The 55,589-nt window shown below is 66.9% G+C and carries 58 protein-coding genes and 1 pseudogene (1 of these 59 running past the window's edge); 41 read left to right on the forward strand and 18 right to left on the reverse strand.

Annotated features, from left to right (window positions below; genetic code table 11):
• Positions 1 to 138: 138 nt before the first annotated feature.
• The 3 genes from ABD260_RS28715 to ABD260_RS28725 are packed head-to-tail and all read right to left on the reverse strand — an operon-like array spanning position 139 to position 3,029.
• On the reverse strand, positions 139 to 849 hold the full coding sequence (locus ABD260_RS28715; RefSeq protein ID WP_344238391.1) for a TetR/AcrR family transcriptional regulator: 711 nt from the start codon (positions 847 to 849) through the stop codon (positions 139 to 141).
• A 4-nt stretch (positions 850 to 853) separates the two neighbouring features.
• Positions 854 to 1,990, reverse strand: a complete 1,137-nt coding sequence (locus ABD260_RS28720; RefSeq protein ID WP_344238393.1) for an acyl-CoA dehydrogenase family protein — start codon at positions 1,988 to 1,990, stop codon at positions 854 to 856.
• Between the two features lies 1 nt (position 1,991).
• Positions 1,992 to 3,029, reverse strand: a complete 1,038-nt coding sequence (locus ABD260_RS28725) for an acyl-CoA dehydrogenase family protein (RefSeq protein ID WP_344238395.1) — start codon at positions 3,027 to 3,029, stop codon at positions 1,992 to 1,994.
• 220 nt (positions 3,030 to 3,249) lie between these two features.
• Here ABD260_RS28725 and ABD260_RS28730 point away from each other — a divergent pair, with 220 nt between their 5' ends.
• Genes ABD260_RS28730 through ABD260_RS28795 form a run of 14 tightly spaced genes read left to right on the forward strand, consistent with a single transcriptional unit; the run spans position 3,250 to position 17,363 of the window.
• Positions 3,250 to 4,494: an ABC transporter substrate-binding protein gene (locus ABD260_RS28730; RefSeq protein ID WP_344238397.1), complete on the forward strand. Its 1,245-nt coding sequence runs from the start codon at positions 3,250 to 3,252 to the stop codon at positions 4,492 to 4,494.
• 31 nt (positions 4,495 to 4,525) lie between these two features.
• The gene (locus ABD260_RS28735) at positions 4,526 to 5,395 is read left to right on the forward strand and encodes a branched-chain amino acid ABC transporter permease (protein WP_344238399.1); all 870 of its coding nucleotides are present in this window, start codon (positions 4,526 to 4,528) and stop codon (positions 5,393 to 5,395) included.
• Positions 5,392 to 7,287, forward strand: coding sequence for a branched-chain amino acid ABC transporter ATP-binding protein/permease (locus tag ABD260_RS28740; protein WP_344238401.1), 1,896 nt, complete (start codon positions 5,392 to 5,394; stop codon positions 7,285 to 7,287). The genes ABD260_RS28735 and ABD260_RS28740 overlap by 4 nt, the downstream gene beginning before the upstream one ends.
• A 1-nt stretch (position 7,288) precedes the next feature.
• The gene (locus tag ABD260_RS28745; protein ID WP_344238403.1) at positions 7,289 to 8,035 is read left to right on the forward strand and encodes an ABC transporter ATP-binding protein; all 747 of its coding nucleotides are present in this window, start codon (positions 7,289 to 7,291) and stop codon (positions 8,033 to 8,035) included.
• A 23-nt stretch (positions 8,036 to 8,058) separates the two neighbouring features.
• Positions 8,059 to 8,805, forward strand: coding sequence for an SDR family NAD(P)-dependent oxidoreductase (locus tag ABD260_RS28750; protein ID WP_344238405.1), 747 nt, complete (start codon positions 8,059 to 8,061; stop codon positions 8,803 to 8,805).
• Positions 8,806 to 8,856: 51 nt separating this feature from the next.
• Positions 8,857 to 10,983, forward strand: coding sequence for an acetate--CoA ligase family protein (locus ABD260_RS28755; protein ID WP_344238407.1), 2,127 nt, complete (start codon positions 8,857 to 8,859; stop codon positions 10,981 to 10,983).
• Positions 10,980 to 11,459 carry an FAS1-like dehydratase domain-containing protein gene (locus ABD260_RS28760; RefSeq protein ID WP_344238409.1) on the forward strand — a complete coding sequence of 160 codons (480 nt, stop codon included), beginning with the start codon at positions 10,980 to 10,982 and terminating at the stop codon, positions 11,457 to 11,459. The genes ABD260_RS28755 and ABD260_RS28760 overlap by 4 nt, the downstream gene beginning before the upstream one ends.
• A complete protein-coding gene (locus ABD260_RS28765) occupies positions 11,456 to 11,911 on the forward strand; it encodes a MaoC/PaaZ C-terminal domain-containing protein (protein ID WP_344238411.1) in 456 nt (151 codons plus the stop codon). Before ABD260_RS28760 ends, ABD260_RS28765 begins: the two co-directional genes overlap by 4 nt.
• Positions 11,898 to 12,323 carry a Zn-ribbon domain-containing OB-fold protein gene (locus tag ABD260_RS28770; protein WP_344238413.1) on the forward strand — a complete coding sequence of 142 codons (426 nt, stop codon included), beginning with the start codon at positions 11,898 to 11,900 and terminating at the stop codon, positions 12,321 to 12,323. The genes ABD260_RS28765 and ABD260_RS28770 overlap by 14 nt, the downstream gene beginning before the upstream one ends.
• Entirely contained in the window at positions 12,313 to 13,476 is a 1,164-nt protein-coding gene (locus ABD260_RS28775; protein ID WP_344238415.1) for an acetyl-CoA acetyltransferase, read from the forward strand. The genes ABD260_RS28770 and ABD260_RS28775 overlap by 11 nt, the downstream gene beginning before the upstream one ends.
• On the forward strand, positions 13,473 to 14,249 hold the full coding sequence (locus ABD260_RS28780) for an enoyl-CoA hydratase/isomerase family protein (RefSeq protein WP_344238417.1): 777 nt from the start codon (positions 13,473 to 13,475) through the stop codon (positions 14,247 to 14,249). Before ABD260_RS28775 ends, ABD260_RS28780 begins: the two co-directional genes overlap by 4 nt.
• A 25-nt stretch (positions 14,250 to 14,274) precedes the next feature.
• Positions 14,275 to 15,075: an enoyl-CoA hydratase/isomerase family protein gene (locus ABD260_RS28785; RefSeq protein WP_344238419.1), complete on the forward strand. Its 801-nt coding sequence runs from the start codon at positions 14,275 to 14,277 to the stop codon at positions 15,073 to 15,075.
• A gap of 6 nt (positions 15,076 to 15,081) precedes the next feature.
• Positions 15,082 to 16,167 carry an MBL fold metallo-hydrolase gene (locus ABD260_RS28790; RefSeq protein ID WP_344238421.1) on the forward strand — a complete coding sequence of 362 codons (1,086 nt, stop codon included), beginning with the start codon at positions 15,082 to 15,084 and terminating at the stop codon, positions 16,165 to 16,167.
• Positions 16,164 to 17,363, forward strand: a complete 1,200-nt coding sequence (locus tag ABD260_RS28795) for an MFS transporter (RefSeq protein WP_344238423.1) — start codon at positions 16,164 to 16,166, stop codon at positions 17,361 to 17,363. Before ABD260_RS28790 ends, ABD260_RS28795 begins: the two co-directional genes overlap by 4 nt.
• A gap of 41 nt (positions 17,364 to 17,404) precedes the next feature.
• On the opposite strand, the gene ABD260_RS28800 is transcribed toward ABD260_RS28795, so the two are convergent.
• On the reverse strand, positions 17,405 to 18,994 hold the full coding sequence (locus ABD260_RS28800; RefSeq protein ID WP_344238425.1) for a hypothetical protein: 1,590 nt from the start codon (positions 18,992 to 18,994) through the stop codon (positions 17,405 to 17,407).
• 106 nt (positions 18,995 to 19,100) lie between these two features.
• On the opposite strand from ABD260_RS28800, the gene ABD260_RS28805 reads away from it, so the two are divergent.
• The 10 genes from ABD260_RS28805 to ABD260_RS28850 all read left to right on the forward strand — a co-directional run bounded on the left by ABD260_RS28805 (position 19,101) and on the right by ABD260_RS28850 (position 32,987).
• Positions 19,101 to 20,147, forward strand: coding sequence for an ABC transporter permease (locus ABD260_RS28805; protein ID WP_344238427.1), 1,047 nt, complete (start codon positions 19,101 to 19,103; stop codon positions 20,145 to 20,147).
• A gap of 86 nt (positions 20,148 to 20,233) precedes the next feature.
• On the forward strand, positions 20,234 to 21,157 hold the full coding sequence (locus ABD260_RS28810; protein WP_344238429.1) for a carbohydrate ABC transporter permease: 924 nt from the start codon (positions 20,234 to 20,236) through the stop codon (positions 21,155 to 21,157).
• Positions 21,158 to 21,200: 43 nt separating this feature from the next.
• Positions 21,201 to 22,709: an ABC transporter substrate-binding protein gene (locus tag ABD260_RS28815; RefSeq protein WP_344238431.1), complete on the forward strand. Its 1,509-nt coding sequence runs from the start codon at positions 21,201 to 21,203 to the stop codon at positions 22,707 to 22,709.
• Positions 22,706 to 24,025: an MGH1-like glycoside hydrolase domain-containing protein gene (locus ABD260_RS28820; protein ID WP_344238433.1), complete on the forward strand. Its 1,320-nt coding sequence runs from the start codon at positions 22,706 to 22,708 to the stop codon at positions 24,023 to 24,025. The genes ABD260_RS28815 and ABD260_RS28820 overlap by 4 nt, the downstream gene beginning before the upstream one ends.
• Positions 24,006 to 25,895 carry a DUF8034 domain-containing protein gene (locus ABD260_RS28825; protein ID WP_344238435.1) on the forward strand — a complete coding sequence of 630 codons (1,890 nt, stop codon included), beginning with the start codon at positions 24,006 to 24,008 and terminating at the stop codon, positions 25,893 to 25,895. The genes ABD260_RS28820 and ABD260_RS28825 overlap by 20 nt, the downstream gene beginning before the upstream one ends.
• A gap of 48 nt (positions 25,896 to 25,943) precedes the next feature.
• Complete coding sequence (locus tag ABD260_RS28830; protein WP_344238437.1) at positions 25,944 to 26,735, forward strand: RraA family protein; 792 nt, start codon at positions 25,944 to 25,946, stop codon at positions 26,733 to 26,735.
• Positions 26,732 to 27,571: an amidohydrolase family protein gene (locus ABD260_RS28835; protein WP_344238439.1), complete on the forward strand. Its 840-nt coding sequence runs from the start codon at positions 26,732 to 26,734 to the stop codon at positions 27,569 to 27,571. Before ABD260_RS28830 ends, ABD260_RS28835 begins: the two co-directional genes overlap by 4 nt.
• Positions 27,568 to 29,502 (forward strand): heparinase II/III domain-containing protein, encoded by a 1,935-nt coding sequence (locus tag ABD260_RS28840; protein WP_344238441.1) that lies wholly within the window; start codon positions 27,568 to 27,570, stop codon positions 29,500 to 29,502. Before ABD260_RS28835 ends, ABD260_RS28840 begins: the two co-directional genes overlap by 4 nt.
• A complete protein-coding gene (locus ABD260_RS28845; RefSeq protein WP_344238443.1) occupies positions 29,499 to 31,973 on the forward strand; it encodes a glycosyl hydrolase family 28-related protein in 2,475 nt (824 codons plus the stop codon). The genes ABD260_RS28840 and ABD260_RS28845 overlap by 4 nt, the downstream gene beginning before the upstream one ends.
• A 69-nt stretch (positions 31,974 to 32,042) precedes the next feature.
• The gene (locus ABD260_RS28850) at positions 32,043 to 32,987 is read left to right on the forward strand and encodes an aldo/keto reductase (RefSeq protein ID WP_344238445.1); all 945 of its coding nucleotides are present in this window, start codon (positions 32,043 to 32,045) and stop codon (positions 32,985 to 32,987) included.
• A gap of 167 nt (positions 32,988 to 33,154) precedes the next feature.
• Here ABD260_RS28850 and ABD260_RS28855 read toward each other — a convergent pair whose 3' ends face one another.
• The 4 genes from ABD260_RS28855 to ABD260_RS28870 form a co-directional block, all read right to left on the reverse strand.
• Complete coding sequence (locus ABD260_RS28855) at positions 33,155 to 33,568, reverse strand: hypothetical protein (RefSeq protein WP_344238447.1); 414 nt, start codon at positions 33,566 to 33,568, stop codon at positions 33,155 to 33,157.
• Positions 33,565 to 34,944 (reverse strand): DUF4331 domain-containing protein, encoded by a 1,380-nt coding sequence (locus tag ABD260_RS28860; RefSeq protein WP_344238449.1) that lies wholly within the window; start codon positions 34,942 to 34,944, stop codon positions 33,565 to 33,567. The genes ABD260_RS28855 and ABD260_RS28860 overlap by 4 nt, the downstream gene beginning before the upstream one ends.
• A gap of 75 nt (positions 34,945 to 35,019) precedes the next feature.
• The gene (locus ABD260_RS28865) at positions 35,020 to 35,292 is read right to left on the reverse strand and encodes a twin-arginine translocation signal domain-containing protein (protein ID WP_344238451.1); all 273 of its coding nucleotides are present in this window, start codon (positions 35,290 to 35,292) and stop codon (positions 35,020 to 35,022) included.
• A 584-nt stretch (positions 35,293 to 35,876) separates the two neighbouring features.
• The gene (locus ABD260_RS28870) at positions 35,877 to 36,566 is read right to left on the reverse strand and encodes a helix-turn-helix domain-containing protein (protein ID WP_344238453.1); all 690 of its coding nucleotides are present in this window, start codon (positions 36,564 to 36,566) and stop codon (positions 35,877 to 35,879) included.
• Between the two features lie 151 nt (positions 36,567 to 36,717).
• On the opposite strand from ABD260_RS28870, the gene ABD260_RS28875 reads away from it, so the two are divergent.
• Positions 36,718 to 37,539, forward strand: a complete 822-nt coding sequence (locus ABD260_RS28875; protein WP_344238455.1) for a class I SAM-dependent methyltransferase — start codon at positions 36,718 to 36,720, stop codon at positions 37,537 to 37,539.
• Positions 37,540 to 37,703: 164 nt separating this feature from the next.
• Here the strand turns inward: ABD260_RS28875 and ABD260_RS28880 are convergent, their stop codons facing one another.
• The 4 genes from ABD260_RS28880 to ABD260_RS28895 form a co-directional block, all read right to left on the reverse strand.
• Positions 37,704 to 38,207 (reverse strand): hypothetical protein, encoded by a 504-nt coding sequence (locus ABD260_RS28880; protein WP_344238457.1) that lies wholly within the window; start codon positions 38,205 to 38,207, stop codon positions 37,704 to 37,706.
• A 124-nt stretch (positions 38,208 to 38,331) separates the two neighbouring features.
• Positions 38,332 to 39,351, reverse strand: a complete 1,020-nt coding sequence (locus ABD260_RS28885) for a CU044_5270 family protein (protein ID WP_344238459.1) — start codon at positions 39,349 to 39,351, stop codon at positions 38,332 to 38,334.
• The gene (locus tag ABD260_RS28890; RefSeq protein ID WP_344238461.1) at positions 39,344 to 39,961 is read right to left on the reverse strand and encodes an RNA polymerase sigma factor; all 618 of its coding nucleotides are present in this window, start codon (positions 39,959 to 39,961) and stop codon (positions 39,344 to 39,346) included. Before ABD260_RS28890 ends, ABD260_RS28885 begins: the two co-directional genes overlap by 8 nt.
• A 104-nt stretch (positions 39,962 to 40,065) precedes the next feature.
• Positions 40,066 to 40,404 (reverse strand): carbonic anhydrase, encoded by a 339-nt coding sequence (locus tag ABD260_RS28895; protein ID WP_344238463.1) that lies wholly within the window; start codon positions 40,402 to 40,404, stop codon positions 40,066 to 40,068.
• Between the two features lie 217 nt (positions 40,405 to 40,621).
• Here ABD260_RS28895 and ABD260_RS28900 point away from each other — a divergent pair, with 217 nt between their 5' ends.
• The 7 genes from ABD260_RS28900 (at position 40,622) to ABD260_RS28930 (ending at position 43,790) form a co-directional block, all read left to right on the forward strand.
• A complete protein-coding gene (locus ABD260_RS28900) occupies positions 40,622 to 40,831 on the forward strand; it encodes a hypothetical protein (RefSeq protein ID WP_344238465.1) in 210 nt (69 codons plus the stop codon).
• A gap of 94 nt (positions 40,832 to 40,925) precedes the next feature.
• The gene (locus ABD260_RS28905; RefSeq protein ID WP_344238467.1) at positions 40,926 to 41,408 is read left to right on the forward strand and encodes an Asp23/Gls24 family envelope stress response protein; all 483 of its coding nucleotides are present in this window, start codon (positions 40,926 to 40,928) and stop codon (positions 41,406 to 41,408) included.
• A 32-nt stretch (positions 41,409 to 41,440) separates the two neighbouring features.
• A complete protein-coding gene (locus ABD260_RS28910) occupies positions 41,441 to 41,623 on the forward strand; it encodes a hypothetical protein (protein ID WP_344238469.1) in 183 nt (60 codons plus the stop codon).
• Positions 41,616 to 42,563: a DUF6286 domain-containing protein gene (locus ABD260_RS28915; RefSeq protein ID WP_344238471.1), complete on the forward strand. Its 948-nt coding sequence runs from the start codon at positions 41,616 to 41,618 to the stop codon at positions 42,561 to 42,563. The genes ABD260_RS28910 and ABD260_RS28915 overlap by 8 nt, the downstream gene beginning before the upstream one ends.
• A 1-nt stretch (position 42,564) precedes the next feature.
• Positions 42,565 to 43,140: a hypothetical protein gene (locus ABD260_RS28920; protein ID WP_344238473.1), complete on the forward strand. Its 576-nt coding sequence runs from the start codon at positions 42,565 to 42,567 to the stop codon at positions 43,138 to 43,140.
• A 92-nt stretch (positions 43,141 to 43,232) separates the two neighbouring features.
• Entirely contained in the window at positions 43,233 to 43,406 is a 174-nt protein-coding gene (locus ABD260_RS28925) for a CsbD family protein (RefSeq protein ID WP_344238475.1), read from the forward strand.
• 129 nt (positions 43,407 to 43,535) lie between these two features.
• The gene (locus tag ABD260_RS28930; RefSeq protein ID WP_344238477.1) at positions 43,536 to 43,790 is read left to right on the forward strand and encodes a GlsB/YeaQ/YmgE family stress response membrane protein; all 255 of its coding nucleotides are present in this window, start codon (positions 43,536 to 43,538) and stop codon (positions 43,788 to 43,790) included.
• Between the two features lie 90 nt (positions 43,791 to 43,880).
• Here the strand turns inward: ABD260_RS28930 and ABD260_RS28935 are convergent.
• A pseudogene (locus ABD260_RS28935) lies at positions 43,881 to 44,534 on the reverse strand (SulP family inorganic anion transporter); the annotation flags it as partial.
• Between the two features lie 267 nt (positions 44,535 to 44,801).
• Positions 44,802 to 45,050, reverse strand: a complete 249-nt coding sequence (locus ABD260_RS28940; protein ID WP_344238479.1) for a SulP family inorganic anion transporter — start codon at positions 45,048 to 45,050, stop codon at positions 44,802 to 44,804.
• Positions 45,051 to 45,060: 10 nt separating this feature from the next.
• Between ABD260_RS28940 and ABD260_RS28945 the strand changes: the two genes are divergently transcribed.
• On the forward strand, positions 45,061 to 45,222 hold the full coding sequence (locus tag ABD260_RS28945; protein ID WP_344238481.1) for a hypothetical protein: 162 nt from the start codon (positions 45,061 to 45,063) through the stop codon (positions 45,220 to 45,222).
• 43 nt (positions 45,223 to 45,265) lie between these two features.
• Here ABD260_RS28945 and ABD260_RS28950 read toward each other — a convergent pair whose 3' ends face one another.
• Positions 45,266 to 46,009 (reverse strand): helix-turn-helix transcriptional regulator, encoded by a 744-nt coding sequence (locus tag ABD260_RS28950; RefSeq protein WP_344238483.1) that lies wholly within the window; start codon positions 46,007 to 46,009, stop codon positions 45,266 to 45,268.
• Between the two features lie 818 nt (positions 46,010 to 46,827).
• On the opposite strand from ABD260_RS28950, the gene ABD260_RS28955 reads away from it, so the two are divergent.
• Together ABD260_RS28955 and ABD260_RS28960 are read left to right on the forward strand one after the other, a co-directional pair.
• Positions 46,828 to 47,376, forward strand: a complete 549-nt coding sequence (locus tag ABD260_RS28955; protein ID WP_344238485.1) for a hypothetical protein — start codon at positions 46,828 to 46,830, stop codon at positions 47,374 to 47,376.
• A 907-nt stretch (positions 47,377 to 48,283) separates the two neighbouring features.
• Entirely contained in the window at positions 48,284 to 49,195 is a 912-nt protein-coding gene (locus ABD260_RS28960; protein WP_344238487.1) for a hypothetical protein, read from the forward strand.
• 261 nt (positions 49,196 to 49,456) lie between these two features.
• On the opposite strand, the gene ABD260_RS28965 is transcribed toward ABD260_RS28960, so the two are convergent.
• Positions 49,457 to 50,050 (reverse strand): YdcF family protein, encoded by a 594-nt coding sequence (locus tag ABD260_RS28965; RefSeq protein WP_344238489.1) that lies wholly within the window; start codon positions 50,048 to 50,050, stop codon positions 49,457 to 49,459.
• 395 nt (positions 50,051 to 50,445) lie between these two features.
• Here ABD260_RS28965 and ABD260_RS37665 point away from each other — a divergent pair, with 395 nt between their 5' ends.
• The 3 genes from ABD260_RS37665 (at position 50,446) to ABD260_RS28970 (ending at position 51,683) form a co-directional block, all read left to right on the forward strand.
• Positions 50,446 to 50,766, forward strand: a complete 321-nt coding sequence (locus tag ABD260_RS37665; RefSeq protein ID WP_425553411.1) for a DEAD/DEAH box helicase — start codon at positions 50,446 to 50,448, stop codon at positions 50,764 to 50,766.
• Positions 50,766 to 51,035, forward strand: a complete 270-nt coding sequence (locus tag ABD260_RS37670; protein WP_425553416.1) for a DEAD/DEAH box helicase family protein — start codon at positions 50,766 to 50,768, stop codon at positions 51,033 to 51,035. The genes ABD260_RS37665 and ABD260_RS37670 overlap by 1 nt, the downstream gene beginning before the upstream one ends.
• 240 nt (positions 51,036 to 51,275) lie before the next feature.
• Positions 51,276 to 51,683, forward strand: coding sequence for an NUDIX hydrolase (locus tag ABD260_RS28970; RefSeq protein ID WP_344238670.1), 408 nt, complete (start codon positions 51,276 to 51,278; stop codon positions 51,681 to 51,683).
• Between the two features lie 89 nt (positions 51,684 to 51,772).
• Here the strand turns inward: ABD260_RS28970 and ABD260_RS28975 are convergent, their stop codons facing one another.
• Positions 51,773 to 52,315, reverse strand: a complete 543-nt coding sequence (locus ABD260_RS28975; RefSeq protein WP_344238491.1) for a TetR/AcrR family transcriptional regulator — start codon at positions 52,313 to 52,315, stop codon at positions 51,773 to 51,775.
• Positions 52,316 to 52,338: 23 nt separating this feature from the next.
• Between ABD260_RS28975 and ABD260_RS28980 the strand changes: the two genes are divergently transcribed.
• The gene (locus ABD260_RS28980; RefSeq protein ID WP_344238493.1) at positions 52,339 to 53,199 is read left to right on the forward strand and encodes an SDR family NAD(P)-dependent oxidoreductase; all 861 of its coding nucleotides are present in this window, start codon (positions 52,339 to 52,341) and stop codon (positions 53,197 to 53,199) included.
• On the opposite strand, the gene ABD260_RS28985 is transcribed toward ABD260_RS28980, so the two are convergent.
• Positions 53,170 to 54,114, reverse strand: coding sequence for a LysR family transcriptional regulator (locus tag ABD260_RS28985; RefSeq protein ID WP_344238672.1), 945 nt, complete (start codon positions 54,112 to 54,114; stop codon positions 53,170 to 53,172). The two genes, ABD260_RS28980 and ABD260_RS28985, sit on opposite strands and share 30 nt — an antisense overlap.
• A gap of 98 nt (positions 54,115 to 54,212) precedes the next feature.
• Here ABD260_RS28985 and ABD260_RS28990 point away from each other — a divergent pair, with 98 nt between their 5' ends.
• Together ABD260_RS28990 and ABD260_RS28995 are read left to right on the forward strand one after the other, a co-directional pair.
• Positions 54,213 to 54,878 carry a hydrolase gene (locus ABD260_RS28990; protein WP_344238495.1) on the forward strand — a complete coding sequence of 222 codons (666 nt, stop codon included), beginning with the start codon at positions 54,213 to 54,215 and terminating at the stop codon, positions 54,876 to 54,878.
• 42 nt (positions 54,879 to 54,920) lie between these two features.
• Positions 54,921 to 55,589: the 5' portion of an alpha/beta fold hydrolase gene (locus ABD260_RS28995; protein WP_344238497.1), read on the forward strand. 174 nt of this gene lie beyond the right edge of the window; the window shows 669 of its 843 coding nt (coding positions 1–669); the start codon lies at positions 54,921 to 54,923; the stop codon falls past the right edge of the window.

Raw genomic sequence — 55,589 nt, forward strand, 5'->3', positions numbered from 1 at the left:
AAGCGGCGGTCCGCGGTGGCATCCGGCACGAACTTCGCGCAGACGACGATCTTCAAGAGCTGGTCCTTCCGATGTGGATTGCGGGTCCGGCGCAGCCAGAGGAGCTACGCGGAGAGATGCCGGCCGTGCAGTGGCTGCTCAGCCCGGGTTGACCGCCGGGCTTTCGTCGTCGAATCCCGTCATGCGGCCGACGACCATGACGGCCTGCTCGATGTATTCGTCGGCTGACGTGATGTCCGGGAGCTGGACGATGTCCTTTGCCCAGGCGCCGACTGCACCGGCGACAGCTGCAGCGATCGCGTTGGTGGCGGCGGGTGGCTGTCCGTCTGCGAGCAGCACGGTGTTGCGCTTGATCCAGTCGTCGCTCCATTGCCGCGAGATGGCGTTGAAGCCGCTGGGCGTCTCGCCCTCGGCGAGGACACGGCTGACGTCGCGGTCTTCCCAGACGCCGGCGAGGTAGGCGCGGGTGCCGGCCAGGAACAGACGGCGGGGATCGGTGATGCCCGCGCTCTTGACGGCATGGAGGGCATCGCGGACCCGTTTGTCCTGCCGCTGCGCGTAGTCCTCGTGCATCGCCAGGAAGATCTCTGCTTTGTTGGCGAAGTGGTAGTAGAGGCTGCCGACACTGATGCCGGCCAGCTGGGTGATCTCGACCACGCTGGTTGCCTCGTAGCCCTTCTCGGTGAAAAGGGTACGTGCGGCCGCCAGGAGCGCGTCCCGCGCGTGCGGTTGTGATCGGAGGGCCCGAGCACCTTTCGAGGACTTCTTCCGGTCCAGCGTGCGCACCCCTTCCTTCGATCGCGGACTCTCCCGGGAGCCCTCGGCCTGAGCGTTGGTCAGCTTAGCCACCCTCTCACTTCCTCGGCATGCCGAGGACACGCTGCGCGATGATGTTCTTCTGGATCTGCGACGATCCGCCGTACACGCTGATCGGCCGGGACATGAAGTAGCGGTGCAGATAATCCGGACGCTGTCCGGTGACCGCTTCGGCCCCGAACAGGTCGAGGGCCAGGTGCTGCAACTCTTGCTCGCAATGGGTCCAGAGTTGTTTGCTGACCGACCCTTCCTCGCCGGGCGGCCGGCCGGAGATTCGCAGGCTGAGCTGCTGGAGGACATTCAGCCGCAGGACTTCTCCGAGTACGTAAGCTCGTGCCAGCCGTGCTCGCACCTCGGCGGAACTGGTCAGGCCCTTCTTGGCAGCGGCCTCCTCCAGTTCGGCAAGGCTCTTGCGGTACGTCGAGATGAATCCGATGTCGGACGGGCCACGCTCGTACGAGACGGTGGTCATGGCGATTCGCCAGCCCTCGCCTTCGTCGCCGAGCCGCTGATCGGCTGGTACCCGGACGTCCTCCCAGAAGACCTCGCTCGTCTCCGGTGAGCCGTCCGCGAGGACGATCGGGCTCACTGTGATGCCGGGGGTCTTCATGTCCACCAGGAACGCGGTGATGCCTTTGTGTTTGGGGACGTCGGGGTCGGTGCGGGCGAGCAGGAGGCACCAATCGGCGTACTGCCCGCCTGAGGTCCACATCTTGTGGCCGTTGACAATGTATTCGTCCCCGTCGCGGACCGCGCGGGTCCGCAGCGCGGCAAGGTCCGACCCGGCGCTCGGCTCACTGAAACCCTGGCACCACTGGATGTCACCGCTGATCGTGGCCGGCAGGAAGCGCGTGCGCTGCGGGTCGGTGCCATACATCTGCAGGGCGCGGCCGATGTAGCCGGCCGTGCCTGGCAGCGGCGGCGCGTTGAAGTTGCCGGTCTCCTCGTTCAGGATCGCGTCCATCGCCGGGCTGAGGCCTTTGCCACCCCACTCGACCGGCCAGGACTGACCGATGTAACCGCCCTCATACAGCTTGCGGTGCCAGGTACGCGCGATCGCAGCCCGCTCTTGCTGAGAGGCAGCGTGCTCGTAGCCCGACTGGACGTTCTCCTCCAGCCAGGCCCGCAGTCCCGCGCGGTACTCGGCTTCCTCGGCGGAGTCGCGGTAGTCCATATCAGATACCTCCCAGGCGAGTACGGGCGATCTCGGCGAGCTGGGTGCTCTCGTCGCCGAACAGTTGGGTGCCGAGAAGCGCCCGGCGCGTGTAGAAGTGCGCGGGATGCTCCCACGTCTGGCCGATACCGCCGTAGATCTGCATGACGTTCTCGGTGGCTGTCCGGGCGACAGCCGCGCAATAGGCCTTCGCCGTGCGGGCGGCCTGCAGGGCATCGTCCGGGTCCAACTCGTCGACGCACCAGGCGGCGTAGCACACCGCGCCGTACGCCGCCTCGATCGTCACGTGCGTCTCGGCCGCCAGGTGCTGGATGGCCTGGAATGTTCCGATCGGCTGTCCGTAGGCGACGCGGTCCCTGGAGTAGGCGATCGCGCCCTGCAGGGCGTAGCGCATGATGCCCACCAGATCGGCGCCGATGGTCGACAGGGCCAGCGCCGTCCAGGCCTGGAGCTGGGCGCCGCTGATGGGATCACCAACGACCTCGTTCGTTGCCGTCGGGGTCAGCCAGAGGCCCTGGGTCAGGTCGACCGAGAGGTTGTTCGACAGTGGCGCGGACAGCTCGTACCTCACTAGGCGTACGTCGTCGCCTGATGAATCGAGAGCGAGCACGAAACGGGTGTCGGCGCCGCCCCAGACCAGGGAGTCCGGCCAGTCCGCGGCGAACGAGAGCGCCGTCAGGTCAGGGCGGAGAAGGAGACCGTACTTGCTCCCGGTGCCGACGGCCTCGTCCAGACAGGATTCGGACGCGCCGGCCAGCGACAGCAGTTCGGTGGCGAGGACCGCGGTCGGCACGAATGGAAGCGGGACCAGGCCTGCTGCCAGGGACTGTGCAACGATCATCACTTCCACTCCGCCGGCTGCTGGTGACCCCTGGTCGCGCCGTCGCAGGTCCAGCAGCCCCATCTGCCGCAGCCGGTCCCAGCCCTGTACGGGCTCCCGGCTCTCCAGGTCGATGGGATTGGCGACGCCGACGGTGGTGGCCAGCGAGTCGACCGCCTCCTTCAAGGCGAGCTGTTCCTCGTTCAGCAAGGCGTACATGGGCAGGCCCTCCTGGGGCTTCGGTGCGGCATCCGGCTCGATCCATGAACTGAACTGGATTCAATTGATAGCCCTGGCTGGTGCGGCTGTCAATGTCTCGCAGATTCCTTCAAGTCAGCGAAATTACTACCCTGCCGAGGTCTTGACGGCTGGCTCGTCGGCAGCCTTTGATGCATGAACCTGGTTCAGTTGAATCAGATTCAGAAGGATCCCGGAGGTCATGATGACCGCTCGCACTACCCGAAGGGCGTTCTTGGTCCTGGCATCGTCCCTCGTCACCGCCACCAGCCTGGCCGGGTGCGGGGGATCGGGTGCGGCTTCGGTGGGTGGCAGGGACGCCGGCCCGTACCGCGTCTACGTCTCCATCGATCTGTCCGGCCCGACCAAGAGCTACTCCGAGCCCATCGTGGATGGGCTCGAGATCGCGGCGGACCGGCTGAACAAGGACGGGGGCATCGCCGGCCGGAAGGTCGAGGTCGAGGCCGTGGACGACCAGAACAACCCGACGAAGGCAGTCAGCCTCCTGCAGAAGCGCCTGTCGGACGGCAACAAGCCCGACCTGGTGTACGCGGGCGGTTCGAGCTCGGTCTCCTTGTCCCTGCTCCCGGTGCTGAGCCGCAGCAAGATCCTGTCCATGGCCGGCACCGTCAGCAACGTGCTCAACGATCCGGCCAAGTTCCCGTACCACTTCAGTGTCTCGCCGCCCGGGTCGGCGTACGCGCCGGCGCAGGCCAAGGAAGCTCAGGCCAAGGGCTTCAAGAAGGTTGCGATGCTGTACTCGAACGACGCGACCGGGCAAAGCACGCTCAAGCTGTACACCGATGCCTTCCAGCAGACCGGCATCGAGCTGGTGTCCGCCGGCTACGAATCCACGGCGCTCGACATGACCTCGCAGCTGCAGCAGCTGAAGGCACAGAATCCGGATGCGCTGGTCGTCAACGGCTACGGCACGGCGGCACTGTACGCCTTTCGGGGGCGAGCACAGATCGGCTGGGACATCCCCACGTACGGCGACCAGCTGTCCAGCAGCTTCCCGCTGGTCAAGAACCTGAAGGCCGGCGACCTGAAGAACGTCAAGGTCGTCACCAGCTCCACCTCGGTGCTGGACGGCGACCAGTCGCCGCTGTACGCGGATCTGGTCGCTGCGATCAAGCAGGGCAAACACGCCGCCGCGCTGTCTCAGATGGGCTACAACATCTTCGTCACCGGCTATGACCTGCTCGAGCTCGTCAACGTCGCCGCCAAGCAGGCGAAGTCGGCGGACGGGCCGGCCGTGACCAAGGCGCTGGAAGACCTCAAAGCGCCGGATCCCGTTCCCTGGCTGGCGAGCGGCAAGTCGGGCGACGCGACGCAGTACAAGTACTCCGCGACGAATCACTTCCCGACCGCCGGGCCGGGTCTGCTGGTCTTCGTCGACCCGGGGACCTACAACGCCGACGGCCTCTACGAGCCCGGCCAAAAGTGACCGAGTCAAACCCAGAGTGCACGGAGGCAACATGACAACCGTCTGGGCCGGCCTGGCGACCGGAGCGCTCTACAGCCTCGTTGCCATCGGCTACAACGTCGTTCTGCTTACGTCCGGAGTGTTCAACTTCGCGAACGCCCAACTGGTGATGCTCAGTACGTTCGTCGCGTACTTCGGGCTGCACACCCTCGGACTGCCGGTACCGCTGGCGATGCTGGCCGGCGCGGTGATCGTTGCCGCGGTGGCGATGCTGCTCGAGCGGGTCGCCGTCCGTCCGCTGCTGACAAAGGGCGGCGACGGACATGGCACGCTGATCACCACCATCGGGTTCGGCGTGCTGCTGGCAGGCATCGTCAAGCAGATCTGGGGCACTGATCCGCTGCGCGTCGAGCCGGTGGTCCCGGCCGGTGCCGTGACAGTTCTCGGCGGCACCGTCCAGCCGAACGACGTCCTGCTGATCGTCCTGGTCGTGGCCACCGGCTGCGGACTGCACTGGTGGTCGCGGACAACCCGCAACGGCCTGGCATCACTGTCGTCGGCGGAGAATCGCAATGCCGCGATGCTGCGCGGAATCAATACGCGCCGGCTCGGCATCGCGGCGTTCGCCGTCGCCGGAGCCGTTGCCGGGTTGCTGGGCGTCTTTGTCGCGACGCGTACGTACGCCATCGCCTCACTCGGTGACAGCCTCTCGATGTTCGGCTTCGTCGCGATCGCGATCGGCGGCGCGGGCAGTCAGCTCGGTGGTCTGCTCGGTGGCTTCGTCGTCGGGCTCATCTACTCCTTCAGCGCTCGGTACCTGGGATCGGAGTTCCCGCAGATCGCTGTCTTCTTCCTGTTCCTGCTGATCCTGATGGCGCGGCCGCAAGGGTTGTTCGCCCGCAACGTGGAGCGTGCCGTATGAGTGCCGACTCCGCCGTCGTCCGTCCACCCGTGACGAGCAGCGGTCTGTTCGCGAAGGTGTCCCGTTTCCGCGGCCTACTGATGCTGGCGCTCGGCCTGCTCGTGCTGCTCGGCCCGTACCTCGGAATGAGTGGCTACCTGGCGCGTACGGTCATGCTGGTCGGCATTCTGAGTCTGCTGACCAGCGGACTGAACATCGTCTTGGGGTACGCGGGCGAGTTGGCCGTCAACCAAGTGTTCCTGTACGCCGTCGGCGCCTACGTCACGGCATACCTCGGTACCGCGCACGGCATCACCGACGTGCCGCTGATCTTCGGCATTGTCATCCTGGCCGCCCTGGTGATCGGCCTGGTGACCGGAATTCCTGGTCTCCGGCTCGGCGGCTGGTCGCTGGCGATGGTGGCCTTCTTCATGGTGATCATCCTGCCGAGCGTGGTGCAGGTGCTGTCGAAGTACACCGGCGGCCCGCTCGGGCTCTCTACGCCACTGCCGACGTTGTTCGGTCGCGACCTCGGGGACCGTGGCGTCTACGTGCTGATCGTGGCCACCGTGATCATCTGGTTCGCGCTGGCCCGCAACCTCATCCTGTCCGCGCACGGAAACGCGTTCCTGGTGCTCCGGCAGAGCCCCATCCTCGCCGAAAGCCTCGGCATCTCGGTGTTCCGGCTCAAACTGATCGTGTACGTCATCTCCGCCGTACCGTGCGCGCTCGGCGGCGCGCTGTTCGCCTGGCTGGACGGCTTCATCGCGCCCGACACGTTCACCTTCGCGATGGCGCTCAGCGTGCTCGCCGCGTCGATGTTCGGCGGCGCGACCTCGATCTACGGGGCTCTGGTCGGCGCGTTCCTGCTGCAGTACGGGCAACAGCAGCTGACCGTGTTCGCCCAGCTGGAGCTGGTGATCTACGGCGTGTTCCTGCTGGCCGCCGCGCTCGTGTTCCGGAATGGTCTGACCGGTCTGTTCCGGACGCTGGTGGCCCGGGCGCGGCACCGCGGCTGGTTGCCCACGGCGCCTGCTCTGCGTGCCGCGGAGCAGCCGCCGACGACAGGTCTCGAGCCGATCGAAGGGCGGCCGTTGAGCTGCCGTGACATCGGCAAGAACTTCGGCGGCAATCAGGCGCTGACCGGAGTGTCGATCGATGCCGCCCCAGGCCGGATCACGGCCCTGATCGGACCGAACGGCTCGGGCAAGACCACGCTGCTGAACCTGATGTGTGGCTTCTACACACCGTCGGCGGGGTCGATCACGCTCGGGGACACGACGATCTCCGGACTCAAGCCGTTCAAGGTCGCCCGCGCCGGCGTCGCGCGAACCTTCCAGACGCCGATGGTGGCGCGCGGCATGACCACCCGGGAGTTCGTCGCCTCCGGGCGATACTCCCAACAGAAGGTGTCGATGCTCGCGACCGTACTGCGACTGCCCTCCTTCCGCCGTGGCGTACGGGCGGACGACTCAGAGGCGCTCGCCCTGCTCGAACTCATGGGCATCGCGCAGACCGCGGGCACCGAGGTCAGCGAACTGCCGCTCGGAACCCGCCGGCTCGCCGAGGTGGCCAGAGCGCTGGCCGCGAGGCCGCAATTGTTCCTGTTCGACGAAGTCGCTTCTGGCCTGGATCCGGCAGACCTCGACAGCCTCGAGCGCGCGATCCGGGCGATTCGCGATGCGGGCGGCACCGTTGTGCTGGTCGAGCACAACTTCCCGTTGGTACTGAAGGTCTCCGACACGATCCACGTGCTCAGCCGCGGTGAACTGATCGCCACCGGCACGCCCGAGGAGATTCAGCGAGACGCCCGCGTGCTCGAGGAGTACACCGGCTCGTCGGGTGCCGAGACGGTGGCCGGCCTCGAAGCGGATCTCGAGGTCGCCGGTACCGACAACGAAGGCGGGCGCTGACATGTTGACAGTCACTGGCCTGGAAGGCGGTTACGGCGACATCCGGGTGCTGTGGAACGTCGGCCTCGAGGTCCGGCCCGGAAAACTCACGGCTGTGCTCGGGCGGAACGGAGCCGGCAAGACCTCACTGCTCGACGCGATCAGCGGTCTGTTGCCGCTCGTCTCGGCGGGCACGATCCGGATCGACGGTGCCGACATCTCCCAGGTTCCGACCCCGGCGCGGGTGCGGCACGGACTGGGTTACGTTCAGCAGAACAAGCAGATCTTCAAGCGGCGGACGGTCGAGGAGAATCTGCTGATCGGCGGCTACTCGCTGCCGGGACGCGGTCTGCGCAGCGCGGCGCGCCGCGAAGCCCTGGAGAAGGCGTACAGCCGCTTCCCGATGCTCGCCGAGCGGCGCGGGCAGATCGCCGGGGGAATGTCGGGCGGCCAGCAGCAGATGCTCGGCATCGCCCAGGCGTTGATGCCGAACCCCAAGGTGCTGATGCTCGATGAGCCCTCGGCCGGTCTGGCGCCCTCGATCGTCGGCGAAGTGTTCGGACTGATCACCCGGATGCGGGACGAGCAGCTGAGCATCCTGCTGGTCGAGCAGGTGGTCGACATCGCGCTCGAGATCGCCGACGACGTGGTGGTGCTCGAGAGCGGCCGGGTCGCGGCCGCCGGTCCGGTCGAACAGTTCAGCGACAACGAGATCGTGCGCGAGATCTACCTCGGCAACGACGTGTTCTCCACCGGCAACGCCGGATGACAGATATGGAAGCGAGTGAACTCATGGCCTTTGATGATCAAGTAGTTGCCGTCACCGGCGCCGCCCAGGGCATCGGACGCGCCGTCGCGGAGCAGTTCGCCGCGCAAGGTGCGAAGGTCGCCGTCGTCGACGTCCGCAAGGACCTCGCGCTCGAGGTGGTGGCCGGTATCACCGACGCCGGTGGTACGGCGATCGCGGTCGATTGTGATGTTTCGTCGCGAGCCGAGGTGAACAGCGCCGCGGCGGAGATCGTGGCGGCGTTCGGCCCGATCGAGGTGCTGATCAGTAACGCCGGCATCACCCGCCCGGCGATGTTGCGCACCATGGACGACACCCAGTGGCGCGAGGTCCTGGCCGTGCATCTGGATGCGTCCTTCTACTGGCTGCAGGCGGTGGTGGAGAACATGGTCGAGATGGGCCGTGGCCGGATCATTTTCTCGTCGTCGTCGACCGCGCAGAACGGCTCGATCGGACAGGTGAACTATGCGGCTGCCAAGGCCGGAATTCTCGGGCTGATGCGTTCCGCGGCCCGCGAGCTGGGCCGGTACGGCGTCCTCGTCAACGCGGTGGCCCCCTCGGCGGCCACGGAGATGACTGAGAAGGTGCGAACGGATCCTCGCTTCTCCGGTGGCATCGCCAAATCACCGCTGCGCCGATGGGCCGACCCTGCTGAGATCGCGCCGGCCTACCTCTTCCTGGCCGGCCCAGGCGCCAGCTTCATGACCGGGCAGGTGCTGTCGGTCGACGGCGGCAACATGCTGGTCCGCTGACGGCGCCGCCACCATGACCAAGACTCTGAGCAGCCAGACGGAGGAGCATTCGTGAGCGAGCCCCAGCACAGCTTGGACCGGTTGCTGTCACCACGGTCGATCGCGGTCGTCGGCGCGTCCGACAAGCCCGGGCGGATCGGGACGATGGTCTACCAGAACGTGATCCGTGCCTTCGGCGGTCGGGTCTACCCGGTCAATCCGCGCGGCGGAATCCTGATCGACCGGCCGGCCATGACCTCGATCGACGACTTGCCGGACGGGGTCGACATGGCGATTGTGATGGTTCCGGCGTCGCAGGTCGCCGGAACCATCGAACAGTGCGGCGCCAAGGGCATCGGGGCGGTCACCCTGCTCAGCTCGGGCTTCGCGGAGATCGGTGCCGACGGCGCGGCGATGCAGGCGTCGCTGCGGGAGGTGATCGACCGCACCGGCGTCCGGGTCGTCGGTCCGAACTGCATCGGCTTCATGAATCTGCACGCCGGCGTGATGGCGAACTTCGCGTTGCCGCACACGACACCGCTGCCCGAACCGGGCCCGGTGGCGCTGGTGTCACAAAGCGGTGGTTTCGGCTCCTACATCACGACCAAGTCGTTGCTCACCGGCGTCAAGCTCGGATGGTTCGTCAGTACCGGCAACGAGGTCGACGTCAACCTCGCCGAGGTCCTCGCGCACCTCGTGGAGCACGACGAGGTCAAGGTCCTGATGGTGTTCAGTGAGACCTTGCGCGATCCGGACGTGTTCATCGGTGCCGCGCGGCGCGCCGCCGAGCTCGACAAACCGATTGTCCTGCTCAAGGCGGGCCGGAGCGAAGAAGCCGCTCGAGCGGCCATGAGCCACACGGCGTCGATCGTCGGTTCAGCCGCGGTCCTGGACGCCGTCTGCCGCCAGTACGGCGTCATCGTGGTCGACACGATGGAGGAGATGCTCGATCTCGGCCTGATCTTCCAGGACGGCCGGCGTGCGAGCGGCTCGCGGATCGGCATCATGACGACGTCGGGCGGCGCGGGCGTACTGCTGGCCGATTGTGCCGCGGCGGAAGGACTGACCGTCCCGCCGATCCCGGACCGGGAGCGGGCCGCGATCGAGGCGATGATGCCGCAGCCCTTCTACGGAAGCATCGCAAACCCCATCGACACCACCGCGCAGCTGGGTGCCGCGCATCCGGGGGCGTACCAAATGGTCCTCGATGCGTTGCTCGATGTCGACGAGCTCGACCTGTTCACTACCGTCACCTGGGCCCAGCCGGGCCCGTCGAACGATGCGATCCTGAGCAGCTACCAGGCAACCACCAAGCCGCTGGCGGTGCTGTCCACCGGGTACCTGCCCGAGTTCCATGCGGCCGGGGTTCCGACCTATCTCGACCCGCGCCGTGCCGTCCATGCCCTCAACGCCGTGGCCCGGTACTCCCTGCGGCCCGCACTCGACCGTCCTGCCGATCCGGGCGCCGGTACGGACCCGGCTGAAGTGCGGCATTTGCTGGCAAGGGCTGACGGGCAACGGCTGCTGCTCGAGTCCGACTCCAAGGAACTGCTGGCGCGCTACGGGGCGCAGGTCACCCGGGAACGGACCGTCGGGAATGCTGATGAAGCGGTGGAAGCGGCGCGCGAGCTGGGTACCGCGGTGGCGCTCAAGGCGATGTCGTACCAGCTGCCTCACAAGTCCGACGTGGGTGCGCTCCGGCTGAACCTCCGCACGGCCGCCGAGGTGCGGGAGGCGTACGACGCCATGCTCCTCGAGGTCGCCGAACTGGCTCCGCACGCCAAGGTCGAGTCGGTACTGGTTCAGGAAATGGTGCCGGCGCGGTTGGAGCTGACGTGCGGTCTGCAGCGCGACCCGGTGTTCGGGCCGGTCGTGGCGGTCGGTCTGGGTGGGACGACGATCGAGATCATGGCTGTGGCCGAACTCCTGCACGTGCCGTTCAGCCACGCCACCGCGGTGCGCACGATTCGCGGGCTGCTGGGCGGCCGCTTGGTGAGTGCTGCCAGGGGTCTGGACGATCTCGAGGTCGACCAGCTCGCGAGCCTGATGGTCGCGATCGGGCGGCTCGCCACCGAACTTCCGGGCGTGGCCGAGATCGACGTCAATCCGGTCCGGGTCAGCGCCGGACGTGTGGTCGCCGCGGACGCACTCGTCGTCCTCGATCCAGCGGACTCGGTGCAACCGGTGGAGGCACGATGAGCCACGAGGACCTCGTCGGCCGCGCGCTTCCCTCGTACACGTTCACGGTCGAGGCCGGCAAAGTCATTGAGTTTGCCACGGCAGTGCTGGCCGACGACGCGTTGCACTTCGACGCGGAGGCGGCAGCAGCGGCCGGATACGCGGCGGTGGTGGCGCCGCCGACGTTCAGCGCGGCGGCCCAGTCCTGGGGTGCCCCGACCGAAGGCGGACTCGAACTCGACCTCAGCCGCGTTCTGGCGGGCGGCGCGCAGTGGGAGTACGACCTGCCGATCGTGGCCGGCGATGTCCTGACGGTGAGCGGCGAGGTGGTTTCGGTAGAGCACAAGACCGGCCGGCGTGGCGGCATGACGCTGATCACGCGCGAAAGCCGGTTCGTCAACCAGCGAGGCGAGTTGGCGCTGACCGTTCGGAGTACGGCGATCGAACTCGACAGGACACCGGCGGACCGCCGCTCCCAGGATCTGGAGGACGCATGACAGTGGCCGGCCCGGACACACCTACGGCCGAGCGTGCCTTCGGTCCGATCTCGCGCACGGACATTGTCCGGTACGCGGGTGCGGGGGGAGATTTCAACCCGATCCACCACGACGAGGAGTTCGCCACCGCGGCCGGCTATCCGGCGGTTTTCGCGCACGGACTGCTGACCGCCGGCATTCTGTCGACCTTCGCCGCCGGTTGGTTGGGGCTCGAGAGACTGCGCCGATTCTCCGTGCGGTACGTCGATCAGGTGTGGCCCGGCGACACGCTCGTCACCCGCGGAGAGGTGGTCGAAACGGTCGAATCCGCCGACGGGCTGGAGGTCACTGCCCGACTGACGGTGCACGTCACCGGCGAGCACGGTGCCGGCCCGCGGCTGGTGCTGACCGGGCAGGCGACCGCCGCCTATCCAGGAACCGAGCTGACGGGAGCCGGCGATGGTCGGGATTGAGGCACGAGTCGAGGCGGAGCCCGAGCCGTATGCGAAGTACGTCGATCTCCTGCGTACCGGGCAGATCGCGTACCAGCAGTGTGCCGCCTGCGGGCTGCCCGTCTTCTATCCGCGGGTGCTGTGTCCGCATTGCGGCGCGACCGAGCTGCTGTGGGCGGCGAGTCAGGGCCGCGGCGTTGTGTATTCGGCCACTGTCGTCCCCGAGCGCGATGGGTCGTCGTACGCGGTCTGTCTTGTCGACCTCGACGAGGGCTTTCGCATGATGAGCACGGTCATCGGTGTACCGGCGGAGAGCGTCCGCATCGGTGCGCGCGTCGTAGGACGCGTCGAAGCGGCAGCAGCGGATGGCGAGCCCGGGATCGGGGAGCCGCGCGTGGTGTTCGAGCGGGAGGGATCGAACGATGACAGCTGAACTTCGCGGCGCGACCGCGATCTGCGGAGTAGCCGAATCCCAGCTCGGCGAGGTCGGCCCGTCGCGGTATCCGCTCGACCTGCTGGCCGAGGCGGCAGGCAGGGCGCTTGCCGATGCCGGCCTTGCGATGAGTGAGGTCGACGGACTGTTCACGGCGGTCGCCGGGCGCGGCATGTCGAACCTGGACGCGGCCGAGTACCTCGGTCTCCGCCCGCGCTACACCGACGGCACGATGATCGGGGGCAGCTCGTTCGTCGCGCACGTCCACCACGCTGCGCTGGCCCTGGCGGCCGGGGCGTGCGACGTCGCCCTGATCGCGTACGGGAGTACGCAGCGGACCGACTTGCGGCGCCCAACGGTCGGCCGGTACCCGCCTGAGCTGCCTTCGTACGAGGCGCCGTTTCGGCCACGAAGCCCGATCAGCGGGTACGCACTGGCGGCGGCCCGGCACATGTACCAGTACGGAACGACGCGCGAGCAGCTCGCGGAGGTAGCGGTCGCAGCGCGGCAGTGGGCGACGCTGAACCCGATGGCGTTCAAGCGCGACCCGCTCACTGTCGACGATGTGCTGAACGCGCGGATGGTCTCGACTCCGTTCACGACACTCGACTGCTGCCTGGTGACAGATGGCGGCGGCGCCGTCGTCATGACCCGAGCGGACCGGGCCGACGACCTGCGCAAACCGCCCGTGTATCTCCTCGGCGCGGGCGAGGCGCATTGGCACCGGTCGATCGCGCAGATGCCGGACCTGACCGTGACCGCAGCGACCGAGTCGGCGGCCCGTGCGTACGCGATGGCAGGACTTGGCCCGCAGGACGTCGACGTGGTCCAGCTCTACGACGCCTTCACCATCAATCCGATCCTGTTCCTGGAGGACCTCGGCTTCTGCGCGAAGGGTGAGGGTGGTGCCTTCGTCGCCGACGGCGGCATCGCTCCGGGCGGCCGGTTGCCGGTCAACACCAACGGTGGCGGACTCTCGTACTGCCATCCCGGGATGTACGGCATCTTCACCCTCATCGAAGCCGTGCGCCAGCTCCGCGGCGAGTGCGACGCGCGACAGCAGGGCACCGTCGATGTTGCGGTTGCCCACGGCAACGGGGGACAGCTGTCCAGCCAGGTGACCGCGGTCCTCGGATCAGCGGCCGCGCTGTGAGTACTACCGATCCGGTGCTGCTCGCGGAGCGTGACAATGATGTGCTTGTCGTCACGCTGAACAGACCGCGGCAACTCAACGCCCTGAACGGCGAGCTGCTTCGAGCGCTGACCGACACCTGGGCGGAGGCGGCCGATCCGGACATCCGTGCGGTCGTTGTGACCGGAGCCGGTCGCGGGTTCTGTGCGGGCGCCGATCTCAGCTCGGGCCGAACGGGTGGCAGTCCGGCCACGAGCGGCCTGCGCCACACGTACAACCCACACATCCTGGCGATGACCAGTCTGCAGAAGCCGGTGATCGCCGCCGTCAACGGTCCCGCTGCCGGCGCCGGGCTCGCGCTGGCGTTCGGTGCGGATCTCCGGATCGCCTCGCGGGCAGCGAAGTTCGTCCCGGCGTTCGCCCGGATCGGCCTGGTTCCTGACTCGGGCGCGAGCTACCTGGTTCCGCGGTTGATCGGGTACGCCCGAAGCTTCGAATGGTTCGCCGGCGGTCGGCCGGTACCGGCTGACGAGGCCCTGGACTGGGGACTGGTCAATGAGCTCGTCGATCCTGACCAGCTGATGCCGCGGGCGCTCGAACTGGCTCACACGCTGGCCCAGGTGCCCGGGCGAGCGGTGGGTCTCACCAAACTTGCCCTTACCCAGGGGACTCGTCGCCACTTGCTCGAGCAACTGGAGTTGGAGGCAGAACTCCAGGAAATCGCTGTGAACGCGCCCGGGCGCGCGGCCGCCAGATCGCGGGTCGTCGAGGGACTGTCGGCGCGGGACCAATGAACAACACCAGCCAAGGAGAGACCTCGTGACCCAGCCGGATGCCGTCCTCGTCCAAGTCGACGACGGACTGATGACGATCAGCCTCAACCGGCCCGAGCGGCACAATGCTGTCAACGGCGCGCTGCACGAGGCACTGGAAGAGGCGCTGCTGCGCGCCAGGACCGATCCGCAGGTTCGCGTCGTCCTGCTCCGCGGTGCGGGAAAGTCGTTCTGCTCGGGCGGTGACGTGGAAGGTTTCGCCGAAGGCTCGCCGGGCCAAGCGTTGAGCGGTGGCCAGCAGGTCGTCGACATGACGAGCGGCAGGCGGCTGCTGGAGACGTTGCTGTCGGTGCCGCAGCCCATCGTTGCCGCGGTGCGCGGGTACGCACTCGGTCTGGGGGCGACCCTCGCACTGTTCTGCGATGTGGTCGTGGCCGCGGACGACGCTCAGTTCGCGGACACCCACGTCAACGTCGGGCTGGTCGCCGGAGACGGCGGTGCCGTTGCTTGGCCGCTGCTGATGTCGTTCGGCAAGGCGAAGTACCACCTGCTGACAGGCGAGCGCGTGAGCGGCGCCGAGGCAGATCGACTGGGTCTGGTACTCAAGGCGGTTCCGGCAGCCGAACTGGAGGACGAGGCCGTGCGGGTGGCTCGCAAGATCGCCGCGCTGGCGCCGATCGCCGTCGCCGGGACGAAGGCGACCCTCAACCTGATCGTCCGCGAACGGATGAATCTCGTCCTCGACTTCGGCCTGTTCTACGAGGGCGCGACATTCCTGACCGACGACCACCGCGAGGCGAGTACGGCCTTCATGGAGAAACGACCGCCCACCTTCCGGAACCGGTAGCAGCCGATGAGTCGTCAACCTACACACCGCGAGCATCCGGGACTGCCGGCTCCGTCCTCGCTGGTGCAGTTCGAGGCCTGGCGCGCCTACCAACTGCCACCGGTCGAGCAGGTACGCGAAGGCGTGTGGTCGGTGCCGCTGCCCTTGCCACCCGGCAACCCCATGACGTACGTCAACTGCTATGCGCTGGCGGCGCCGCAAGGTGTGACAGTCGTCGACCCGGGATGGGACCACGAGGAGGGCTGGCTGGCGCTGAAGTCCGGTCTCTCGACGCTCGGTGCTGCCGTCGATGACGTGACCCACGTGCTCGTCACGCATTTCCATCCGGACCATTTCGGACTCGCGCCGCGGCTGCGAGCCACCGCGCACGCGCGGGTGTTGATGCATGCTGCTGACGCCGGCGTGATCGCGCCCGACCATCGATCCATCGACGAAACGCTGCAGGTGATCGCCGAGTTCCTGCGCTCGTGCGGTACGCCCGCGGCTGAGATCACCGACCTGCTCCACGAACGAGCGCTGATCGAGCGACTGCGTACGGCTTCCGGTCCGGACGGGTATCTGGCCGCGGGCGAGGTGCTGACTGTCGGCGGGCACGACGTCATGGCTGTTTGGACACCCGGTCACACGCGTGGGCATCTCTGCTTCTATTTGCGCAAGGAGGAGCTGCTGCTGACCGGGGATCATGTGCTGCCGCGCATCAGCCCCAATGTGTCGGTGTACGACCACTCACCGGCGAGTCCGCTCGACGATTTCCTGGTCTCCCTGGAGATGCTGCGACGGTTGCCGGTAAGCGAGGTGCTCCCGGCGCACGAGTATCGTTTCTCCGGCCTTGGAGCACGGCTCGACGAGTTGATCAAGCACCACGATCAACGTCTTGATCAGGTACTGGATCTCCTGCGCGGTGGGGGAGCGGCGACATCGTGGGACCTCGCGGCGAGGATGGGTTGGTCGCGCACCTGGGAGCAGATGGCCGGGTACACCAGGCGTTCCGCGAACGGCGAGATCCTGGCCCACTTGGTCGTACTGGAGCGTCGCGGGCTCGCCGTCCGTACGGCCGGAACGCCGCAACTGTGGACCGCGGCGTCGCGATGAAGATGAACCCCGATCTTCCGCGTGAGGTTCCGGTGCTCGGCGTGATGGCGTTCATCGTCGCGGTGGGCTTCGGCGTGCAGTCACCGGCCCTTCCGGTGTTCGCTGAGCACCTCGGGGTGGGCAGCGCCGCAGTGGGGGCACTGGTGTCGGCCTTCGCGCTGATGCGGCTGACGGCCGGCCCGATCGGTGGACGCTTCGTCAACACGGTGGGCGAGACCCGGGTACTGATCACCGGTATGTTCATGCTCGCGACGACGAGCGTCATCGCTGGGCTGTCGGCCAACTTCACCCAGCTGCTCGTCATGCGCGGTGCCGGCGGGATCGGATCAGCGCTGTACTCGGTCGCGGCCATGAGCCTGGTCTTTCGAGTCACGCCCCGCCACCTCACCGGACGCGCTGTCGGCATCTTCCAGGGCGCCTTCTACAGCGGCACGGTGATCGGTCCTGCCATCGGTGGCTTGATGTCCGGGCTCTCCCCGCGCGTCCCCTTCTTCGCGTACGGCGTCGCCGTCGGCCTCGGCGGCGTAGTCGCCGTTCTCTTCCTCCGGCACGTGTCTCGCCATCGAGCGGCACGGGACGAACCGGACCGCGTACCCGTCAGCCTTCGTGAGGCTCTTGCACGCCACTCGTATCGCACCGCCGTCACGGCGAACTTCACCATCGGCTGGGCGGTCTTCGGCGTCCGCGTATCGGTGGTCCCGCTGTATCTCCTGAACGTGGTCGAAGCACCCGCCGTCTGGATCGGAGTGGGCCTGTCCGTTTGCGCCATCGTGCAGGCGGTGACGCTGCCGGTGGCGGGTCGCCGGGCCGATGCCTGGCCGGCCCGACGTCCACTTGTCCTGGGGGAGACGATCATCATCCTGGGCTTCTTGTCGATCCTCGCCGGCGCGACCTTGCCCGGCTACCTGATCGGTCTCGCGCTGCTCGGTCTCGGCGTCTCCTTCGTGACAACTGGTGGCGCCAGGATCGTCGCCGGCGTGACCGAGGGCCGCGGTGGTGTCGTCGTGGCCGTCTACCAAGGCGGCGCCGACGCCGGCATGGTGATCGGCCCGCTCGTTGCCGGCGTCCTCGCCCAGCAATTCGGCTACGAAGCAGGCCTCGGCCTCACCGCAGGCATCGTCACCCTCGGCCTCGTGATGAGTGCGTTCCTGCCTTCACCAGATCCCCGACCGAAACCCGGGCAAGGCCCAGCGTGACGACCCCGCGCCCGACCCGCTGATCGACGGCCGCACCGAGGTCAGTGGTTGAGGTGGCGGGTCAGCCATTCGATGGTGTGCTCGATCTGGCCGGGGTCGAAGTGGTGGGCCGTGTGGGCGAGCTGGATGTGTTCGAGGTTGGCGCTCTTTCCGGCGCCGGCGTATTCGGGGCTGAGGCGGGCCGCGAAACGGTCGACCTGGTCGTGGGTTGCAGTGGGGTCGTCCGAGCCTGAGATGAGCAGGAGCGGGCGTGGGGCGATGGTGTCGGCCAGCGGACCGAGCAGACTGTTGGCCTGCACGCGAGGTGTGTCGGCGAACTCGTGGAACGGCTCGAGTGCCGCCGCGTCGCACAGCGGCATGATGCCTACGCCGCAGGCGATCCTGGCGTCGCCGGACATCTTGAGCAGGGCCTGCAGTCCGCCCCACGACTGTCCGACGATGGCCAGCCGGCGGGGGTCGTCGATGATGCCGAGGGCCAGTGCGCCGTCGACGAGCGCGGTGGCCTCTGCGCGGGACCGAGCCAGCAGGTCGTCGCCGGTTCCCTGCAGGCTCGACCGGATCAATTCCTCCGGGCTCTCCCACTGCCGTTTGCGGGCGCCGTGAGCCGGGTTGTCGGTCACCAGCACGCTGTGGCCGGCATTGAGCAAAGCAGCAATGATGGCCGCGTCGATGTGGTTGTCCCGGGTGGCCGGCTGGACCGCCGCGGCGACCGAGCCGTGCATGCCGGTCAGATACAGCACCAGCGATGGAGCGGACACCTGAGTTTGGTGGTGCAGCAGGACGCCGGGAATTGGTTCGGTCCCGTCCGTGGGCAGGAAGACCTCGCGGCGGTGCGGCCAGGGCAACCACGGCGAGGCAGGACCGGCCGGCCCCGCGATGCTCGATGCCTCGCGGACCGCGTCGGTCACCGCTTCGGCCACCCAGAGGCCGAGCATCTCGCTCGGTGTGAATGCGGGGAGGGACAGCACCAGATCGGTGGGCGCGGCCGGCGCCAGACCTGAACCGCAGGAGGCGGTGGCGATCGTGGCCTGCGCTTCCCGGGCGCGCTCGATCGCCCGCGTGATGACGGCATCGTTGCCGGCCGTCGCCAGCAGCAGGACGACGGCGCCGGCGGGTAGGCCCGTTGCCCGGAGCTCCCAATGGGACGGCACCGCGGACGCTGCGCAGGGCACGGCCAGCGCCCGGAGCTCGGCGGCCAGAAGGTTCGCTCCGGCGGCCAGCTCCGCGGAGGACCAGATCTCGACCGAGCTGGCGTCCCGCAGCGCATCGGCCAAATCCGGGAGCGAGGCATCGGCCCGGATGTCGCGGTAGACCGAGGAGGCGGTGCTCGTCGCCGTCGTCCGGGTGGTGCTCGACTGCTCGTCGCCGGCGAAATCGTGGGCGATGCCGAGCCGGAGCGCCGGGTAGCCCTTGAAGCCGATGCTCTTCGCGAACCGCGACAGGGTCGGTTGGGCGACCCCGCACAGCTCGGCGAACTCGCTGATCGAGAGCGCGATGGCCGAGCCGGGGTCGGCCAGAATCGCCTCGCCGACGCGCCGTTCGGAGGGGGCCAGCGATTCCAGCGCAGTCTCGATCCGCTGGAGCGCTGCTGTTCGCGTTCCGGGGACGGGGGCTTGACGAAGCAACGACATGCAGTGAATATTACAGACCATCGCATTGTATAGTCAATACGAAAGCGTCTGAGCCGGCTCTCGGCCAGGGCATCCGGAGGTTCACGTGTCGTACCGAGGGAATCCCGTGATAGCGGCGCAGCCGTCGGACACCGGCACGGCAGCGGCGACGCGATCGGATCAGACCGGCGAGTTGCGCCGGGACGGGGACGGCGCGCGGTCGAGCGAAGCGGGGGATCGTCGGCGTCCGCGTTCGCCGGGCCGCGCGCGTCGTTTGCGGCGGGATCTGGTGCTGCTGCTGATGGGAGCGCCGGCGTTGCTGGTGCTGTTCGTGTTCCACTACCTGCCACTCGCCGGTCTCGCGATCGCTTTCGAGGACTTCCGGCCGTCGACCGGCATTCTCGGCAGCCACTGGGTCGGTCTCGCCAACTTCCGGTACCTGCTCGTCGGTGGCGACGCCTGGCGGATCACCCGGAACACCGTCGGGATGAACGGCTTGTTCATCGCGGCCAACCTGCTGGTGTCGCTCGGCCTCGCCCTTCTGCTCAACGAGATCCGCGACCGCTCGCGATGGCTCAGCCGGGTCTACCAGTCGACGATGTTCTTGCCGTATGTGCTGTCGTACGTGGTGATCACCAACTTCGTGCTCACCTTTCTGGAGAGCAATACCGGCATCGTCAACCATGTAGTGCGAGGTCTCGGCGGCAGCGGTATCGACTTCTACAACTCGCCGGGGTGGTGGCCGCTCGTCCTGACCGTGGTGGAGGTCTGGAAAGGCGCCGGATTCTGGGTAGTGGTCTACCTGGCCGGGATCATGGCGATGAACCCGCAGTTGTTCGAGGCCGCCGCGCTGGACGGCGCCGGCCGCTGGGCGCAGATCCGGCGGATCACGCTGCCGCTGCTGACGCCGCTGATCATCATGAACGTGCTGCTGTCGGTCAGCCACATCTTCAACGCCGACTTCGGGCTGTTCTTCCAGGTCACCCTGAACAGTCCCACGCTGTATCCGACCACGGACGTGATCGACACCTACGTGTACCGGTCGCTCACCTCAACCGGTGACATCGGCATGGCCGCGGCAGCGGGCTTCTACCAGGCCGTCGTCGGCTTCGTGCTGGTGGTCGGCGCCAACTGGTGGGTACGCCGTCGCAGCGGTGAGAACGCGCTGTTCTGAGGGTTCCTGGCGCTACGCCGGCCGACCACCGTTTCTCCGAGCAGCACCGCTTCTTCGGACAGCACTGACAGAAAGGACTCAAGGGCATGGCTCTGCAGGCGCCAACTCTGGACCGGCCCCGACCGGCCACGGTCCGGTCCCGGCCGCGGGTCGACATACCGAGAATCGTCATGCACGGCGCCCTGACCCTGGTCTCGCTGGCCTTCGTGATGCCGCTGCTGATCATCGTCTCCGCCTCGTTCTCCAGCGAGTCGGCCATCAGCGCCAAGGGTTACTCGGTGATTCCGCGGCAGTTCTCCACCTTCGCGTACCGCTACGTCCTCAACGATCCGAGCGCGATTCTGCGGGCGTACGGTGTCTCGATCCTGGTGACGACGGTGGGTACGCTCGTATCGCTGGCGGTCATGTCGATGCTGGCCTTCACGCTGGCCCAGCGCTCCTACCGGCTGCGCCGGCCGCTGTCGTTCTATGTGCTGTTCACGATGATCTTCAGCGGCGGCCTGGTACCGGCCTACATCCTGATCACCCAGTATCTCCACCTGCAGAACACCCTGCTCGTGCTGATCCTGCCGTACCTGGTGTCCCCGTGGTTCGTCCTGCTGCTGCGGACCTTCTTCTCCCAGTTGCCGGACGAGATCCTCGACGCGGCCCGGGTGGACGGCGCCGGGGACTGGCAGCTGTTCACCAGGATCGTGCTGCCGCTGTCCAAGCCGGCGCTGGCCACGGTCGGGCTGTTCGTTGCCCTCCTCTACTGGAACGACTGGTGGCTCGGCCTGCTCTACATCACCAACGCCAAGCTGGTCCCGGTCCAGCTGTTCCTGTACCGAATCCTGACCAACATCGACTTCGTCACCTCGCAGAGCCAGTTCGCCGGACAGTCCCTGGACGTCCCTGTCCAGACGCTCCGGGCCGCCGTCGCGGTGCTGGCCATCGGCCCGATCGTCGTCGCCTTCTTCTTCGTCCAGCGATTCCTGATCCGGGGCATCACCCTCGGCGGAGTCAAGGACTGACTGTCCGGCGCGGTGCCGGCACGAACCCCTGAAAGGTCCCAGCATGTCTGCATTCTCTCGTCGCACCCTGCTCAAGAACACCGGCCGCTTGGCCTTGGCCGGCGGCGCCGTCGCCTTCTCCGGGCCGTTGCTGTCCGGCTGCTCCTCGGGCGCTGCCAAGTCGTCGGGCAGCGGTCTCGGATTCCAGTTCATTGGAAACACCAATGAATCGGACGCGGGGGTGGTCCAGGACGCGATGAACGCCTATCTGAAGAGCAAGGGCAAGACCTTCAGCATCACCCTGACCCCGGTGCAGAACTACAGCCAGGCCATGACTTTGTCGATGGCGGCCGACTCCGAGGCCGATGTCTTCTTCACCGCGCCCTGGGCCAATGACTACTACCGCAATGTCGGTAGCGGGAACCTGATGGCGCTGGACGATCTGCTGCCCAAGTACGCGCCCAAGCTGTGGAAGAGCATGCCGGCCAGTGTCTGGGACGCGGCCCGGGTGAACGGCAAGATCTACGGAGTCATCAACCAGCAGCGGTTCCCCAAGTTGTGGGGTTTCGTGGTGCAGCAGAAGCTGGCCGAGCAGCACCACCTGGATCTCGGCGCGGTGAATTCGTTCGCGGACCTGGAACCGTTCCTGGCGGCGGTCAAACAGTCCGGCAGCGGCATCACCCCGTGGGCCACGGACTTGAGCGCCGACTGCACGGTCTTCCACCCGGAGCTGTACGGCTGGGATCCGATCGCCCAGGCGTACGGCATCGCGGTCCGCCACGACGACGCCGGACTGACCGCGTTCAACATGTACGACACCCCCGAGTTCCGGACCGCCTGTACCCTGATCCGCGGCTGGCAGCAGAAGGGGTACGCGGTGGCGTCTCCGCCGTCGCAGGGCGACATGAACACGCGGATGAGTGCCGGCAAGATCGCGGTGAACAGCGGCCAGGTCGCCCCGACCAATCCGCAGTACTGGCAGTTCCCCACACTGGGGAAGAGCTTGGTGGCCAAGCCGATCCTCAACACCGACGGGGTGTGCGCGACGCTGAACGGCGTCCGCCACAACGCCGCGCACCCGGAGCAGGCGCTCGAGTTCCTGGAGTTGCTGAACTCCGACAAGGCGTTCTACAACCTGATGTGCTTCGGGATCGAGGGCGAGCACTACGTCTTCACCGACAAGGCGCTCGGCGTGGTGGGTCTGCCGGCCGGTCAGACGGCGGCAACCAGCAAGTGGAACCCGAACATGGACTGGGCCTTCGGCAACCAGTTCAACGCCTACTACCGGGACCTGGCCGATGCCAAGGCGAAGCGCTGGCAGGTGGAAGCGCAGGTCAACGCGAAGGCGGTCGTGTCGAAGGCGATCGGCTTTTCGCTGGACACCAGCAAGGTGAAGACCCAGGTCGCCACGGTGAGCGCGGCGATGGGGGAGTACCTCAAGCCGTTGCTGAACGGGTTGGTCGATCCGGCCAACGGGATCTCCGCGCTGCTGAGCCGGGTCGAACAGGCCGGCCTGCCGGCGATCCTGAAGGAAGCCCAGACCCAGCTCGACAAGCTGAAGTCCGCGAAATGACCACCGTACAACGGGCTGAAGGAGTTGTGGGGACGGTGGACGCGGACGGCGAGAGCGCAGCATGGTCGCCGTCGTACGACCTCGAGCGCTGGACCGCACGGGAGGGCACCGGATCGTTTCCGCGGCTGCCGTTCAGGTATCCGCCGCGACCCGGCGACGCCCGGCAGCTGGTCCGCGCCGCGCTGCTGGCACAGGTCCCGGAGATCGTGGTGAACTCTTCGGCCCTCGCTCACCCCTATCTGGTGCCGGGAGCGTCGTACGACCAGTTGTGGACCTGGGACGCGTACTTCACCGGCCTGGCCGTACAGGAACAGCATCCGGAAGCCTCTGCGGGCTCGTTGCGGAACCTGCTGGCCGCGGTTACCGGCGAAGGGCGTCCACCGAGCCTGATCGACGCGTCCGGAGTGCCGTCGTACGAGCATGTCGCGCAGCCGGTGCATGCGCAGTGGGCGCTGGCCGTGCTGCGGCTGGGAGAATCGGAACCGTCCTGGTTGCCGGCCGTCTGGCCGACCTTGGTCGCCATCCGGGACTGGTGGGATCGGCACTGTCGGAGCCGGCACCACCTGTACACCTGGATCGACGGAGCCGGCTCCGGTATCGACAACGATCGCGCCATCTACGGCCGCCCGGGCGGAGACGTCGCGCTGGTGGACATGAACTGCTTTCACGTCCGGGAGCTGCGGGCGATGGCGGCGCTGGCCGATCGGCTGGGTGCCGATGGTGCCGCCGACTACCGGGCCGCGGCGGCCACGCTGACGGAGTCGATCAACACCTACATGTGGGATCCGGTGGACGAGACCTACTACCACCTGCACCTTCCCCCGCGTCAGGGAACCACTCTGCAGAACGTGACCTGGGAGCTGCCGTACAAGGTACAGAGCTGGGGCTGCCTGTTCCCGCTCTGGACCGGGGTGGCCGATCACGGAAAGGCCGATCGACTGGTCCGGTCGCACGTGCTGAACCCGGACCGGTTTCTGTCCGGCTTCGGCATCCGCTCCACGCCTGCCGACGATCGGATGTACAACAACCTGCCGATGGCTGATCCTTCGAACTGGCAGGGACCGGTCTGGGGCCTGAGCACGATGCTCACCTGCTACGGCTTGGCCCGGTACGGCTACCGGGCGGAGGCCCTGCGAGTGGCCGGGCGCTTCGTCGGCCTGCTGGCAGCCGACTTGGCCGCCAACGGCACCATCCACGAGTTCTACGACGCGGAGTCCGGCCGGCCGGGCTTCAACCCGGGCTTCCTGTCCTGGAACCTGCTGGCGCTGCGGATCCTTTCCGATGTGGAGAACGGCGATGACCCGACCGAGCTCTGAGCGGATCCGGTTGACGGCGACGGCGCGTACCGGGGAGGCGCCGCGGTGGGCCGTACTGCAACGTCAGCTGTTCGACCTGATGGACCGCGGCCGCCGCGAATTCACGGCCCGGTACACGACCGGTGACGGCCGGCTGGAGTTCCCGTACACGTTGAACTCCCGCGACGGCGTCGACGACTTCTACGAGTCGTTCTTCAACTGGCCGACGCTGTACCTCCTCGGTGGCGCGGACGACCTGCTCGACAGCACCAAGCAGCACTGGCGCGGGATCACGGCGCAACTGACCGAGCTCGGCATGCTGATCGGCGAGTTCGAACGCGGCTACGACTGGTTCCACCAGGGCGAGTCCCTTCTCCTGTTCTTCGGTCTGTGTGCGGCCGACCCAGACGACCAGGCCTTCGCCGAACGGGCCGATCGCTTCGCCCGGCTGTACCTGCCGGAGTCCCCGAGCGGCAACTACGATCCCGGCCGCCGGATCATCCGCGCTCCGCACACCGGCGCAGGCGGTCCGCGGCCAGGGCTGGGCGACGGCTGGAGCACCTACCGGCACGACTCGGGGATGCGGCATTGGGGTCTGCCGCTGTACGACCTGCCTGGAATCACCGACTGGGATGATCTGGCCGACCCGGCGAACGCCGGGCGGATGGGTGCGGCCCTGCAGAGCCGGGTGGGATGCGGCGACACGGTGGTGAACCTGAGCGCGACCAGTCTGGTTGCCAACGCCTGGCTGTTCACGGGCGCCGACGACCTCGCCAGCTGGGTCCTTGACTACGTCGACGCGTGGCGAGAGCGAATGTCGGCCGTTGGGATCCTGCCGGACAACGTGGGGCCGTCCGGGCTGGTCGGGGAGCTGCATGACGGTGCCTGGTACGGCGGGCACTACGGCTGGACGTGGCCACACGGCCTGCACAGCGTCGGCGCTGCCGCCGTTGTCGGGGCGCTCAACGCTGTCCTCGTCGACGGGGATCGCAACCGCTTCGATCTGGCCCGCAATCCGCTCGAGGTGACGTGGGCCCACGCGAAGCAGGGTGTGATCGCCGACGAACCGATGAGCCTGCGCGACATCTGGGCCGCCCATCTGGGCGACGACCTGGCGGCCCACAGCGTCCTGGTTCCCAACCGCCACGGGCCGAAGGGCTGGTTCGACTACCAGCCGCCGCCGGTGCCGTTCGCGACCTGGCTGTGGCACGCCTCAGGGGAGCACCAGGACGCCGAGCGCATCACCCGCATGCATGCCGCGAGTGGGTACGACTGGCGAACCGTCCGGCCGTTCCGCGACAAGATGGAGTCGGGCCACGAGGAACCATGGCTGGAGTACCTGGCCGGCCGCAACCCGGAGTTTCCCGAACGCATGCTCGGTGTCGCGATCGCCGAAGTCGGCCGGCGGATGCGACTCATGGAGCAGCTCGCCGTCCCCGGCGGGCCGGACGAACTGCACTTCTGGCAACAGCTCAACCCGGTACTCACCGAGGCGTTGCTCCAGCTGACGACCGGTACGCCTCAAGTGCTCTACAACGGCGGTCTGCTGGCCGGACGGCTCCGGCACTACGACCCCGACCGCTTCCGCCCTGGACTTCCACCTGATGTGGCTGCCCTGGTCACCCGGGTCGACGACCAAGGAGCCGGCGTACGGCTGGTCAACTTGTCGGCGAGTGCCACCCGCCGTGTCGTCGTAGCGGCCGGCTGGTTCGGCGAACACCGGATCACCGCGGTCCGGCTGCCCGAGACCCCGGCAGCCACGTCTCAGACCGGCCTCGATGCCTCCGCGGTCGAGGTCGTCCTGCCTCCCGGGCATCAGATCGCCCTGGACCTCACCCTGCGGCTGCGAGCGGTCCAGCCGCGCCACCAGAGCACCCGAACCGTGTGCTGATCACCCCTGCCCGGGGGTTCCCTTCAAGCAGAAAGACGCGGTGCTGCGATGAGTGTACAAACGACAGCCGATGCGGCCTGGCCGATTCCGGTCCGTGGCCCGGAGTTCCGTCGCGCCGATCCCACCGAGGTCAGTGCCCTCGCCGGCCTGAGTGCCGCCACTGCCAGTGCGAAGCTGCGCTCGGCCGGAATCCGGAACGCCTTCATCGACGGGCCCCGCCCCTTGGAACCGCGGGCCGGGACCACGATCGCCGGCCCGGCGGTCACCTTGCAGTTCATGCCGCAACGCGAAGACGTCTACTCCGGTCTGGCCCAGGAGACCATCGAGCGGGGCACTGCTTTGTGGGCGGTACTGGAAACTATTCAGCCGGGCGATGTACTGGTCGTGCAGGCCAACGGCAGCAGTACCACCGGCTGTCTGGGGGAGATGCTGGTCCGGTACTTCCGCAAGCGGGGCGGCGCCGGAATCGTGGTCGACGGCTGTATCCGGGACGCCGCCGCGGTCCGGTCTCTCGGCGTGCCGATCTGGTGTACCGGGGTGACGCCGAACTACGCATCCCAGTCCGAGCTGTTCCCCTGGGCCTACGACGTTCCGATCGCGGCCGGTGGCGCTCTGGTCCTGCCGGGCGATGCCGTCGTCGCCGACGAGGACGGTGCCGTGGTGGTACCGAAGGCGCTGGCCGCCGGCATCGCGACGACCTCGCTGGAGCACGAGGAATGGGAGCAATTCTCCCGGCTCCGGATCGAGGAAGGCGGTCGGCTGACCGACTACTACCCGGTGTCAGAGTCGAACTGGGACGAGTACGAGTCCTGGAAGGCAGCACAAGGGGCAGACCATTGAGCGGCTCCGCAGGTGCTCTCGATGCACATGTACACGTCTGGGACCTGCGTCGCCGGCCGTACGACTGGATCACCGAGCCGGTGCTGCAACGCGACTTCGGGCTCGACGACTACGTGCGTGCGACCACAGAAGCGATGCCGGTGATCCTGGTGCAGGCCCTGCCAGACCCGGCCGAGACCGCCGACCTGCTGGCGCTGGCCGACGCTCATCGCACCATGGTGCACGGAGTGATTGGATCGCTCGGACCTGGTAACGGCGAGGCCCGCCGGTTGGCGGCGTTGACAGCAGGTCCGGGAGGAGACCGGCTGGCCGGAATCCGGGTGCCCGCGGCTGCCGTAACTCCGGCTCTGCTCGAGCTGGCCTGGTCGGCCGGACTGACCGTCGATGTCCTCGCAGAACCGGCCGACGTACGCGGCATCGTCGCGGTAGCCAGTGAGCATCCCGGAGTGGCCGTGGTGCTCGACCACCTGGCCGGCCTGGTCGTCGGCGGGACCGGGTGGCGTACCGAACTCGACGCTCTCGCAGCGGTCGGCGCCACAAACGTGATCTACAAGCTCTCCGGACTGGCCACTCGTGGTGTCGGTGGGCGGACCCCCGCCCGCGAACTGCTGGCTGAAGCGACGGCGACCTTGCTGGCAGCAGTCGGTCCCGAACGTCTGGTGTTCGGCTCCGACTGGCCGGTTGCCCTGCTCGGCACCGAAGGCAGTGACCCATTTGCTCTGGCCCGAACCGCCCTCGCCGACGCCGGGGCCGACTCCGCCGACGTACAGCAAGTGATGGGCGCAACAGCCCGGTCGGTCTATTCGGCCGTCGCACGCCAGGAGGCCTGCCGATGAGCGACAACAGGTTCACTGCCGGGCTGGCCGGTTTGCTTCCCCCGGCGGAACTGGCCCGTGCGTTGACCGCTGCCGGCCGATGGCAGCCGTACCCGACCGTGGATCAACGACCGGCCTGGGCGTCGGTCGACCAGGAGTACGGGCAGCGACTCCTTGCCGAAGCAGAGAATGAGCGGTCCACTCCGTGGCCCGAACTGACTGCCTCCGGGTACTTGCGGTTCAGCATCGACGGCAATCGGCAGTCGTTCGAGACGCCGTACCTGGAGCGCCGCGACCGGCTGGCGCGCGCGGTCCTCGCAACCGGCCTGGCCGCCTCGCCGGCCGACCGTGCCCAGTACCTGCTGTCGGCGATCGACGGCATCTGGCTACTGTGCGAGGAGAGTTCGTGGTGCTTTCCGGCCCATGAGTCCCGGCCGCTGCCCGACCAGGAGGCGCCGACCCTTGACCTGTTCGCTGCCGAGACCGGAGCCTTGCTGGCGTACGCCGCGTCGGTGCTCGGTTCGATCTTGCGGGCCGAGCATCCACTGGTTGCCGAACGCATCGATCGCGAGGTGCGGGCCCGGGTTCTGGTGCCGTACCAGGCGGCAGCCGAAACCTTCTGGTACGACGCCGGCAACAACTGGAACCCCTGGATCCACTCCAATGTGCTGGCCGCGGCGCTTCTGGTCGAGTCGGACAGCAGGGACCAGATCGCCACAGTGGACCGTGTTTTGCGCGGGTTGGACCAGTACCTCACTCACGTTCCGGCCGACGGCGGCTGCGACGAAGGAATCACTTACTGGTGGCGCGCCGGCGCCACGCTCTTCGAGTGCCTGGAGATTCTGCACCAGGCGACCGGCGGGGTCTTCGACGCCTTCGAACAGCCCTTGCTCGGCCGGATCGCGCGGTACCCGCTCGCCGCTCACATTGGCGGATCCTGGCATGTGAACTTCGCCGACGGGTTCGCGCTTCCCCGCCCAGGGACTGTGGTGCCTGGGCTGCTACACCGGTTCGGGCGGGCGGTCCACGACCCGGAGGTGGTCGCACACGCAGGTGCATTGGCCGCAGTGGCCGATCGCTATCCAGCGCCGGTGACGCCGGGCGCCTCGCTGGCCAGCTGCCTGGGCGTCCTGTTCGACCAGGACTGGGCCGCTGCGGGCACTGCCGATTTCCCGTACCCAGGGGAAACCTGGTTGCCGGACACCGAAGTACTGGTCGCGCGCGAACACCCAGGCTCGGCGGACGGACTGTTCCTGGCCGCGAAGGCAGGTCACAACGCCGAGAACCACAATCACAACGACGTCGGTCACTGGATCGTCGCCCATGACGGTTCGCCGGTGATCATCGATGTGGGGGTAGGCACTTACACGGAACGGACCTTCTCGGCCGAGCGGTACGACATCTGGACGATGCGCAGCAGCTACCACAATGTGCCGACAGTCGACGGGTACGAACAGTCCCACGGTGCCGGCCACCGAGCGGCACGGGTGGCCGCCACGGTGACTGGGACGAGCGCTGGGCTGGAGCTGGATCTCGGACCTGCGTATCCGTCCGCCGCCGGAGTCAGGTCGTGGTGGCGGTCGATGCGACTGGTGCGTGAGCACGGCGAGGCACGGATCGACATCGACGACAGCTGGGACCTCGATCGCGACCCGGCCGAGCTCGCCCTGCACCTGATGACAGCAATTCCGGCCCGGTACGCCGCGCCAGGCGTACTGACCATCGGTCCGCTCCTGGCCCGCTTCGACGCCGGCCGGTTCGAGGCCCGGATCGAGACCATCGACCTGACCGACGACCTGCTGACTCGTGTCTGGGGTCGCGCGGTCCATCGGGTCACTCTGCTCGCCCGGACAGCAGACCGGGTGGGCAGCCATCGACTGCGGCTGACTGCCGCCGAACGCAGTGAACCGTCTCCACCTTCCGCCGCACCACCTTCGAGGAGAGAACTGTGACCAGCAGCGAGAACCGTCCGACCGACTCGAAAACCCCCACTGATTCAGGTGTTTCCCGGCGATCGTTCCTGACGACGGCCGGACTGGTCGCCGCCGGTGCCGCGGCCGCGAGCGTCTGGCCTGCGGCCATGGCAGCTGCGGCTCCGGTCCAGTTGGACTCGGTGCCGGTTGACCAGCCACCAGTGCTGTACAGCCGCCAGGTTCGATCGGGACGGTCTGGCGAGGCCTTTCTGATCGCCGGCTCCGGGTTCAGCTCGACGGCCTCGGCCCGTGCCTGGCTGGTACCGAACGGGCCCGGCACGATTCCGGCCACGCCGCCTGTCGCAGCGGTCGCCGCCACGGTGTCCTCGGTCACGGATGACAGCATCGTCCTGGTCATCCCGGCCGCGTCGCCGACCGATGTGTACGCTATCTACGTGTCGTCGGCTGACGGGACGGCGTTCTCCGCCCCGTTCCTGCTGAACGCCGCCCAGGCCTGGTTTCTGGACGCACAGCAGGCGTCTCCGGGCGATCAGCTCACTGTCTACGGTGACAACCTGACGCTGGGCACTGCCGCTGCCACGGTCGAGCTGGTTTCCGGTTCGGCCGTTGTGGCGACGTCGGTCGTCGACTCCGACCCGTATCACCTCACCGTCGACGTTCCCGCCTCGACGACGATCGGCACCTACCTGGTCCGGGTGTCCAACGGTCACGGCGGGACAGCCGGCCAGGACCAGACCCTCAGCCTGGCAGTCGTCGCCCCCGCGGGCGCACCGACGACGACGATCGACGTGGTCGCCGATCACGGCGCCGACCCGACCGGAGTGGCTGACTCGACGGCCGCGCTGCAAGCTGCCCTCGACGCTGCCGCGGCCAGCAGTACCGGCGCGCAGGTGACGATTCCGGCCGGTACCTATTCCATCGCAGGCAAACTGAGCCTCGGCGCCTGTCTGGCGACGGTCGTCATTCGCGGCGCCGGCCGGACCGTGACAACAGTCCGGATGAGTGACTCGACGGTTTTCAGCCCGAGCATGCCGCGCTCGCAGGCCACCGACACGTACGGCGTGTCCGCGGCCGACGACAAGGGCATGCTGTACCTGGCGCCGTCGAGTGTCCCGGTCACCGTCGCGGGAATCACCTTCGACACCAATCAGCGCCGGCTTATCGGCCTCGAACTCGACGGCCGTCACAATGTCACGCTGTCCGACGTGGGGGTCGAAAACGTCGACTATCCGCAGGATGTGTGGCTGTACGTCGGCGGCTACGGGCTGCTGGGCCAGAACCTGCGCAACCTGACGGTCTCCAACTGCGATTTCCATTGCGCCAACGGTGCATTCCTGATCGCCGTGACGGATGTCCGGATCCAGGACAGCGTCTTCCGGCTGTTCTTCCCGCGAGCCGCGGGCGCGAGCAACAGCCCGCAGCGGCAGGCCGATGACTCGGGCATCAAGGTATGGGGCGCCAAACGCCTTGTTGTGCGGCGCAACCACTTCGAGCGCGGATCGACAACCTACTACTACGCCCGCGCCGTGCAGACGGGTGCCCTGAAGGTGCCGGCCTCGGTGTTCGGGACACCCGACGCCGGGGGTGTGGAGGACATCTTTTGCGGCCAGAACACCGTCGTCGGAGCCGGCGAACCGGCCACCAACTGCGGAGAGTCGATGGTCGGTGATCAGTTCAACGCGGTGCAGGGCGGACGCCGTTCCCTCACCACCAGCGCGGCCACGGCGACCACGATCGCAACGACCGATGTCACCTTCGCCCTGGCCAGCAACCTCGACCCGCGCGGGGCGACCGTGGTGATTACAGCCGGCACCGGCTCCGGACAGCTACGCAAGGTCGTCTCCAACACCACGAGCACCTTGACCGTCGACACTGCGTGGGACGTTGTCCCCGATACGAGTTCGGTCTTCGTGGTGACCGTGCTGCATCAACGTCAGTTGTACGTCGGCAACACGATCACTGCCAGCCCGAAGTACCTGGGAAACTACGGTCCAAGCGCACTGTGCATTGCCGCCGGCAACGATTTCGACATCACCGGTGCGGTGGTGGCGAACCCGCCGAGTACCGACGGCGCCGGCATCGCGTTCTTCGGGATGAACACCGGCTATGCCCAACCTGCCTTGGATTTGTGCCTGTTCACACAGATCAACGACAACCAGGTCGCGGGCGGTCACATCTCGTACATCAGCATCCTGTGGGCCGACAGTGGTACACCAACCGGTCCGATCCCAGCAGCCAAGTTGCTCTACGGAAATGTTGCCGCGCGCAACACGATCAGCAACTCTTCGTTCGGAGTCCGGGTCGGCGGTTCTCCGGCCAGCAGTCCGTACACGCTGGGGACTTTCGGCTCACGGACGTTGGTCGTCAACAACACGATCACCTCGACGACCACGGTCAATGCCCAGATCCTGGCCCGGCAGGACCATTCGGTCTACCAGGGTCCAGCCGGCGGTCTGGTCGACTCCGGTACCAACACCGTCACCGTCTGACCCTACGGCGCCCCCACTTCGACCAGGCCGGAGGTCTGTCATGCCAACCCCAACCATCGCGAGGACCTGATGAGTGCCACTGCTGATGCAGGATCGGGTCGGCTGTGGCGCGGCGGACCGGACGTCGGCCGCCTGGCGCTGGGTGGGGCGCCGTTCGGCGGTCTGTACGAGCCGATGTCCGGCGAGCAGGTCGCCGCGGTCGTGGATGCGGCGTGGACGGCGGGGATCCGCTACTTCGACACGGCACCCAGGTACGGGAACGGCGTGTCCGAGAAGCTGATCGGCCGTGCCTTGCAGGACAAGCCTCGCGAGGAGCTCGTCCTCTCGACCAAAGTCGGCTGGCAACTGACCGACGGGACTGCGATCGCCGACTTCACCGCCGACGGCATCCGCCGATCCGTGGAGCAGAGCCTGGACCGGATCGGGCTGGATCGAATCGACATCGTCTATCTGCATGATCCCGACGACTGCCGAACGCAGGCGCTGGACGAGGCGTACCCGGCCTTGCGGGAACTGCGCGATCAGGGAGTGGTCCGAGCCATCGGCCTTGGAGTCAACTGGCCGGCGCTACCGGCCTGGTTCATCCAGCGGGCCGATCTGGACGTGGTGCTGCTGGCCGGCCGGTACACCCTGCTGGACAGCAGCGCCGACGAGGAACTGCTGCCGCTGTGCCTCGATCGCGGCACAGCGGTTGTTGCCGCCGCCGTCTTCAACTCCGGCATCCTCGCGGACCCGTCACCCGGCGCCCGCTTCGACTATCGCCCGGCGGCCCCCGAGCTGCTGGCCCGAGCCCAACGACTGCAGTCGATCTGCGAGCGGCACGGAACCGAACTCCCAGCGGCGGCGCTGCAGTTTCCGCTGCGGCATCCAGCCGTAGCCACCGTCTTGATCGGCGCCGGCACTCCCGCGGAAGTCACCGCCGACTGCCAGTGGATGAACACGCCGGTCCCACCGGACCTCTGGCCAGAGCTCGCAGCCGTTCCCACCGTAGGCGTTGGCCACCAATCGCAGTAACTCACCGTCCCATCCGTTGACCACGACCACAACAAAGTGGCTCCGTTGTCGTAGTTGCTGCGGGCCACCTGGAAGCCCGTCGAAGCTGTGCCGGCGAGCGAGCTGATGGCCGCCAGCCGCCGGGACTGGTTCCTGCTCCGTCCCGGCGGTTGGTCCAGGTGGCCTGGCTATTGGGGCCAGGTTGCTTCGGTGACGTTGCCGCTGGTGACGTCGACGGTGAGTTGTACCGGTCCGTCTGGCATGAGGTAAAGCTCGTAGCTGCCTTCTGGAACGTCGAAGAAGACGGCTGAGTACACGAGCTCGCCGTCCGCCGCCGGTCGGGGAACAACCGCTACGTGTGGGAACCCGCGCCGGTGTTCATCGTGCCCGTGTCCATGCCCATGCCCGTGGCCGTGGTTGTGGCTGGCGTTGGTCGGTGTTTCGGTGGTGCAGCCGGTTGGGCGGCGTTCGATTTCGGCGTCGTCGAGGTCGGCGGGCATGGTGATCACGATGGCGCCGACGCCGTCGCCGATGTCGAGCAGGACCGATGAGCCCTTGCCTGCGTGAGGGTTTTCCTCGGCGTTGGTGAGTGGTTTGGTCATGACACTGCGGGGATGCCTGGCTTGGAGGAGTACCCGCCGGCCGGTGTGCCGAGGTACGGGAATGCCTTGAGGTAGTCGGAGTTCGTGTTGCACGTGCCGTCCTTGACCGCCGACGCGGCGCCGTCGGTCTTGTAGGACGGGTCGACCAGCGGGATCGTCAGGCCGGCGACGGCCCGGATCTCGACGGTGACGACGTCGTCGAAAACGCGGCGCCCGTTCGGGAAGCCGGCCGGGTCGCCGGCAACGAGTCCGAGCGGGTTCGGTTTCTTGGATGGTGGTACGGCGACGTTGAGCCGGAGCAGGTCGGCCTGGACGGGGCCGGTGTGGTTCTGGAAGCCCGGTACGACGCCCTTCGGGATTCCGGTCAGCAAGATTGCGGCCAGGTCGGCGCGGGGCTTCTTGTACGCGGCCAGCTTCGGGAACACCCCTGGGTAGAGGACCGGGAGCAGGCCGGCGAGCTCGGGCTTGGTGACGTACTGCGCGAAGCGCTTGTCCTCGTGCGGTGCCAGGCTGTTCCACTTGTCCTTTTCGGCCATCGGCACGATGACCTCGTTGAACAGCGGGTTGCCCAGGCGGGAGACCTGCTTGTACGGGCCGTGCCACACGGGGATGCCGAGCAGGTCGTCGAGAATCCGGGACTGTTGCCGGCTCGCGGAGGCGTAGACGCCGATGACGGACTTGGCGTCCATCACGTCCTTGGGGGTCTTGCCGTCGCGGGTCAGGTCTCTGATCGGGACCTGGATCGCGATGGTGTGCACATTGGAGCCCTGCAGACCGTTGACGCCCATCGCGGCGGCGGACGGGATCAGGTGCGCGGCCTGGAACGGGCGCAGTGTGCCGAGGTCGAAGATCGACCCCAGGTCGGCGAAGAAGCCGTCCGCGCGCTGCCCGGCGAAGACCTTGCGGTTGGTGCCGAAGGTGTGGATCGCTTCGCCTGCGAGCTTGGCGTAGTTCGGCGTTGAGCGGATCCCGACGTTGACCGGCGGCGCGGCCAGGTTCCTGGCCAGGATGCGGGAGCGGCCGTTCTCGACTCGGGTGATCGAGTAGTACTGCGGCCGGTTCCAGGTGGTGTCCTTGATCGAGGTGATCGGGCCGGTGTTGTACAGGAAGGTCTTCTTGTTCCGGATCTCGGCGTGGAAGCGGAACTGGTACGAGATGTCTGCCCTGCCGTCGCCCTCGTTGGAGATGTGGATCTGGTAGAGCACGTCGTCGCCGAACTCGTAGAAGTTCGGTCCGCCGTACGGGTTCTGGAACGGGATGAAGTTGGCGATGATCGTGACGGTGTCCGGCTTGTCGGGGGACACGAATGCGTACACGTCGGTGTTGTCGGCGACCGGGTCCTTCGAGATCTCCGGCGCTTCGCGGTGCGAAGACATGAAAGTTCCTCCAGGTAAGGGGCGAGCTCAGGTGGGCGGCAGGCCACGGCGCTGCCGTCGGGGACCGGGTGCCGGTCAGGTGGTCTTCACACCGGCGAGCCGGGCGGCGAGATCGCGGTCGGTGACCAGGACCTCGCGCTCGCCGACCATGATCGCCAGCTGACCGGTCTGCACGTCCTTGACGTGGACGACGAACGATTCGGCGTTTGTGAGGTCCGCTGCCTCGAGCTGGGTCGCGGCGCCGGCGGACTGCTCGCCGAAGATCTTCGGTGCGGCGACGGCGCCGACCGCGGCAGCGGTCCCCGCGCCGGCGAACACCAGGAAGCCGCGACGTGTTGCGTCACTCATGCCTGTTCCTTCCCTCCGTGCTGAATACCCGAGACAGATGCGACCTGGTCGCATTTGTTGTGATCTGGATCACACTCTCGGCTCGTGAGTATTCGGCGCGCCCCGGCAGCCGGATGGGTGGGAATTGCATGACCTCGGGCCGCGGCCTGTTTTGCGGTGGTCGCAGGAGGAACCGCCCGTCTCACGCAGTGCGTGGAGCGGGCGGCTCACCGGGCAGATTCGCTGACGGGGTCAGTTGAGCTGCACGACGGGCTGAGGTGTGCCGGGAGGTTGGCTGCGTCAGGTGGGCTGAGTCGCCTTGGGGTTGGACGGTGACACCGAAGGCCACCTGCCCGCGGGTACCCCCGGTGACGACGGTGGCGCGGGCCGAGGTTGCGCTGGTCAGACCCATGGAGTGGGTGTTAGGGCAGCGTCGACGAGCCACATCCGGCAGCTCTGGCGACCACGCGGCGGCCGCAGATCGTCGAGTCCTTCGAAGTCAAAGCGATTCCAACTGCCACTGTACTAAGCGCGCGGTGGGCGGGCTTGGTGGGCAACGAATGCAAACTGCGCTGAATTGACGGATCTTCTCCATCTGCAGGCGGTTACGGCGCTTTCGAGTGGAGTGGGGTGATGAGATGGCGCCAGCGTTCGGCGGCTTCGGCGAGGTCGTGGCCGACGTGGTCGAAGTACTGGCCGAGCTCGCGCAGACGCCTGGCCGCTTCGGTGCCCGCGAGGATCTCGGTGCCTTCGCGGGCGGTTTCGGCCCAGGCGAGGCAGATCTGCACCTGCTGCAGGCACGACCGGTACCAGACATCGTCGTCGATCACGTACCGCTCACGTCGTTCGGCGGCATCGCGCGCCCGCCGGATCAGTCGCAACTGCTCCAGGTATCCGACGGCTCTCGAGACCGACGCCGGGCTGACACCGAGCCGCCGGATCAGCTGGCTCGCGGACATGCTGTTGCTTTCGGCAACCAAGAGGCACGCGAGTACCGCGGCCGGCATTTGCGGCAGTCCGGTCTCGACCATCCGCTGTGCGAACAGCCGCTCGAAGTCCTGCGCGCCGCTCGGACGGTGCTCACCGGCGTGCTGGATCCGGCGGGCACGGTCGTCGGTGGCCTGTTGGGCGTGCTCCGGACTGTATCCGGAGTTGCCACCGTTGCGATGCACCTCACGGCTGACGGTCGAGGCCGGCCGACGCAGCCGTCGGGCGATCTGCGCGTAGCCCAACCCTGCTGCGAGACCGGCCGCGATGCTCTCGCGATCCTGATAGGTCAAACGACTTCCCGGCATTCTCCCATTGCAACACGCAGCCGGGTGCGAGCGCGATTGCAATCGCTGCAGTCATTGCAATATCCCTTATTCGTAAGGGATATCTCGGTTTGACGGATCGCTCCGTGCACTCTAGTTTCGTAGCGAAGAAACCGGCTCTGGAGGCAATGAGATGGCAATTGAGGTGCCGGCTCTGACGCCGGTCGAAGAGAGTTCCTATTTGACCCTGTGCGGACGCGCACTCGACAGCCGGTCTCCGCGATCGATCCTGCGCGACACCCTCGCCGACGAGGTGGCGGTGAAGGTGGGGCAGGACCCCGCCAAGTTTCCGATGGCCGCGAGCTCGATGCGCGACGTCGCCTTACGCGCCAAGAAGCTGGACGGGGTCGTGCGGGAATTCGTTGCCGCACACCCTGATGCCGTCGTCCTCGACCTCGGCGTGGGGCTCGACAACCGGGCCTTCCGGGTGGATACCCCCAGCACAGTCGATTGGTACGAGGTTGACCTTCCGGGTGTCGCCGCCGTCCGTCGGCAGGTCGTGCCGGCGCGACCGAACGTGCACACGATTGCCGCCGACCTGGCTGACGAGCACTGGATCGATCAGGTGCCCAGTGACAGGCCGGCCGTCGTCGTCGCCGACGGCCTGGTGGCCTTCCTGGGCCAGGACGACCTCGTCGGCCTGCTGAACAGACTCATCAGCCACTTTCCGGGCGGCGACATCGCCTTCAACGGCTACACCCGCTTCCACGTCTGGGCGATCAAGCGTTACAAGGGCGCCGCGTCGATCGCCGACCTGGTCATCAACCCCGGCTTCGACGACCCCCACGCTCCCGAGCAGTGGGCCCCCGGTCTCCATCTCAGAGAAGAGATTTTCCTTACCCGTGCACCGGAAATCGCCACCTACCCCCTGGCGATCCGCCTGTTCACCCGCTTCGCAGCCCTCAGCGAAGGCTTCTCCCGTCGCGGCACCACCGTCCTCCATTACACCTTCTGAGTCAGACGTGACCCGGCCCCTTCGCCCCATGAAGCCGCGCTGTTGGTGCCATCACCGGTTTCATCCGTCGACAACTGTCTGTGTCCTTCGGTCGCAGCGGCTGAGACTCTCCTTCGACCTGGCCGAGTTTTCTGGTGGAGGGTGCCGGTCCGGTCGTCGACAGATCACCTGTGGTCAAGGGGCGTACGGAGGTTTGTGCCGTGGTGTGACCAGGTGGACCAGTGGGCTTGCCAGGCCCACGCCTGGTCGACCAGTCGGACGAGGTCGGGTCCGGCGTCGGCCAGGAGGGCGGGGCAGGAGCCGACGGGGGTTTTGTGGTCGTCGGTCGCGGCTGGGGCGAGTGTGGTGGCGAGTTTGTCGATGATGGGGGCGGCTCGTTCGATGATTGCCAGGTCACCGGCGGTGGTCCGGCGGTGTCGCTTCGGGTTGGCGTGACGTTTGCGCTGCCATCGGTCGTAGCGCTCGTTCCACCGGCGGGCGGGGTCGTGCAGGGCGATGACGCTGGACGGTACGACGGCGAGCATCTGGCGCATCACAGCCGGCCGGTGATCGGTCCTGGCCGATTCCACCCGTTCGACCATCGGATCGAGGACGGCGATGGTGCGGCCCAGTACGGCGTTGGCCCGGTCGATGAGTTCGGCTGCGACGGGGTCTGGTTTCGATGTCATCTCGGTAAGGCTCCAGGTCTCGATGCCCTCATTTCGCAGACTACGGCGGCGACGCGAGAATTGCAGTGGCCGAAGCCGTCGGCACACCTCCACCGTGGTTATGGAGTGTGGGACGCGCCTTGGGCTACTTGGACGGTGCCTTCCAGGGGGCGGGAGCCACTGAGTTGATGAAGGACGTGTACGCCTCGATTCGGCCTCTGGTGGGTCCGTTGGTGGAGACCTGTCGGGAGCCGATGTACGCGCCGGTGTGTGGGTCGATGACGATCTCTTCGCGGTTGGAGCCGTCGTCGCTGGAGTAGGCGATGCCGATCCGGCCGTCGAGATTCGCGGCCTTGTCGGTGATCTGGAGATCGTCGAGGTCGCCGAGCGCGCGGTAGAGCGTGGCCCGGGTGTCCGCGGGGAGCATGCCCGTCCGGAGTGCGTCCTGCGCGTACACGAGGAGTTCGGTCTCGCCGCGTTCGTTGCGCGGGGCATCCTGCTTGAGGCGCTCGTACAGAGCATCCGGGTCTTTGGGGAGTCCAGAGAGCCAGGCCAGGGAGGGGTCTTGCCAGCTGCCGTCCGCCGCGCAAGCACCACCACCACCGTCGAAGGCTCCGCAGGCGGCGTGTGTGGTTGTGCTCTTGCGGTCGAAGGTGATGCCGTACTTCTTGGCGAGTTCGTCGGAACCTTTGATCCACTGGTGCCGTCCGGTCGTGGTCTCGCGCCGATACCAGGTGCCGCGGATGTTGGCGGGGATCCAGGTTTCGGTGGTGTGCTCTTCCAGGTACTCGAGGCCGCCGCCGGGGATTTCGGTGAAGCCGTACGTCCACGTGTGTGAGCCGAGATACCGGTACTGACCCGGCGGCACGACCGGGTCGGAGACCGAAGTGATCTGCTGCGCGGCGCCTTCCAGTGAGGACTTCGCCTCAGCCGAACCGCCGGCAAGGGTTGTCAGATAGATGGAGCCGCCCGCGACGAGCGCCAATGCCGCCGCGGCAGCGAGCAGCCACCGGCGTCGCGGCGCTCGCTGTCGTACGGGTGCGTGGGCGACCGCGTCCAGGAGGGTCGATCTGGTTCGTTCGATTCGCGCCAAGTCGGTATCGACATCGGCGTGCAGCGCGGCAAGTCCGCGGTCGAGATCGTCGGTGGGGCGCAAGTCAGTCATGGTCGGAGGCCTCCGCGGAAGTCGTGAGATTGGTGAGCTGGCGGCGGACGCGGTGCAACCGGGACCGCACGGTCCCGGCCGGGATCCCGAGTGCGTCGGCGACTTCGACCGTCGTCAAGCCGGCCCATGAGGTCAGTAACAGGACGTCGCGATCGCCGTCGGACAGGTCTGCGATCGCGGGAGCGATCCGTCGGGCGAGTTCCTGGGCATCGACTCGTTCGGCGACGCGACCGTCGTGAGCGACAAGGTCGCCGGGCTCTCGGCGGCCGGCCCGGGCGGTGGCTCGCAGCCCGCGGACCTCGTCGCGAACATATCGCCGGGCGAGGTTGGTGGCGATTCCGTAGAGCCAGGCCTTTACCGCGGCTTTCTCAGGGTCGTACGTGTCGCGCTGTTTGAAGGCCGTCAGGAATGTCTCGCTGACCAGGTCGTGTGCCTGCTCGGCGCCGACGCGGCGGGCTAGATATCGATGCATCGGAACCGCGTGCTGGTCGAACAGCCGCGTGAATTCGCCCGCTATCGCCGGGCCGGTCAGCTCTGGCCGCTCAGCGCCGGGACTCGTCGCTTCGGGTGGAGGTCGGTCTTCGGCGGAGGCGCCGGCCGTATCGGTCATGGTCATAACTCTGATTGCCCGAAGGCTTCATCGGCGTTCACGGTGACCGTGTTGATTCCGGAACGGCTTCCGAACAGACGCCGGCGAGGCGGTCAGTGGGGCGGTCAGGTCGCGGCGTTGGCGGTGACGTCCAGGCCTCGGGTTGCCACTATCTGGGCCCTACCGTCGGCCAAGCGGTAGCGAAGGCCGACGACTGCGGCTTGCCCGGCGGCGACGCGTTCGGCGAGTACCTTTGAGCGGTCCAGGAGCAGGTCGACGGTGTGTTTGACGTGCTCGACGAGGATGTCGTCCGGCTCGACATGGCCGGCGGCGCGGGCCGCGAGGACGCTCGGCGTCACCCGCTCGACAACGTCGCGTACGTATCCGGAGGGCGGTAGCCCGTGCTCCACCGCGGAGCAGGCGGCCGCGACGGCGCCACATGAGTCGTGGCCGAGGACGAGCACCAGTGGGTGATCTGGATCACATTCTCGGCTCATGAGTATTCGGCGCGACCCGGCAGCCGGATGGGTCAACTCGCGCGATTTCATGCTGCGGCCCGTCTGCCCGGCCCGTCTGTGCGGTCCGGTGAGTCTGATCACAGGTCTGGTTTCGTGAGGATTGTGCGATTCGCGTCGTCTCCCTTTCGACGCATCAACAGCATCGGCCGATGAGGAGAACACCATGTGGGCTTTGGTTTCCCGCCGTTTCCAGCTGTGGCTCGTCTTGGCCGTCGGTGTACCGATCGCGTCGTGGCTGCTCGCCCGAATTGGGCGGCAGCTCGAAACTCGCAACGGGCCGACCCGGCTCAGCAACCTGCTGCGCAAGGCCGGACACAGCATCGGCTCTCAGGCGCGTGGACCGCTGGCACGGGACCACGCCCAGAGCACCTGATCTATGGCTGGGGCGTGACGGACCAGCACCATCCGGTGTCTCACCAGCACAACCCAATCCCGGTGCCAGCAACGAGAACTCCCGGAGGATACCGATGACCGACACCAGCACTGCCACCTCGAAGAACGACGCAGCGGTCAAGTCCAGCAGCGCAGTGGCTGCTGGCAGCACCGAAACCGTTGGCGGCGGCAAGACGAGCATCGCGGACGTGGTCGTGTCGAAGATCGCCGGGATCGCGACGCGTGAGATCACCGGCGTGTACGACCTTGGCGGCACTGCGGCGCGCACCGTCGGTGCGATTCGCGACCGCATCGGCACCAAGACGAACCTGTCGCAGGGTGTGTCGGTCGAGGTCGGTGAGACGCAGGCCGCGGTCGATCTGCAGATCATCGCCGAGTACGGCGTCAGCATCGCCGACCTCGCGACCGCGATCCGGGGCAACGTGATCTCCGCGATCGAGCGGATGACCGGTCTGGAGGTCACGGAGGTCAACATCTCTGTGACCGATGTTCACCTCGAAGGCGACGACGACACCAGCGACGACGCTGACGACCAGCCCGAGCGCCGCGTCCAGTGACCATCCCCGGTCCACTCCTCTAGGAGACTCCAGTGAACACCTCGACCATTGGCTTGTTCGCCGGGCTGCTGATCGCCATCGCCACGGCAGCCGGAGGTTTCGGCGGCTTCCTGCTCGCTCTCGTCCTCGGCGCTATCGGTTTGGTTGCCGGCCGCTACCTGTCGGAAGGCAGCAAGGGCGTGGACGACCTGATCTCACGCCGCGGCCGTGGCTGACGCCGTCGCCCTCACTCGCTCCCAGCCGCTGCGCACAGCCACCGCGACGGCAGCGGCTGACCACGGGGAGCGTGGGTCTCTCGAAATCAGCCCGCGTGCCATCGAGCGCATCGCAGAGACAGCCGCGCTTCAGGCACCGGGAGTGATCCGTCAGGACGCGACATTCGGACGGGGCCTGCCGAAAGCCGAGGCCAAGCAGGCCGGGCGCCGGCTCCGTATCGACCTCGCGGTCGCGGTCGAGTGGGGCTACCCCCTGTCCGGCACCGCGGCCGAGGCCCGCAATCAGGTCGCAAGGAAAGTGGCCGACCTAACCGGGCTGGGTGTCGACGTCGTCAACGTCGACATCTCCGCCGTCACACCTCCCCGCCCCCGAACGGAAGTCCGAAGCCTAAAGGAGGTCCGTATGAGCCACGCCGCCGCCAAGAAGCCCGTCGCTGTCCCGGCCGCCTCCACCGTCGGTGTCATCGCCGCCATTGCAGTCACTGCGGTTGGAGCGGTGGGTGTACGCGACACCCTGGTGGCAACCGGCGCCATGACTGGCGAGTCCTGGCTGGGATGGCTGTTCGGGAAGACCGAGGTCCTCAAGGCCGCCGACTGGATGATCTACGCGGGAGCAGCCTCCTTGCTGATCGGCCTGTGGATCCTCATCGCTGCCCTGAAGCCGCGCCGCGCAACCCATCTGGCGCTCGGCGAGAGCCACAGCGGGGTGTGGATCCGCGGCCGTGACGCCGCCCGACTCGCGACCGACACCGCCCGCGGTATCGACTCGGTCACCAGTGCGATGGCAACGGCCAAGGGGCGCAAGCTGCGGATCAAGGCAACGGCTCTTGCCGACGCCGAGCGGGTCCACGACGAATTGACCGCCGCTGTCGCGCAGCGTCTGAACGCTGTCACCCCGGAGCCCCGGGTCCGTTCCCGAGTCGTTGTCGAGGAGCACTGATATGCGCCGTGGACTCGTTGCCTTGGATCGGGCTGCCGCGCTTGTGATCGCTGTGCTGGCAATCGGTGCCGGAGCAGCGGCACTGGGTTGGCGCTTCGACCTGCTCCCCGGCACACCGAACCGCGTCGAGATCGGCGGCCTGACCGATCTGACCACGATGTCCTGGTGGCCTTGGGCAACCGGCGGGGGCGGAGTGCTGCTGACCGTCCTTGGCCTCGGCTGGCTCGCCCGGCACCTTCCGCGACGCGGTACCGGGCAGATTCGTCTGCTCGGCAGCGGCGCTATCGGCAGCCTCACCGCCGACGCCAAAGCCGCAGTCGCTGCCGCCGGGCACGCCTTGGCCCGGACTCCCGGCGTGCGAGACGGATCGGGGCGGATTGTGCTGGACCGCGGCCAATTGGTCGCCGAGCTCACCGTGACCCTCGAACCCAGCGCCGACCTCGCCGTCGTACGGGCCGCGGCCCAACAGACCAGCCAGGAGCTGCTTTGCATCATCGGCCGCGACGACCTGCGCCACCGCGTCGAACTGTGTGTCGCTCGCAGCGATAAGACCACCAGCGGGCCACGCGTCCATTAGACCTCCGAGCCTCGCGCGGAGCCATGTGCCCAAACCGGGCGACTACCAGGACCTGCTCTACCGAGCCGGTCGACCGACAGGAGATGACAGCAATGGGTATTGCAGACAAGGCCAAGAATGCCGCCGAAGAGCTGGCCGGCAAGGCCAAAGAGGCCATCGGTGACCTGACCGACAACAAGGAACTCGAGAGCGAGGGCAAGACCGACCAGACCAAGGCCGATCTGAAGAACGCCGGCGAGAACATCAAAGACGCCTTCAAGAAGTAGCCACCGGTACCTCGGTAGACCTGCCGGCCCCGGGCACCTGAATGGCCCGGGGCCGAATCCACACGCACTGGTCTGCAACGGCCGGCCAACGCCGTACCCGTCACCATTTGAAGGGGAGAACAACCGCTCATGATCGGATTCATCATCGCCGGCCTCGTCATCGGAGCTCTCGCTCGACTGTTCAAGCCCGGTAAGCAGAACCTCGGCTGGATCGCCACCCTTCTGCTAGGCCTGGCCGGTTCCGTCATCGGGGGCGTCGTTGCCAACCTGTTCGGCACCGGCGGGATCTTCGAACTCAACATCCTCGGCTTCGTCGTCGCCGTGATCGCTGCCGTCCTCTTGGTCGGCACCGCCGAGACCCTCACCGCCCGGGCCAAGAGCTGACCACACCGGTCAGTGCTTCAGCCGGAAGGGACCTGGGCAATCCGCACCAGACAACCGGTGGCGGGCGCCGCCGGTCGGTCTGCTGCATACTCATTGGCCGTCCTGAGTGCTCAGGTGTTCGTAGGCGGTCAGGGCGTCCCGCAGATGGGTGTGGGTGCGTCCGGCGTCGCGTGGTGGCGGGTCAAGGGCGTCGACGCGTTCGATGATTGTCGCCTGGACCGCACGAACGTTCATGGTGTAGAGGCCGCCTTCGATGCGTAGCACCAGGAGACCTGGAACGACCTCGTCGCCGGGGCGGGCAGGTTCGAGGTCGGCGTTGCCGGGGGTGCGGCGCAGTTCCACGATCGTGGGGTGGTTGAGGCGCCGCAACACCAGATAGAAGGTCAGCAGGACGCCTACGAGTACTCCGACGAGCAGGTTCGTCGCCAGTGCCGCGAGGGCGGTGAGGGTCGCCACGACCAGTTCGGCCGGGTCGATGCGGCCGATCCGGTGCAGGGCACCGATATCGATCAGACCGACGATGGCGGCGACGACAATCGCTGCCAGGGTCGCCTGCGGGAGGTCGCTGAGGACCGGCGCCAGGAACAGCGCCACGCCGACCGCGAGCCCCGCGGTCACGAGTCCGCTCAGCTGGGACCGGGCCCCGGCGTTCACGTTGACCATCGTCTGCGAGAATCCGCCGGCCGACGGCACCGTCGAGAAGAGTCCGCCGGCGACCGCGGCCAGACCGTTCGCGGCGAGCTCGCGATCGGTGGATCGAGAAGATCGCGGGTACTACGGTCGACCGCGATTGTCTCGGTATAGGCCATCAGGGCGATCGCGAGGGCGTAGGGGAGGAGCGTCGTCGCGTGGTCGGTGGACGGCAGCGCCGGTATCGGCAGGCCGTCCTTGACCGGTTCGATCAACGCCACGCCCCTGTCATCAAGGTTGAGCACGGCAACGGCCAGGATGCCCCGATCAGTGCGAGCAACGGACCGGGCAGCCGCGGCGACCAGCGCTTCACCACGACGATCACGCCGAGGGTGAGGCCGCGACGAGCATCGTCGCACCGTTGGCCGCGCCCAACCCGGCCGCGGCGTGAGCAACGGTTCGGATGAATCCGCCCTCGGCAGGTTCGATGCCGAGCAGATCCGGTAACTGCTCGGCGACGATCGTCAGACCGACCCCGATCTTCAGACCGGTGATGACCACATCGGAGATGGCATCTACGACCCAGCCGATCCGGATCAGCGCGAAGAGCAGCAGCGCCAGACCGGTCATCGTTGTCAAGGTGGCGACGGCAGCTGTCGCGCCGCCCGGACCCTCGATGCCGGTTGCCGTCAGTCTCTTCCATTACCGCCGGGCTGCCGATGGTGACATGTTCCTGGCGTACCTCGTCAGCTTCGAAACCATCTGGTCGGAGGCCGAGTCGCCGCGCTCCGTCTGGCCCTGACTACTCAGCTGGTAGTGCCGATGTGCTGCGCCGCGTGGGTGGGTCATGCCTCAACGATGGGCTGTGCGCCCTCCCAGACTCGTTCGAAGCTGTCGAGGTAGTGGCTCGCGAGTTGACCGCCCGGGATCTTGCGCAGATGCCACGCTGGAGCTTGTGCGGCGGGCAGGCCGTAGATGTGGGTGTTCACCAGGAGATTGTCATCCGCACGGAAGATCGAGTTGTAAAGCACCGTGTGGTGAGTCCGGAACTCGACACCGGCGACGGCTGCCAGATCGCTGAAGAGCACCATGGAGTTCCGTACCTTTGCTGCTAACGCGTCACCGATGCCCTGCTCCCGCCCGCGCTCGGCGATGTGCGAGTCGTCCGGATCTCCGAGCAGGATCCGCACTCTCGCGCCGGCCTTCGCCTTCTTGCGGATGATTCGTTGCAGCTGGGTGCTCTCGGCAACGAACAGGCCGGCGTACACGAGTACGCCGATGTCATTCTTGCCCGACTCGAAGAAGGTTCGCCACACATCGGCCGGCACGTCAGAGAAATGGGGATAGACCCGGACGATCTCGCTCTCTGACGCTGCAGCGGCGCGCTGGCCGGTGATAGCGGTGGGAAACAGGTAGGTCTCGTCGCGGCCGAGCCTGGTGGCCAGCTTGTGGCGATTGCGGGGGAACGGAACGTAGTCATGGGCCACCCACCGCTCGACGGTCTTGACGTTGACGCCCAGTTCGTCGGCGAGCGCCAGGTACGTGAGGTTGTGCTCGGCGAGCGCGGCGCGCAGTCGTTCGTTAGCCACGGAGACCAACCTAAGACATTTCCAGGCATTTCGTCGGCAGATACATCTCTGAACGTCTGCTGATGCCGTGTCGATGTCCGGCGCAGGCACTGCATCCTTCCGGCGAGTGGAAGGAGGACGTGCGTGGCAGAGCGGCAGCCGAACCGGTTACTGCGTGAAGCACGAGGTTCTATAACGCAGGGTCGTCTGGCGGCGCTGGTCAGGGGAGAGATCTACAGGGCGACAGGCAAGGAGTCTGTGATCACCGCAAAGTCCATCTCCGACTGGGAGTGCGGCTTGTATACCTGGCCACCGACGCACGTTCGGCAGGCGCTGTGCCGTGTGCTCCAGAAGGACGATCCCGCGGAGCTTGGCTTCTTCTCCAAGCGGCGGGTCCGCCCCCCGAGGGACTCGAACCCGGTCCCGATCGTCGACCTGATGGCGGGTACGCGGCTCGGCCGCGGGTCCAGCGGCTTGCGCATCCCGCCAGGTAGGTCGTTCGGAGGTCTCGATGTGGAGGCTCACTATTGCGAGGCAACGTGGCTAGATGGGAGGTGGTTCTTGCCCGCCCCCGGTCCAGATGCAGTCCTGAGCCGCCCGGACCGTCGCTCACTCATTGTGGTTGCTGACGAGGAGGGACAGCACTACGTCTCGGACGGAGCCCGGTTTGCAGGCCATGCCGGACGCCCGGGCAGCCCGCAACCTGTCTCGTCGGCGCAGCTGGTCGACGATCTGACGGTCGGCATCATCTGGGCAGCGACAAACACAGATGTCGCCTTGCTAGCGGATGACGCGCCGCTGTCGAGCAGCATGTCCCAACTGGCGATCTACCCGGGACGTTGCTTATCTCAGCTGCGCCCGGCCGATGGCTGAAGTCCTGGTTCTGCACTCGGCAGCTCGTACGCAACCTGGATCGGCAGCCGGGGCAGTCGTTCTTGTGGACGCCGGAGAGACGAGGAGAAGAGGCGTCGTCGTGGCTGCTGTGGCGGCACAGGTTCGAATACCTCCGTCGTACTGCGCAGCGGTTCCCGGGCTTGCGGTGCGGCTTCTATGTCGCGGAGGCGGATGTTGCGGACTCGCCGACGTACGAGCGGGTGATATTGCTGCCGGCGGTCGCGCTGCTGGAGGCGTTCGGAATCACGGTCTCACTGGTCTCCGAGCCGGAGCACGTCGAGGCAGGCGGGTTCGCAAGCTTCGATCGCACACCTTGCGCAACTTGGTTCGACGGTCCGGACCTGTGTCGCGTCGGCACGTGCATGGACCGGTCGCCGCGCGCGGCGGTTCAAGACGTCGGTGAGGAAATGAGCAGGCACCCGATGGGTGCCGGACAGACGTCCAGACACCGGCTGGAGGCAACCGCGAACTGTCTGAACATCTCCTGGCCATAGTTCCAGCGACGGTGCGACGAGCTTGCGACTACGGGAGTTGATGGCATCGTGCACCTGCGGAGCCGGCTGCTGTCGACCCAGGGACTGAACGCCGCGATCAGGCACGTTGCCTGTATCAACGACCTCTAGGAACAGCGCCTGTTAGCTCCGTAGAGCCGAGCGTCGCCGAACCGGACTGAGATTTGGCCGCTGCGCGCGGTGTTCCGTGCGTTGTCCCGGGCCGTCAGGTGTGACCCACAGACCTCCAAGCCACTCACAGCGGCAGAGACGACCACGCTCTCCCGATGGCAATCCAGCCGTGATCCACTGTTCGGCAGAGCCTAAGTGGATGGCTTAGGAGGCCCTATTGGGGCTTCGGGAACGTCGGGTTCGACAGACACGAAGGCCAACCCATCGGTTCTGGCCTCCAGGTCTGCCGCATAAGCGGCGTCGGCCCTCCGGAGCGTGATCATGACAAGTCCCGATTCCGGGTCCGGGCCGGCCGACGTCACAGGCGTACTGGAGCCATCGAGGGGGAGCAGCGTGTCAAGTGCCCAGCGCATGATCCGGTCGACTTCATCCTGCGGGGGGCGCCAGCGACGTACGCGTAAGTGCTCGGGGTGGCGAACTACTTGCAGCAGTTCTTGCTTTGCTCGGTCCATCTCCGTTCTGTCCGGGATATTGACGACCAGGATCTCCTGGCCAGTGTCACTGTCGACGACCGTGCTGAACCGCGCCTGAGCGCCCGGATTGCGTTCGATCCACGCCTGGACCGCTTGACGGTCCAGCGACGCTCTCCGCTCTGGTCTTGAAGGAGGGGATGCGTTGGTCACGTCAAGTTCACTCCCGCCGAAGTTGCATGAAGCTGCAATACCGGGCTCTGTCGTTTCAGACTACGCCGCTCTATCGTCGGCGTGGGGGTGGGGAGATGTTTCGAGCAAAGACCATTCTGCTGTTCTCGGTGGCCGCTGCTGCCGCCGTCCTGTGTGCATCAACGGCCACCGCAACCGGACCAATCCGGCAGGGTGAGCCGAACCCGCAACGTGCATCCATACCAGCAGAGTTCCTGCCCACCGCGGCAGAAACGGCTGCGATGGGCTTGTCGGATTGGATCGAGGAGCATCCGACTGTCGTCGGCGCCGGCGGGGTCACAATCTCCGACGACCTGGCGATGGTCGATGTCTACTGGAAAGGAACGGTCCCGCCCGACCTGCAAAGCCTTGCAAAGGCTCAGCCCGCCGCGGTCGCGTTCCGTTCAGCCGCGTACTCGAACGACGAACTATCGGCGACAGCACAGATGCTGCTTGACTCCTTTCGAGGCGTGTTAACGTCTGCCGGACCGAGCCAGGACTGGTCGGGTGTCGTGGTCAACTTCATCTGGGACGGTGCCTGGAACAGCGGCTCCGCATCGTCGGTCTACCGAGCCGCGGCGCCGGTGCTCAACATGCGCATCTGGCTCAGCGGAGGGATCTCCGGAGTAGCCGTCTACCAGCGCTACATCAGATACCTGAACCGCTACTACTCCCTCGGGAGTGCCCAACCACGAGTCGGACCAGCCTTCATATTCATGGAAAGTGTCACCGGCACGGGTTGCGGCACCGGTGGCTGCGGCGGTGTCTTCCAACCAGGCGACTCGGGTGCCTCCGTCTTCCGTTACACCAGCAACGGTCAAAAGGAAGTATTCGGCTTCTTGTCTGCCTCGTTCGGTGCGCACGCAACCTTCTGCGACACCGCGAACAAGCGTCCAGACAAGTCCTGCGCGTTTTCTTATCCGTACGGTTATGCCGTCAATGCACTCGACGCGTTGGCCAGCATGGGCCTGCACGCCAAGGTCGGCTGAAGTTCCGTGGCTTACCGCGCAGATGTTTCGCGCCTGTCTCTTTGGGTGGGCATGCCCGGCGCCGATGCAAAGCCGATACGTCCCAGACGTTGGCCCTGGAGTTGGGGCTGCCTAAGACGGAGTGCAGTGACGGCCGCACCCCGACTGGCCCGTGTGATGGTCCTGTGCAGGCGGCCGACCAGCCGCACCGCGCCGCGTTCTGGCACCACCGGTACTCCACTGGTGCCGGTTGCAGACTACGCGCCGGTTGTGAGGCGGCTGCTATGTGATGAGCCGCTGGGTGTAGCCGGCGTCGACCAGTCGTGTGTAGGCCGCGTGTACTTCGGTTGGTATTGGTTGGGGTATGGCGAAGCCTTTTGTGGCGAAGAGGTCGATTCGTTGGGTGTCGCCGACGAGCATGTTGAGGACTCGGTCGGAGTCTCCGATGGTGGTGACGTATTTCTCGAGGGGCAGTGGTTGTGAGGTGCAGATGGGTTCGACGTCTGGCCAGAGTTTTCGGCAGGTCGCATAGGCGCGGCGTTGCTGGTAGGGCCGCGAGATCAGCATGATGGTCTGCGGGGTGATGCCGTGTGCGGCCAGGGTGGCGCGGGCGAGTTTGATGTTTTCGCCGGTGTTGGTGGCGTGGGGTTCGATGATGATGTCGTCGGCTGGTACGCCGAGTTCGAGGGCGTGTTCGGTGTAGTGGATTGCTTCGCCGCGGCAGCCGCGATACTGCGCGAACTGCCCGGCGACATCGCGAACCGAGTCACGTTGTGCGACGCGGGAGCCTGGCCACACCACTCGCAGGTTCGCTGGCCTGATGACGGAGCGAGCGTCGCCGGCCTCACCCGGGCTCTCGACGGTCCGGCGGCTCAACTGGCCCAAGCCTGTCTTCAGCGGGGGTACAGGGTCGAGCAGGAGGAGAATGTCCTCGCAGCTGTCGACGACTGGCTGAACGCAAGACGCGACCTGCGAGCGGGCACGAGCCGGTAGACATGCGAGGCTGAGGCGAAGTCGACTGGTTTGCACCAACTGCTGGAGGTGCGTGCTCAGTTCTCCAACGATGACCCCATGATTGGGGATTCTGTAACGGCTGAAAGTGGTGCACCGATAAGGGGTTTGCGGTATGGGCCGTAAGTCATCGGGCCGGTGACCGCTGTGTAGCGATCCATGGGGGGACTGTGGCGTCGGACAACCTGGGCTATTTCCGTTCTCACGCATCGAAGGTCAGGGTCTTCGGAGCTGTCGAGCTACGTCGGCATCGTCCCGCGGTGCAGAACGCGTTGTGTCGTGCGCAGGTTGCTGCCTGCCTGGGGGTTGCGGCGCACTTCTCGACAACAACCGAGCCGGCCATCGTGGCCATGCCTACGGGTACTGGGAAGAGCGCAGCAATGTCGCTCCTGCCCTTCGTTCTTCCGGCGCGCCGCGTGTTGCTGGTGACGCCGTCGCGCCTGCTCCGTGCTCAGCTCGCGGCTGAGCTTTCAGACCTGCAGATCTTGCGCCGCGTCGCAGCGGTGTCAGCCTGCGTTCCACCTCCAAAGTCGTCGAGGTCGAACGCAGGCTTCGTACCACTGATTCCTGGAATGACCTGATAAGTGCCGACGTCGTGGTCGGTACGCCGAACGTCCTGTCACCGTCGTACGACGAGATTGCGCAGCCTCCTGCTGACTTGTTCGATCTGGTGATCTTTGACGAGGCCCACCACACTCCGGCCGCAACGTACTCAGTCTTGATTGACGCGTTTCAAACGTCGCAGTCGTGCTGTTCACTGCGACCCCCTTCCGGCGGGATCGCCATCCTCTGCCGGGAACGCCGGCGTACGTCTACGGATTGGCGCAGGCGCTCGAAGAGGAGGTCTTGACTCCGGTCAGCGCAGGGCACCTCGTCATGGAATGCTGCCGGTGTTCGAGGGACTGGATGACTGGATTCCGCGGTCCGACCGCGAGGTGCTGTGCGATGCGCTCGAGAAGGGAGCGATCGAGCTCGAACGATTGACGCTCGAGGAAGGTCCTGTGCGCAGCCGGGTCGCGATGGACCATGTCGAGGATCGCTGGAAGCCGTCAAGCCCGCTGTTCCGCGCCGCTAACGCTGTCCTCAGGTACTGGGAGACCCACGGGTTCTCACCGTCGCGGCGGCGGCAGTGGTCCGGGATGGTCGGCTGCTGGTCGTCAGTAAGCAAGCGGCCCCGAGCATCTTCAACCTGCCCGGTGGGAAACCTGAACCAGGGGAGAGCCTTCTTGGAGCTCTGCGTCGTGAACTGCAGGAAGAGTTGTCGGTCGGCCCCAGTGATGTCACTCCGTTCACCGTCGTCGAGGCGCTGGCGGCCATCGAAGCCGTACCGATGCGGATGACGGTCTATCTGGCAGAACTCGACGGTGTGGCGTCGCCGGGAGCGGAGCTTGCCGCAATGGGCTGGACGAGCGGCCGCAACGATGGGATTCAACTTGCTCCGGCTGTCCGTGACCACGTCATCCCGGCGCTGGTCGATGCCGGCCTCCTGGTGCACTGAACCATCGGCTGCTGTCGCTTCGCTCGGCTGAGCACCATAGAAACTTGGATACCTTATCTGCAAGGGGTTCAAGCCCCGCAGCTGCAGGTCTACGGCTGCTGGGTGAGGGCGAGAACTTCGTTGATGTGAAGGGATAGTTCGTTGGGGTTCATTGGTGGTAGTCGCATGGACCATCGGTAGAACACGGGAGCTAGGAGCAGCTCGGTGGTGCGTGGGGGGAAGGGTACGTCGGCGTCTCGCAGTAGCTGGTGGATTTCGTTCAGCTGTGGTTTCAGCAGGCGTTCGCGATACTCGCGGGCGGTCAGCTCATCGAGCTGGATCGCGGCGGCCAGAGTACGCAGCAAGGTGGCGTTCGGCTCGGTTGTCATCTCCTCGACTGCGGCCTCCAGCAGTTGTCGGAGCCGCTCCGGCAGGCTCTCGTCTGGCGGGGTCGGTGCCGCGTCGGCCTTCGACCGGGCGAGGAGTGCGTCGAAGAGGATCGCCGGCACTGACTGCCAGGACCGGTAGAGCGTCTGCTTGCCGACACCGGCCTCGGCAGCGATGCCCTCCATGGTCAGCGCCGATGGCCCGCGCCGCATCGCCAGTTCGAGGACGGCAGCGTGGACCCGCGCCACAGTACTGGGACGTGCCATGACGGCCACCCTACATTGAGACGGTGCGTCTCGATTGTGGTTTACTGCGGCGTATGACTGATCAGCGAACCTTCCTCATCACCGGCGCCGGCCGGGGACTGGGACTGGCCCTGACCACCGCGGCGCTCGCCGCCGGCCACCGCGTTGCAGCCACTACTCGCACCGGCGAGGGAGCTGTTCAGCACGAACGGCTCGTCACGTACGCCCTCGACGTGCGGGACAGAGACGCCTGCCGCGCAGTGGTACGGCGGGTGGCTGATGACTTCGGCGGTGTGGATGTGCTCATCAACAATGCCGGGTACGGGCTGGTCGGGGCGATCGAAGAACTGACCGAATCAGAAGTGCGGAAACTGCTCGACACGGACTTGCTCGGCCCGATGTGGCTGACGCAGGCGGCAGTTCCGGTGATGCGGGCTCAACGAACTGGTCACATCGTGCAGATCTCGTCGGTCGGCGGAGTCGGCGCGATGCCCTTCTTCGGGCTCTACAACGCCGCGAAATGGGGGCTGGAAGGGTTCAGCGAGGCGTTGGCTGGAGAGGTGGCGCCGTTCGGCGTCCGCGTGACGATCGCGGAGGTTGGCGCCATGGACACCGAATGGGCCACTGGCAGTATGCGTTTCAGTGCGCCGGTCACTGAGTACGACGAGGGCCGAAAGCAAATCCTTGGCGTGTCAGAGGTGCCATGGGTCACCGAGCCGGGCGTCACTGCCGGCGACGGCGCATCGCCGGCGGAGATCGCTGACCGCCTGTTGCAGCACATCACCGCACCGGCGGACGGTCGGCTGCGGCTCATGCTGGGCGACGACGCTCCTGGGCAGATTGCCACGGTCATGCAGCGTCGCCACGACGAGTATTCATTGGACCCGCGCTTCGTTGTTGGGTAGCCATTTGTTGCGTTGGGCGCAGCTGCGGGCGAGGTCGATGACGCTCGCGATGGCGGGCGACGGATCGTGTGCGGCCCACAGGATGGAGAGTTCGGCCGTTATCGGCGGATCGACGACGTCACGAGAGACGATGCCGGCGCTGGTCTTCGCGGCGTGCTCGGCGAACGACGCCGGGGCCAGGCCGACCTCGCGCCCGCCGGCGAGCCTGGGGAGCATGGCGCTGATCGGTGGTTCGTCGAATGCGCAGATGTCGGGTACGAAGCCCGCCTCGTCGCACGCGGCGACGATGCTGTCGTAGTACGCCGGGGCGAGGCGGCGGGGGAACAGCAGCAGCGTCTCGTCGCGCAACTCCGGCACCGGGATTCTCGGTACGGCAGCGAGCCGGTGGCGAGCGCTCAGGACAGCGGCGACGGGCTCTTCGCGGAGCAACTCGCCGTCGACCCCGTCGAGGAGCTGCGGTGACAGGGCGAGGCCGACGTCCAGGTCGCCGGCCCGAAGCCGTTCGGGAATTTCGGCGCTGAAGACCTCTCGTGCGTCGACCATGAAGTCGGGGTGGACTTCCCGGAGCGCGTCGAGGAGCACCGACAGCGTGTCGAAGCTGGTCACCGGTGTGTAGCCCAACCGAATCGTGGTCGCGATCCCTGCACCGGCCAGCCGGGTGAGCCGCACCGCCTGCTCCAGCGCGGCCAGTGCCACCGGCGCCTCGCGCGCCAGCGTCCGCCCCGCGGCGGTGAGTTGCACGCTCCGGCTCGACCGCACGAACAGCGGTGTTCCGAGCGTGTCCTCGAGTTTGCGGATCTGGTGGCTCAGGGAGGGCTGCGAGATGTACACGCGCGTGGCCGCACGGCCGAAGTGGAGTTCCTCGGCGACGGCGAGAAAGTAGCGCAGGAGACGGGGACTCGTATCGATAGACAGATCCTATCGTTCGGCGCCGGGACAAGTCTTGGACGCCTGCGGATCGGCCTCCATAGGGTCGTTCTCAGGCAGAAATCCATGACACCGAAGGAAGTAATGTGACGCGTACCGCCAAGGCCGGACTCGATGCACTGCTCACCCCCGAGGAGAGCGTCCTGGTGCTGATCGACCACCAGCCCTTCCAGGTCGCCAATCTCAACAGCCACGAACCGACCCTGATCGTGAACAACGTCGTCGGCCTGGCCAAGCTCGCAAAGGTGTACGGCGTACCGACCGTGCTGACCACGGTGATCGAGGAACGTGGCGGCCACCTGATCAAGGCCATCCAGGATGTGTTCCCGGACCAGACCCCGATCAACCGCACCGCCATCAACACCTGGGAGGACCGGCGCGTGGTCGACGCCGTGGAGAAGACCGGGCGCAAGAAGCTGATCTTGGCCGGGCTGTGGACCGAGATCTGTGTCGCCATGCCCGCCCTCCAGGCGCTGGACGAGGGCTACGACGTCTTCGTCGTCACCGACGCCAGCGGTGGAGTCACCGCGGAGGCGCACGACATGGCGGTACGCCGGATGGAGCGGGCCGGCGTGGTGCCCATCACCTGGATGGTCGCGTCGGCGGAGTGGCAGCGGGACTGGGCGCGCGAATCGACGGCGACCGTGATCGGGCCGGTGCTCCAGGAGCACGGTGGCGCCACCGGGGTCGCCCTGGCGTGGGAGCTGCAGCTGCTGGCCACACCCGTCGACGGAGCTGGTGTGTCGCGCTGACCTGCATCAGAACCAACGTCTGGCAGCACCGAAAGGAAAGCCATGGGCTACATCACCGCCGGGGCTGAGAACAGCACGCCGGTCGAGCTGTATTACGAAGACCAGGGTGCGGGGCAACCGGTCGTCCTCATCCACGGCTACCCGCTGGACGGGCACAGCTGGGAGCGTCAGACCCGCGAGCTCCTCGCGTCCGGGTACCGGGTCATCACGTACGACCGGCGCGGTTTCGGGCAGTCGTCGAAGGTCGGCTCCGGTTATGACTACGACACGTTCGCCGCGGACCTGAACGCGGTCCTGGAAGCGCTGGACCTGCGCGACGTGGTGCTGGTCGGCTTCTCGATGGGCACGGGAGAGCTTGCCCGGTACGTCGCACGGTACGGCCATGAGCGAGTGGCGAAGCTCGCGTTCCTCGCCTCGCTCGAACCGTTCCTCGTTGCCCGCGACGACAACCCCGACGGGGTTCCTCAAGAGGTGTTCGACGGCATCTCCGCGGCCGCGAAGGGAGACCGGTACGCCTGGTTCACCCGCTTCTACTCGGACTTCTACAACCTGGACGAGAACCTCGGCTCGCGGATCAGCCCCGAGGCCGTCACCGCGAGCTGGAACGTCGCGATCGGAAGTGCGCCGGTCGCCGCGTACGCGGTCGTGCCGTCCTGGATCGAGGACTTCCGTGGTGATGTCGAGGCAGTGCGTGCCAGCGGCAAGCCGGCG

It is taken from the genome of Kribbella hippodromi, from assembly GCF_039531045.1.
In the GTDB taxonomy this organism is placed as follows: domain Bacteria; phylum Actinomycetota; class Actinomycetes; order Propionibacteriales; family Kribbellaceae; genus Kribbella; species Kribbella hippodromi.

Coding starts and splice junctions, on each gene's coding strand:
- ABD260_RS28720 (WP_344238393.1), bottom strand. CDS start 1,990: ATGGACTACCGCGACTCCGCCGAGGAAGCCGAGTACCGCGCGGGACTG.
- ABD260_RS28725 (WP_344238395.1), bottom strand. CDS start 3,029: ATGTACGCCTTGCTGAACGAGGAACAGCTCGCCTTGAAGGAGGCGGTC.
- ABD260_RS28730 (WP_344238397.1), top strand. CDS start 3,250: ATGATGACCGCTCGCACTACCCGAAGGGCGTTCTTGGTCCTGGCATCG.
- ABD260_RS28735 (WP_344238399.1), top strand. CDS start 4,526: ATGACAACCGTCTGGGCCGGCCTGGCGACCGGAGCGCTCTACAGCCTC.
- ABD260_RS28740 (WP_344238401.1), top strand. CDS start 5,392: ATGAGTGCCGACTCCGCCGTCGTCCGTCCACCCGTGACGAGCAGCGGT.
- ABD260_RS28745 (WP_344238403.1), top strand. CDS start 7,289: ATGTTGACAGTCACTGGCCTGGAAGGCGGTTACGGCGACATCCGGGTG.
- ABD260_RS28750 (WP_344238405.1), top strand. CDS start 8,059: ATGGCCTTTGATGATCAAGTAGTTGCCGTCACCGGCGCCGCCCAGGGC.
- ABD260_RS28760 (WP_344238409.1), top strand. CDS start 10,980: ATGAGCCACGAGGACCTCGTCGGCCGCGCGCTTCCCTCGTACACGTTC.
- ABD260_RS28765 (WP_344238411.1), top strand. CDS start 11,456: ATGACAGTGGCCGGCCCGGACACACCTACGGCCGAGCGTGCCTTCGGT.
- ABD260_RS28770 (WP_344238413.1), top strand. CDS start 11,898: ATGGTCGGGATTGAGGCACGAGTCGAGGCGGAGCCCGAGCCGTATGCG.
- ABD260_RS28775 (WP_344238415.1), top strand. CDS start 12,313: ATGACAGCTGAACTTCGCGGCGCGACCGCGATCTGCGGAGTAGCCGAA.
- ABD260_RS28790 (WP_344238421.1), top strand. CDS start 15,082: ATGAGTCGTCAACCTACACACCGCGAGCATCCGGGACTGCCGGCTCCG.
- ABD260_RS28795 (WP_344238423.1), top strand. CDS start 16,164: ATGAAGATGAACCCCGATCTTCCGCGTGAGGTTCCGGTGCTCGGCGTG.
- ABD260_RS28800 (WP_344238425.1), bottom strand. CDS start 18,994: ATGTCGTTGCTTCGTCAAGCCCCCGTCCCCGGAACGCGAACAGCAGCG.
- ABD260_RS28810 (WP_344238429.1), top strand. CDS start 20,234: ATGGCTCTGCAGGCGCCAACTCTGGACCGGCCCCGACCGGCCACGGTC.
- ABD260_RS28815 (WP_344238431.1), top strand. CDS start 21,201: ATGTCTGCATTCTCTCGTCGCACCCTGCTCAAGAACACCGGCCGCTTG.
- ABD260_RS28820 (WP_344238433.1), top strand. CDS start 22,706: ATGACCACCGTACAACGGGCTGAAGGAGTTGTGGGGACGGTGGACGCG.
- ABD260_RS28825 (WP_344238435.1), top strand. CDS start 24,006: ATGACCCGACCGAGCTCTGAGCGGATCCGGTTGACGGCGACGGCGCGT.
- ABD260_RS28830 (WP_344238437.1), top strand. CDS start 25,944: ATGAGTGTACAAACGACAGCCGATGCGGCCTGGCCGATTCCGGTCCGT.
- ABD260_RS28840 (WP_344238441.1), top strand. CDS start 27,568: ATGAGCGACAACAGGTTCACTGCCGGGCTGGCCGGTTTGCTTCCCCCG.
- ABD260_RS28850 (WP_344238445.1), top strand. CDS start 32,043: ATGAGTGCCACTGCTGATGCAGGATCGGGTCGGCTGTGGCGCGGCGGA.
- ABD260_RS28855 (WP_344238447.1), bottom strand. CDS start 33,568: ATGACCAAACCACTCACCAACGCCGAGGAAAACCCTCACGCAGGCAAG.
- ABD260_RS28860 (WP_344238449.1), bottom strand. CDS start 34,944: ATGTCTTCGCACCGCGAAGCGCCGGAGATCTCGAAGGACCCGGTCGCC.
- ABD260_RS28865 (WP_344238451.1), bottom strand. CDS start 35,292: ATGAGTGACGCAACACGTCGCGGCTTCCTGGTGTTCGCCGGCGCGGGG.
- ABD260_RS28870 (WP_344238453.1), bottom strand. CDS start 36,566: ATGCCGGGAAGTCGTTTGACCTATCAGGATCGCGAGAGCATCGCGGCC.
- ABD260_RS28875 (WP_344238455.1), top strand. CDS start 36,718: ATGGCAATTGAGGTGCCGGCTCTGACGCCGGTCGAAGAGAGTTCCTAT.
- ABD260_RS28880 (WP_344238457.1), bottom strand. CDS start 38,207: ATGACATCGAAACCAGACCCCGTCGCAGCCGAACTCATCGACCGGGCC.
- ABD260_RS28885 (WP_344238459.1), bottom strand. CDS start 39,351: ATGACTGACTTGCGCCCCACCGACGATCTCGACCGCGGACTTGCCGCG.
- ABD260_RS28890 (WP_344238461.1), bottom strand. CDS start 39,961: ATGACCGATACGGCCGGCGCCTCCGCCGAAGACCGACCTCCACCCGAA.
- ABD260_RS28900 (WP_344238465.1), top strand. CDS start 40,622: ATGTGGGCTTTGGTTTCCCGCCGTTTCCAGCTGTGGCTCGTCTTGGCC.
- ABD260_RS28905 (WP_344238467.1), top strand. CDS start 40,926: ATGACCGACACCAGCACTGCCACCTCGAAGAACGACGCAGCGGTCAAG.
- ABD260_RS28920 (WP_344238473.1), top strand. CDS start 42,565: ATGCGCCGTGGACTCGTTGCCTTGGATCGGGCTGCCGCGCTTGTGATC.
- ABD260_RS28925 (WP_344238475.1), top strand. CDS start 43,233: ATGGGTATTGCAGACAAGGCCAAGAATGCCGCCGAAGAGCTGGCCGGC.
- ABD260_RS28930 (WP_344238477.1), top strand. CDS start 43,536: ATGATCGGATTCATCATCGCCGGCCTCGTCATCGGAGCTCTCGCTCGA.
- ABD260_RS28940 (WP_344238479.1), bottom strand. CDS start 45,050: ATGACCGGTCTGGCGCTGCTGCTCTTCGCGCTGATCCGGATCGGCTGG.
- ABD260_RS28960 (WP_344238487.1), top strand. CDS start 48,284: ATGTTTCGAGCAAAGACCATTCTGCTGTTCTCGGTGGCCGCTGCTGCC.
- ABD260_RS28975 (WP_344238491.1), bottom strand. CDS start 52,315: ATGGCACGTCCCAGTACTGTGGCGCGGGTCCACGCTGCCGTCCTCGAA.